The 56,028-nt window shown below is 40.2% G+C and carries 34 protein-coding genes (1 of these 34 running past the window's edge); 20 read left to right on the top strand and 14 right to left on the bottom strand.

All coding sequences use genetic code 11. The features are described from left to right. Positions 1 to 65 precede the first annotated feature (65 nt). Positions 66 to 3,302, bottom strand: a complete 3,237-nt coding sequence (locus tag B4N43_RS19765; RefSeq protein WP_286735953.1) for an AsmA-like C-terminal region-containing protein — start codon at positions 3,300 to 3,302, stop codon at positions 66 to 68. Between the two features lie 66 nt (positions 3,303 to 3,368). Between B4N43_RS19765 and B4N43_RS19760 the strand changes: the two genes are divergently transcribed. The 7 genes from B4N43_RS19760 (at position 3,369) to B4N43_RS19730 (ending at position 18,109) form a co-directional block, all read left to right on the top strand. Beyond that, positions 3,369 to 4,763: a sensor histidine kinase gene (locus tag B4N43_RS19760; protein ID WP_286735952.1), complete on the top strand. Its 1,395-nt coding sequence runs from the start codon at positions 3,369 to 3,371 to the stop codon at positions 4,761 to 4,763. Positions 4,764 to 5,145: 382 nt separating this feature from the next. Next, positions 5,146 to 7,749, top strand: a complete 2,604-nt coding sequence (locus tag B4N43_RS19755; RefSeq protein WP_286735951.1) for a zinc-dependent metalloprotease — start codon at positions 5,146 to 5,148, stop codon at positions 7,747 to 7,749. Positions 7,750 to 7,768: 19 nt separating this feature from the next. Next, on the top strand, positions 7,769 to 11,107 hold the full coding sequence (locus tag B4N43_RS19750) for a SusC/RagA family TonB-linked outer membrane protein (RefSeq protein WP_075991237.1): 3,339 nt from the start codon (positions 7,769 to 7,771) through the stop codon (positions 11,105 to 11,107). A 21-nt stretch (positions 11,108 to 11,128) separates the two neighbouring features. After that, positions 11,129 to 12,448 carry a RagB/SusD family nutrient uptake outer membrane protein gene (locus B4N43_RS19745; protein ID WP_075991238.1) on the top strand — a complete coding sequence of 440 codons (1,320 nt, stop codon included), beginning with the start codon at positions 11,129 to 11,131 and terminating at the stop codon, positions 12,446 to 12,448. Positions 12,449 to 12,521: 73 nt separating this feature from the next. Beyond that, entirely contained in the window at positions 12,522 to 13,247 is a 726-nt protein-coding gene (locus B4N43_RS19740) for a LytR/AlgR family response regulator transcription factor (protein WP_286735950.1), read from the top strand. A 230-nt stretch (positions 13,248 to 13,477) separates the two neighbouring features. After that, positions 13,478 to 16,588: a SusC/RagA family TonB-linked outer membrane protein gene (locus tag B4N43_RS19735; RefSeq protein ID WP_286735948.1), complete on the top strand. Its 3,111-nt coding sequence runs from the start codon at positions 13,478 to 13,480 to the stop codon at positions 16,586 to 16,588. A gap of 36 nt (positions 16,589 to 16,624) precedes the next feature. After that, the gene (locus tag B4N43_RS19730) at positions 16,625 to 18,109 is read left to right on the top strand and encodes a RagB/SusD family nutrient uptake outer membrane protein (protein ID WP_286735947.1); all 1,485 of its coding nucleotides are present in this window, start codon (positions 16,625 to 16,627) and stop codon (positions 18,107 to 18,109) included. Positions 18,110 to 18,450: 341 nt separating this feature from the next. Here the strand turns inward: B4N43_RS19730 and B4N43_RS19725 are convergent, their stop codons facing one another. Together B4N43_RS19725 and B4N43_RS19720 are read right to left on the bottom strand one after the other, a co-directional pair. Then, positions 18,451 to 19,632: a PepSY-associated TM helix domain-containing protein gene (locus tag B4N43_RS19725; protein WP_286735946.1), complete on the bottom strand. Its 1,182-nt coding sequence runs from the start codon at positions 19,630 to 19,632 to the stop codon at positions 18,451 to 18,453. Position 19,633: 1 nt separating this feature from the next. After that, complete coding sequence (locus tag B4N43_RS19720) at positions 19,634 to 21,964, bottom strand: TonB-dependent receptor (protein ID WP_286735945.1); 2,331 nt, start codon at positions 21,962 to 21,964, stop codon at positions 19,634 to 19,636. Between the two features lie 286 nt (positions 21,965 to 22,250). On the opposite strand from B4N43_RS19720, the gene B4N43_RS19715 reads away from it, so the two are divergent. Further along, positions 22,251 to 23,126, top strand: a complete 876-nt coding sequence (locus tag B4N43_RS19715) for a glycerophosphodiester phosphodiesterase family protein (RefSeq protein WP_286735944.1) — start codon at positions 22,251 to 22,253, stop codon at positions 23,124 to 23,126. Between the two features lie 10 nt (positions 23,127 to 23,136). Here B4N43_RS19715 and B4N43_RS19710 read toward each other — a convergent pair whose 3' ends face one another. The 3 genes from B4N43_RS19710 to B4N43_RS19700 form a co-directional block, all read right to left on the bottom strand. Beyond that, entirely contained in the window at positions 23,137 to 23,562 is a 426-nt protein-coding gene (locus B4N43_RS19710) for a tetratricopeptide repeat protein (protein WP_120335308.1), read from the bottom strand. Between the two features lie 100 nt (positions 23,563 to 23,662). Next, the gene (locus tag B4N43_RS19705) at positions 23,663 to 25,102 is read right to left on the bottom strand and encodes a SusD/RagB family nutrient-binding outer membrane lipoprotein (protein ID WP_286735943.1); all 1,440 of its coding nucleotides are present in this window, start codon (positions 25,100 to 25,102) and stop codon (positions 23,663 to 23,665) included. A 137-nt stretch (positions 25,103 to 25,239) separates the two neighbouring features. Further along, complete coding sequence (locus B4N43_RS19700; RefSeq protein WP_286735942.1) at positions 25,240 to 28,359, bottom strand: SusC/RagA family TonB-linked outer membrane protein; 3,120 nt, start codon at positions 28,357 to 28,359, stop codon at positions 25,240 to 25,242. A gap of 618 nt (positions 28,360 to 28,977) precedes the next feature. Here B4N43_RS19700 and B4N43_RS19695 point away from each other — a divergent pair. Beyond that, entirely contained in the window at positions 28,978 to 29,400 is a 423-nt protein-coding gene (locus tag B4N43_RS19695) for a hypothetical protein (RefSeq protein WP_237241996.1), read from the top strand. Between the two features lie 48 nt (positions 29,401 to 29,448). Here B4N43_RS19695 and B4N43_RS19690 read toward each other — a convergent pair whose 3' ends face one another. Further along, entirely contained in the window at positions 29,449 to 32,136 is a 2,688-nt protein-coding gene (locus tag B4N43_RS19690; protein WP_286735940.1) for a carboxypeptidase-like regulatory domain-containing protein, read from the bottom strand. A 294-nt stretch (positions 32,137 to 32,430) separates the two neighbouring features. Beyond that, on the bottom strand, positions 32,431 to 33,963 hold the full coding sequence (locus B4N43_RS19685) for a sulfatase family protein (RefSeq protein WP_286735938.1): 1,533 nt from the start codon (positions 33,961 to 33,963) through the stop codon (positions 32,431 to 32,433). A 228-nt stretch (positions 33,964 to 34,191) separates the two neighbouring features. Here B4N43_RS19685 and B4N43_RS19680 point away from each other — a divergent pair, with 228 nt between their 5' ends. Continuing rightward, entirely contained in the window at positions 34,192 to 35,364 is a 1,173-nt protein-coding gene (locus B4N43_RS19680; protein WP_075994649.1) for a glycoside hydrolase family 27 protein, read from the top strand. Positions 35,365 to 35,483: 119 nt separating this feature from the next. On the opposite strand, the gene B4N43_RS19675 is transcribed toward B4N43_RS19680, so the two are convergent. Next, on the bottom strand, positions 35,484 to 36,212 hold the full coding sequence (locus tag B4N43_RS19675) for a FadR/GntR family transcriptional regulator (protein ID WP_075991250.1): 729 nt from the start codon (positions 36,210 to 36,212) through the stop codon (positions 35,484 to 35,486). 147 nt (positions 36,213 to 36,359) lie between these two features. Between B4N43_RS19675 and B4N43_RS19670 the strand changes: the two genes are divergently transcribed. The 10 genes from B4N43_RS19670 (at position 36,360) to B4N43_RS19625 (ending at position 52,755) form a co-directional block, all read left to right on the top strand. Beyond that, complete coding sequence (locus tag B4N43_RS19670) at positions 36,360 to 39,659, top strand: SusC/RagA family TonB-linked outer membrane protein (RefSeq protein ID WP_286735936.1); 3,300 nt, start codon at positions 36,360 to 36,362, stop codon at positions 39,657 to 39,659. A gap of 18 nt (positions 39,660 to 39,677) precedes the next feature. Beyond that, a complete protein-coding gene (nanU, locus tag B4N43_RS19665) occupies positions 39,678 to 41,213 on the top strand; it encodes a SusD family outer membrane lipoprotein NanU (RefSeq protein ID WP_286735934.1) in 1,536 nt (511 codons plus the stop codon). A 41-nt stretch (positions 41,214 to 41,254) separates the two neighbouring features. After that, positions 41,255 to 42,175 carry a dihydrodipicolinate synthase family protein gene (locus tag B4N43_RS19660; RefSeq protein WP_286735933.1) on the top strand — a complete coding sequence of 307 codons (921 nt, stop codon included), beginning with the start codon at positions 41,255 to 41,257 and terminating at the stop codon, positions 42,173 to 42,175. A gap of 89 nt (positions 42,176 to 42,264) precedes the next feature. Continuing rightward, positions 42,265 to 43,404, top strand: coding sequence for a hypothetical protein (locus B4N43_RS19655; protein WP_088160386.1), 1,140 nt, complete (start codon positions 42,265 to 42,267; stop codon positions 43,402 to 43,404). Between the two features lie 51 nt (positions 43,405 to 43,455). Further along, positions 43,456 to 44,691: an MFS transporter gene (locus B4N43_RS19650; protein ID WP_286735931.1), complete on the top strand. Its 1,236-nt coding sequence runs from the start codon at positions 43,456 to 43,458 to the stop codon at positions 44,689 to 44,691. A gap of 34 nt (positions 44,692 to 44,725) precedes the next feature. Then, positions 44,726 to 46,831: a GDSL-type esterase/lipase family protein gene (locus B4N43_RS19645; RefSeq protein WP_286735930.1), complete on the top strand. Its 2,106-nt coding sequence runs from the start codon at positions 44,726 to 44,728 to the stop codon at positions 46,829 to 46,831. 51 nt (positions 46,832 to 46,882) lie between these two features. Next, on the top strand, positions 46,883 to 48,103 hold the full coding sequence (locus B4N43_RS19640; RefSeq protein WP_145328190.1) for an AGE family epimerase/isomerase: 1,221 nt from the start codon (positions 46,883 to 46,885) through the stop codon (positions 48,101 to 48,103). A 1-nt stretch (position 48,104) separates the two neighbouring features. Continuing rightward, entirely contained in the window at positions 48,105 to 50,087 is a 1,983-nt protein-coding gene (locus B4N43_RS19635) for a family 20 glycosylhydrolase (protein ID WP_286735929.1), read from the top strand. A 72-nt stretch (positions 50,088 to 50,159) separates the two neighbouring features. Next, on the top strand, positions 50,160 to 51,317 hold the full coding sequence (locus B4N43_RS19630; RefSeq protein ID WP_088160390.1) for a sialidase family protein: 1,158 nt from the start codon (positions 50,160 to 50,162) through the stop codon (positions 51,315 to 51,317). A 169-nt stretch (positions 51,318 to 51,486) separates the two neighbouring features. After that, on the top strand, positions 51,487 to 52,755 hold the full coding sequence (locus tag B4N43_RS19625) for a family 16 glycosylhydrolase (RefSeq protein WP_248933052.1): 1,269 nt from the start codon (positions 51,487 to 51,489) through the stop codon (positions 52,753 to 52,755). A gap of 185 nt (positions 52,756 to 52,940) precedes the next feature. Here B4N43_RS19625 and B4N43_RS19620 read toward each other — a convergent pair whose 3' ends face one another. From B4N43_RS19620 to B4N43_RS19600, 5 genes are all read right to left on the bottom strand, one after another. Then, positions 52,941 to 54,260, bottom strand: a complete 1,320-nt coding sequence (locus tag B4N43_RS19620; RefSeq protein ID WP_088160393.1) for a serine hydrolase domain-containing protein — start codon at positions 54,258 to 54,260, stop codon at positions 52,941 to 52,943. After that, complete coding sequence (locus B4N43_RS19615) at positions 54,257 to 54,814, bottom strand: hypothetical protein (protein WP_157698373.1); 558 nt, start codon at positions 54,812 to 54,814, stop codon at positions 54,257 to 54,259. Before B4N43_RS19615 ends, B4N43_RS19620 begins: the two co-directional genes overlap by 4 nt. A 49-nt stretch (positions 54,815 to 54,863) precedes the next feature. Further along, complete coding sequence (locus tag B4N43_RS19610) at positions 54,864 to 55,208, bottom strand: PadR family transcriptional regulator (protein WP_070564875.1); 345 nt, start codon at positions 55,206 to 55,208, stop codon at positions 54,864 to 54,866. A gap of 492 nt (positions 55,209 to 55,700) precedes the next feature. Beyond that, positions 55,701 to 55,979, bottom strand: a complete 279-nt coding sequence (locus tag B4N43_RS19605) for a hypothetical protein (protein ID WP_088160395.1) — start codon at positions 55,977 to 55,979, stop codon at positions 55,701 to 55,703. Between the two features lie 3 nt (positions 55,980 to 55,982). Beyond that, on the bottom strand, positions 55,983 to 56,028 hold the 3' end of the coding sequence (locus B4N43_RS19600) for a hypothetical protein (protein WP_286735927.1). It continues 668 nt past the right edge of the window; the window shows 46 of its 714 coding nt (coding positions 669–714); its start codon lies off the right edge, out of view; its stop codon occupies positions 55,983 to 55,985.

The following is a 56,028-nucleotide window of genomic DNA, read 5'->3' as shown; positions in this document are numbered from 1 at the left end:
AACTTAATAACGTTTTTAATTCAGCACTATTGTGTCGACTGAATTTACTAAAACTAATTACGCGTTTACTTAGCCTGTGTTTCTTGCACTTTTTGAGATTCTTTATATACTTTACTGTCCTCGTCATCCATGTCCATGTCGAGATCCTCTTCTTTGTATTTTCCCATTTTTAAATGAAAGTTATCTGGAGTGCCCGTAATTCGCATAGGTATCCCAAAGATTCCAAAAGGAGGTAAGCCCAGTCTAAAACCCAGGTTCATCCGTCCGTCTAAGGTTACTTGGCCTTCAAAGCGAGGCCTGAATCCCATCATTTTCATTTTCGTGCGTTCGATGGTCATCACATTATTTTTGATATGGGATTTAATAACAACTTTTTTTACTTCGCCATCCTTCAATTTTTCTTTGGAAGTAGATTGACTAATTCCATTGAGTAGTTTGAAGCCTCTGAACTTAATCTGATTTAGCGTTAAGGATCCCTCGCCGACGATAGAAGGCATTACTGGTTGCATATTGCCATTCAATAGGCCTCCCAATTTGTAATCCAATGAAACAAGACCATAAGCATTTTTGGCAGAGCTAACCATTTCCCTGAACATCGGTATCTCTTTGTAAGCGCGTTGAATATCAAAGCTGTCGGCTTTCACCGCATAATCAAAACTTGCTCTACGTGGATTTATGGGACGATAACTTCCGTTCATATCTACTTTCAGTCCCGCAAGTTCGAAGTTTGTCTTATTAAGTGTCATCTTACCTTCTTTTACCTGTAGGTCTCCTTTGAAATCTTTGATATTCATTTTGTTATATGATATGGCGTTGACAAGCCCTAAGACCTGAACGTCCAAATTTTTGGGGAGAAGAACCACACCGCTTTCGGACGTGCCTGCAGCTGTCGAGGAAGATGGTGATCCGAAAACCACGAAATCATCCACATTGATTTTCTTGCTGCTGAGTGTAAATTGACCTTTTAACGGTGCTTGACTACTTGTTGCATAATTAATAATATTGTTGAGATATCCTTTGATAGAAATATCATTCTTAGCATAGGCAACCAGGAATTTATCGAAATTCATTTTCTCCTGATTAAAACTGAAGTTTCCACTTCGAATTGCAATAGGCTGTGGAAGCATGTCGGACTGAACCTGGATATTCCCAATATTTAACCGACCGCTATTTTGAAGTCGGTTATAATGACCATTGGTGGCATCGCTCTGTAAGCCTTTTAAACTAAAATCCGTATAGATAAAGCCATCGACATTGGTACCATCCAATGCAAAGAGTTTATAAATAGGGCCGAGATTGAGCTTACCCTTGGACTGTATGTTGTATTTGATGTTATTGAAGTTCTTGAGGTCTGCATTCAAGAAAAAAGGTTCACCCGCAAATGTAAATGATACCGGTAGGATTTTGACATTCAGATCTCGAAGTGAACCTTTTTCGCTATTGACAAAAGCTTCGACCTGAATATTTTCCATCGGGATAGGATAATCATTTGACTTGATTAATCCATTCTTCATCACGATAGACGTATTGGTTTCGGGAAAAATGTTTCGTTTGAGATCCACATAACCTTTTGCTATGAGGTTGACATCCACCAATCCCGCCAATTCGACTTGTTTAATTGGGTAGAAATTTTTGATATCTGCTAAATTAAATGATGCCTTTAAATCCGAATTGACTGCAATTTTATTAAAATCTGTTATTGAAATAAATCCTTTTATATAGTTGTTAAGTGCCTGAACAGAAATGTCATGGATTGCTATTGATGCACTTTTTAACTGGCCATCGGGATCCTTTGCTTCCAGGCGATAAGCAATTTTGTCCAATCCCTGTGGGAGCTTAGCCAATTTGAATTTACCATCTACGAGTGTATTTTTGATATCAAAAGTAGGAATGGATGCGACGTATTCCTGTTCGCGTTTTTGAAGTCCTACCTTACGAATAGCTTTGGCGTATGTGCCGTCGATTTTCGCGTCAAGATTCCATTTCCCACCGAAAGAAAAATCGGGAAACTGTAGCGAGGCATGGAGTTTATCGAGATTAAGATCACTTTTTATGTTGGCATGCACGGTTACAGGGTGTAGTCCAGCTATTTTACCCTGAGCATTGAAAAAGCCTGAAGCAACTTTAAAGTCAAATTGTTTAAGATCAATTTGTAGTGAGTCCGGATTCAGTGCCGGCAAGTCTATCCGTAATTTTGCGTTCCAGTCTGTTAGCGGATTGGTGGATTGTTTATAAGCAAGAAAGCCATTGTTGACCATGAGCCCAAGTGAAAGATTAGGCATTTTGTTGTTGTCGACAATATAATCACCTTCTAGATTAACAAAAACCTCAGATGTACCTTTCACGGTGAGGTCCTTGATCCAAGAAGCGTAGCTATTTGGGACTAATGAAAGTAATTCGGCCAGGGTACTTTCCTGAGATTTCAATTTAAAATCAAGGTGATATCCATGGGATATAAATGACAGGAGCCCTCTGAATCGAACCGGTAGCTGGTTAATCTTGATATCGTTTCGTTCAAATACGAATGACAAGTTGTTGGTATTGATCCGTGTAAGTAAATTGGCATCAATTGATTTTCGGTCCACATATAGTTCGTTGTCAAAAGAGAAGGAGAAAGATGCAATTTTTGCCCGTGTATTTAAGTCAAATATATTTGACATGAGATCCCCCTTGCCTTCATATTCCAAATCCTTTGCTTCTATCTTAAGCGGAATAGAGCGGTCTTCGTAATGTAGATTGGTTTTTTCCAGTTTAATCAGTTGGAAGGCTAAAGCACTGCTTTCGGAATTGTCTTGTGTTTTTGTGGAATCAGCGGGGCTAGATTTATAAATATTGTAATTGGCATTACCCAGGGAGTCAACCAGAATGTTGATCTTTCCGCTGTTCACGATAAATTTATCGATGACAATTTTGGATTTGAGCAGGCTCATCAAATCCACACCAAAACTTACTTTCTTTGCGGCAAGTAGTGTATCGTTCTTAAAAGGTTCGGCACCTTTTAATAAGACATCATCCATCGACGCTGTCAGCAGTGGAAACTGGTCAAAGAAGGTTAATCTCACTTTAGCGTAGTTTAACTCGCCCTTGATATGTTCGTTTACCAGTGATTTGACCTTGCTATTGACTTCATTTTCGAATATATAAGGGATGGATAATATGCTGATAACGAGTAAGACTATGATGCTTGCAAAAACGATAGCGATACGTTTCACAACCTTTATAAATGTAGCTTTTGACACTTTGTAATTTTTTGTGGTTACAAAAGTCAGAAAATTATTATTAATCTCAGTTATATGATGCATTTATTTTGAAAAGAGCTTGGATTATGTCGTTTTTCATTGACAAAAGGCTGGGTTAGAGCCTTTCTTATGAACTTGTTTGCTAAAGCTTTGAAAATTTTGATGTATTTTTGCGCCGTGAAATTTCGATTTAAAAATGCCGAACAGAAAAATAGTATTATCCTGATTGTCTGTTTGTTGTTGCTGCTGCTGGTAGGAGGGGGATTGCTCGGTGTTATCCATCATAAAGTTGATCGTCTTAAGAAAAGAATATTGATCGATTTTGCGGATGAGAATATGTTTCTTGTCAAAAAGCAATTGGAATTGCTACAGCAGGATCTGTACCTTTCTGAGAAAAAAATATTGGAACAACCCACGTTTGATCCAAAGGAAAGTGGTGATTCCTTATTGGTCATTATCCCGGTAGGCCAACCTGATTATATGAGCCATAGGATGCTAACATTGTTACGGACACGAACAATAAATCATCGGCTATATCATATCTATATGGATATCGAAAGGCTGAATGCTTATTTTTCGAAGCTCAATTTCGGAAGGCGGGCTTATTTTGAGATCTATGATGACCGCGGCATCTGTGTATATTCTCCAGATAATCGAAAATGGGGAAAGAGAAATACTGCCGCTGTGTCAAAACAGGGGCAAATTGTCCAGTCAGATTTTCTGCAGCTGGACGTGATGGTTAATTCCTATCCCTGTAACATTCTGTTTGTTGGTGGTGAAATCAAGGTGTATGTTCTCTTGTTGAGTATCGAAGAAGAAATCCAGGAATTGTTGACCTATAGTATCTTGCTCGGTGTGGGGTTAATGTTGGTGGCGATGGTATTGATCTATTTCAATGTTATGGAGCGACGCAAGATTCAACAATTGAAATTGCTTGCTTTGAAGCAGAAAAATGAATATACGCAGATGCGTCTAGTACAATTGCGACAACAGATCAATCCACATTTTCTATTCAATACATTTGGGTCGCTTCAGTACCTGATCGGAAAAGACGATGAACTGGCCAAGTCTTTTATTGGAAAGATGACCAAGGTTTATCGTAAAATGTTGCGTACAGATGAGGCAGAATGGTCTACGCTAAGGGAGGAACTGGAATTGGCCAAAGCCTATTTCTTTTTGCAGCAGGTGCGGTTCGGCGCGGCATTGCAGGATATGGATATAAATATTCCAAGAGAATTATTAGAACAGAAAATTCCACGTTTGGGTTTGCAAATGCTGATCGAGAATGCGATAAAGCATACACGCATTTCGAAAGAGAATCCGCTTACTATTCTTTTAATCTATATACCCGAAACCAACCTGCTGGAGGTTAGCAACAACTGGCAGCCCAGACAGGGAGCGGAGCTTGAAGGTGAGGGGTACGGGCTCAATTATTTGTCATCCATCTATAGTTACTATGCCATGGCAGGTTTTCATTTCGGGTTAGAGTCGGGGCAATTTATTGTGCGATTACCAATCGCATAATGCTGTATATGAATAATGAAATTGAAGATGTCTACGTATTCATGTTTTTATAGTGCGTGTTCATCGCTCTGAATTGCGTGTTCATCTCTTTATGTATTATTCTGTACAATATTTTTAACAAATTTGGCTCTTAATCCAGCGGTTTTAGTTTGTGATTAGCCTAATCTTATCCCATAAAATGCCAAGGTCTTTATAAAGTGCAACTTATGATTGACCTCCATGGAATAGATGCAATTACTTTCTGATTCAAAATCCGAAGCTAGAATAGGCTTAGGATCAACAATGGATTTTCGGTTGATGTTACGTCGTCACCAGTGAAAAACAAATAGAATGCCACGAGCTCATTTATGCCTTTGAAAGCGAGCTCAAAAATAATTATTTGATGAAAAACACTTATACTAAGCTAGCCATTGGTCTTTTATTTTCGGCGGGTCTAATGCAATCTTGTTCTATATTGCAAACAGTAGGTTTAAGAAAAAAAGAGACGGTTACTTCTGCCAAAGATTCTACAGCCAAGAAAGATACTACAGCTGCATACGACAAATTGTTGAAAGATGCGCGTGTGGATAGCGGAATGTTTACTGTGATCCGTAAAGAAAACAACTACTACTTTGAAATTCCATTGAAAAAGATGGGGCAAGATATATTGTTGATCCAAAAGCTATCTTCTGTACCGTTGGCCTTGAATGAGGCTGGGGTAAACAAAGGGATGAATTATGAAAATAAGGTCATTCGTTTTACCCATCGTAAAGAGAAAAAAGAAGTGTGGGTTTCGGAGATTAAACCGCAGGTCGAAGTACCTAAGGGTGACGCAATAGCCGCTTCGGTATATGATAATTATCGTCCTTCTTATATTGAATCTTTTAAGATTGAAAACTATTCAAAGGATTCAAGTGCCGTGGTGATCAAAGTCAATAAAGTATTTGACGGTTCAGAAAAAAGCTTTACGGATGTGTTTACGTCTTTGGGTTTGGGAACTTCACCTAAAACGAGTATATCTACCGTTGAAGACATTAAATCCTATGCGAATAATATCGTTGTGAAGTCTGTATTCTCTACCAAGGTCACTGAAGGTAATGAATCTGTACCGGTTTCTTTAGAAATTACAAGTAACCTTTACGAATTGCCTGAAAATCCTATGGTTGCGCGGTTTGCAGATCCAAGAGTAGGTTTCTTTACTTCACCACGTTGGTATTTTAATGATAAACAACAGGAACTGGATAAGAAAAATCTAGTCAATCGCTGGCGTTTAGAACCGCGTGACGAAGATAAAGCGCGGTATCTGAAAGGGGAGTTGGTCGAACCAAAGAAACCGATTGTCTTTTATTTAGATCCGGCGACACCAAAACAGTGGCGACAAGCGATCATCGATGGAGTTCATGATTGGCAGGTTGCCTTTGAAGCTGCTGGTTTCAAAAATGCAATTCTGGCCAAACAACAGCCGGATAGTGTCAAATTTGATCCCGATGATGCGAATATTTCCTCTATTGTTTATGCAGCATCTGCTCAGGCTAATGCCATGGGACCTTCAGTGGTCGATCCGCGCTCGGGGGAGATCCTTGAAGCCGATGTGATCTGGTGGCACAACGTCATGACGATTTTAAATAGCTGGATGCGTATACAAACAGGTATAGTAGATACATCGGTACGATCCAATGTGTTTTCGGATGAAAAAATGGCACATGCCATTCGCTTTGTTTCTTCCCATGAAATTGGCCATACCTTGGGTCTTATGCATAACATGGGCTCCTCGGCAAGTTTTCCTGTTGATTCATTGCGTAGTAAAAGCTTCACCACCAAAATGGGGGGGACTGCTCCTTCAATTATGGATTACGCTCGTTTCAATTATGTGGCACAACCCGAAGATGGTGTGGAACAGATTACTCCCGTGATCGGTGCTTACGACAAGTATGCCATTGGCTGGGCTTACCGTTGGTATGGCAAAACGCAACCTTGGGATGAAATTCCTTTGTTGAGAAAGGAAATTGACAGCCATGTACATGATCCTATTTACCATTACGGTGAACAGCAAGATTCTAAAAATATCGTTGATCCGCGGGCTCAATCGGAAGATCTTGGTGACGACGCGATGAAAGCTGGTGAATATGGCATGCTGAATCTGCGTCGTATGATGCCTAATATTATCAACTGGACCACTAATGTAGGTGATGATTACTACCGTGCCGGTAAATTATATATGGGTGTAGTCGGACAATGGTACGCGTATGCTGACCATGTCTTAAATAATATTGGGGGTATATACCTGGAGAATGCTGTTTTGGGCGATCAAAAAGATGCCTATAGTCCAGTACCAAAAGACAAACAAGTACGTGCTTTGGAATACCTCAAGAAGAATGTCTTTTACATGCCTGAGTGGTTGTTCGTCCCAGAGCTGATGGCAAAAACTTTTCCATTGAAAGATTCACCAATAGGACCATTTGAGTATGCTCCTTATAACTTACAACGTGAATTTCAGTATGCCATGTTGTATAAACTGGTCAACGATGAACGTTTGCTGCGTATGGTTGAGATGGAAAATCTTTTTGGAAGTAGAAAAGCATGGAGTGCACCTGAGTTTCTAACTTCTGTACGTCAGACGATCTTTGCTAAAACCATCAGTGGACAATCGTTGGATCTTAAAACACGGATGCTACAACAAAACTATGTGGATGTTCTGATGGTATCTACAAACAAATCCATGGAGAAATTAAATGCGAAGAAACTGGCAGGCATTGAGCAGCTAGTTGAAGCGACACAACCTGATCTATGTTTACATCCGCAACATGCATCCTCTTCACAAACGGGACTTCGGAATGTACATGTCACTGGCATGATACGTACTTCCGATATGTTGACCTATAAACGTGCTGAACTATATGAGATTTACCAGTTGTTGAAACAAAAGCAGCGGACAGGTGACGCGACTACAAAATCGCATTACATGGATCTTTTACTACGTATTGCAAATACCTTAGAATTAAACTAATATATTAACATCTACCAAAATGAATAAGTTTTTAATACCGTTGACCTTCATGTGTGTGCACGTTGCGCATGCGCAGGAATCCAGGGAACTGAAAGGAAAGGTTTTGGATGCGGTCACGTTAAAACCGGTCGTGGGGGCGACGGTTGTCGTTGAAAGTTCGGCAGTAGCAGAAGATATCGGTGTACCTAATCAGGTGCAGCAGTCGGCATTGGGTTCATTGACCGATGCCGCTGGTGAATTTCGCTTAAAAGTGCCTAGTAATTTAAAATATGTAACGATTAGCTATGTCGGGTACCAGCGTATTCAGGTGCCGGTATTTCAGGATCATAAAACAATCTTGCTTCAGCCAAGTGGTGAGTCCTTGGATGAAGTGATCGTAACAGGTTATACGGATATCAAAAAACGTAAGAATACGACGGCTTACAATAAAATCAATGTAGCGGACATCAAACAGACGGGGGTTGCATCGATCGATGAAATGCTTGCTGGTCAGGTGGCAGGTTTGCAGTTGAGCAATTTTAATGGCGGCCCCAATAGTGCTCCACAGATCCGTATTCGTGGTACTGTATCACTCAATGGCACACAAGATCCCTTATGGGTGATTGACGGACTGCCGATTGAAGGTACGGCAATGCCAAACCGAATAGAGAAAGATGATCTTAATAGCTTGACAAATCTTCCTATTGCAGGCATCAATCCCGATGATATCGCCGATATTACCGTTTTAAAAGATGCTGCGGCGACTTCAATTTATGGTGCCCGGGCCGCAAATGGGGTCATTGTGATTACCACAAAAAGAGGTAAATCTGGTCCCGCAAAATTGCAGGTGTCAGCAAATACCTTTGTGACGCAACGTCCGGATTTCGGTAAACTCAATCTGATGGATGCTAATGAAAAAGTGAATTTTGAGTTATTGATGGCCAATCGTACGGATCTCAATTATCGTACGGATAAGGGCGCTGTTATGCGGATACTAAATAAAGCAAATGCATTGGATGCTTATCGCACCGGTGGTTTAGCAGCTTTATCACCGGAAGTACAGCAGTCGATCAGTCAATTGCGCACGCAACAAACGAATTGGGGGAATGAATTATACCGTCAGGCGGTCAATCAACAGTATTCCGCGTCTATTTCAGGCGGTAATGATGGGCATCGCTATTATTTGTCAACAGGTTTGTACGATGAAAAAGGTGCTACAAAAGCGGTAGATCTTCGTCGTTATTCATTGACATTAAATAACGATTTTACAATCAACGATCGGTTTAAAGCTGGTATTAATATATTAGGATCAGTTTCGAATAGACAAAATCCGATTCAGGATCGTGATGCTTTCACGAACCCAAGTTATTATGTGCGTTCGGTTAATCCATATCTTTCAGTTTATGATCAATCTGGGAAATTTAACTATGATCCAGATATCGAGGGCTTTGAAAGAGATACTTATATCCCATTTAACGCAATTGAAGAGCGTGATAATACCAAATACACGTTAACAAATAAAGCACTGAAAGCAATCAGTTATTTGGAATACGCTATTTTACCACAGTTATCCCTGAGAACAGAGCTTGGTTTGCAATTTGATGAAAATAAAACTGAAAAATTTGCAGATCAGGAAAGTTATAACACCCGAAAATTGCGTGCTGCGACCCGCTACTACGATGCCGCCAGCAAGACAAATAAGTATTTTTTGCCTACTGGTGGGACAATAGAAAATTCCAATAATAGCGTTTTCCAATACAATTGGAAAACTTATTTAAAGTACAACAAAACCTGGAACGATCGCCATGAGCTGGAATTGATGGGAGGAACGGAACTGAGACGGAGCAAGAGTGAAATCGTAACAACGAAGGGATTCGGGTACAATCCGGCAACATTGACGACGCAAACACTTGTTTTTCCAAATAGCAACTACCAAAATGACTCAAGGTTTGTACAGTATAAAAAAGGATTTGTAGAAAGCTCATATGCCTCGTTCTATGGGAATGCGACCTATACTTTTGATCGGAAATACAATGTATATGCAAGTATTCGACAAGATGGTTCTAATATGTTTGGTGTTGATCCCAAATATCGTTTTCTACCGATTTGGTCTGTTTCGGGATCATGGAATGTGCTAGAGGAAGAGTTTATTAAAGGAAAAACCGCTTTGTCTGATCTCCGAGTGCGCGCGTCTTACGGTACGCAAGGAAATATTGATCGCAATACTTATCCTTTTATTGTTGGTTTTTATAATAACATTACCATGTTGCCAGGAAATAATGAAGGAACTGTATTTGTTGAGATGCCTGCTAATGATAAACTTCGCTGGGAAAAGACCCAATCTTATAATGCTGGGATTGATTTAGGCCTATGGAAAAACAGATTAAATATTACGGTTGATTATTATAACAGAAAGAGTACCGACTTAATCGATTATAGTGCAATACCTTTGGAAAACGGTTTCCAAAACGTAAAAGTTAATTGGGCCTCAGCAAGAAACCAAGGCGTGGAATTGACGATATCAAGCCGTCAGATCCAAACGGATAAATTCTCCTGGTCAACGGACTTTAATATTGCACACAATAGTAATAAATTATTAAAAGTACTCGCTGATCCAAAAGCCTATGCGCTTGAAACACAGGAAGGGCGTCCAATTAATGGCCTATACGTATTGGAAACGGCTGGTTTGGATAAAGATGGGGTGATGCAGTTCAGAAATCAGGATGGATCCGTTTCGAGCTTTGAACAGTTTTTTGGATTATATGATCCATGGGCGGAGTTTTTGCCAGGTTATATTTCGCAAACCGATATGACCGCTGCAGAATACCGTTCTAAATTTAAATACAAGGGTAGTAAAGATCCGAAGTTTATCGGCGGAATGACCAACCGTTTCCGTTATGCTAATTTTGATCTCGCAATTTCTGCTGTGTTTAATTTGGAGCGTTGGGTAAGCCGTACACCGACTTATAATCCGGCTCTGGTAGACCGTGGTCAGAATTATACAACAGATCTTTTGAAGGCACTGCAAGAGGGTGGTAATATGCCTGCTTTGGGAAGCATAAGTTCTGAATTCAATGATCGCTGGATGGCCTATGCTTGGTTGGAAAGCAATGATCCAATTAAATCATTCAATCTCTATGATATCTGGGCAAAGAAAATGAGCTATGTCCGCATCAATAGCATTCGTTTAGGTTATACACTCCCTGCTGCATTAAGTAAAAAAATTGGTACAAGCAATTTACGCGTGAATGTAGAAGGACGTAACCTATTTGTCTTTGGAGCAAATTATGACGGATATTTTGATCCTGAAACTTACGGTAATTATTATGCACAACCGATCAGCAAGTCTTTTGCCTTCGGTCTGTCAGCGAGTTTTTAATTCTTTTAATTGATTTATAACATGAAAAAGATAGTTTATTTTGGAATGATCATGGCAGCCAGTGCATTGAATTCCTGCGATAAATATTTAGATATAAAACCGGTAGGGACGGTTATCCCTACTTCGGAAAGTGATTTTAGAGGTTTAATGACAAGCAGTTATGCAAACTTTCCTGCACATAAGTCCTATTTGTCCTTGCGGACAGATGAGCTATTGTTGGATGAAAGTTCGACTGATGCCGCTAGAACCAAAGATATTTATCTTTGGAACGATCAAAATCCTGATCCGACAACAATTGCTTATCCCTATCTGACATTTTATAGTAGTATTTTTTATACCAATCAGGTCATTAGTACAATCGATGAAAAGTTGGCTAGCAATGCAGCAGTGGACCAAATCAAAGGAGAAGCTTATCTGATGCGTGCTTATGCTCATTTTGAGTTATTAAATCTCTACAGCGAGGTCTATTCGGCGAGTAATGCAGGGCTTCGGGGCGTTCCTTTATCGACAAAGATTGACCTGGAACAACGTTTTGTACCTGCGACCATTGGAGAGTCTTATGCGCAGATCCTGGCTGATATGGGAAAAGGGACAGCTTTACTGACTGTGGATGATCAGGCAAAAGGTGTTAATTATCGCTTTAGCAAACGCGCTGCTTTTGCCATGGCCTCACGCGTTCATTTATATCGCGGTGAGTGGCAAGAAGCAATTGATGCCGCTAAAAAAGCTTTGGTTATAAATGACAAATTGGTTGATCTCAATGCTGCTGGAAGCCTACTTCCGAATGATTTTGAATCAGCGGAGATGATTATGGCTTTGGAAAAAGTATCTGTTCCTGGAGTACGTACAAGTTCCTTTATTTCACCGGCCTTGTTAGACAGTTATTCTGCAGGCGATTTGAGAAAAGGTCGTTACTTCCAAAAAAGTGGGGGCGATTATGTATCCCTCAAAGGTGGGGACAACCGTTTTAATGTGAGTTTTAGAAATGCTGATCTTTATTTGACGTTGGCCGAATGTTATGTTCGTCTGGGAAATACAGCAGAAGCATTAAAATATCTGTCTGCTTTAAAGAAAAACAGATTTACCGCAGATGCCTATGCCAAAGAAACTAAGGCTGACGCAGGTTTGTCAAAGGAGCAATTACTAGATGCGGTTCTGCTGGAACGCAAGCGTGAACTGGCGCTAGAGGGATTACGGTGGTATGATCTAAAACGGACGACAAGACCGGCGATCACACACAGTAGTTTCGGCAGAACGGTAACACTGCAGCAGAACGATCCTCGTTATGTGATACGTTATCCACAGGAAGCAATCAATAATAATCCCGATCTGTTGAAATAATCTATTTTTTTAAATCCTATATATATTAATCCATTTTCTTTTTAGGAAATGGATTTTTTATTACATTCAACCCATGGGATGGAAAATACTGATTGTCGAAGACGAAGACTGGGCTTTTGTAGGCTTAAAGGAGATGTTGACTGCGCGCTATGGAGAAAGTGAACTGACCTTTACCAATGCAAAAGAGGTTCAGGAAGCGGTGGTGACAATCAATAGAAATCAATTCGATCTGATTTTTATGGATATCCACCTGATGGATGGGCTGAGCTTTGAAATTTTTAAGCAGGTATCTATCGATGTGCCGCTTATTTTTACGACGGCTTACGAACAATATGCCTTGGAGGCCTTCCAAAATAGAGGGTATGCCTATTTGTTAAAACCTTTCGACAGCGACGAGTTGACTGAGGTCATGAAACGTATCGAACCGCTACTACCTAAAGTAGAACCTCGGCTCAAACAGCGTTTTTTAGTGAAATATGGTAATTTTTTAAAGTCGCTGGCCATTGCTGATATTGCTTATTTTATGGCAGAAGACAAAGAGTTGTATGCTGTAGAAAAAGGATCTGGAATTGCATATATTATTGAAGATACCATCACTCATCTCGCTACACAGGTAGATCCAACAGTTTTTTTCCAGATCAATCGTAAATTTCTTGTTCGAATAGATGCGATTCAATCCATGTTAAAAATTAGTCGAAATAGAATCAAATTAGCGTTAATGCCCTCAACTCCAGCGGGAATTGTAGTCATTGTTAGTGAGGAACGATCTCCGAAGTTTCAAAAATGGCTTGATCAATAATAGTAAGTTAGCTTACTAAATGACTTTTATAAGCTTAGTTTTTAATTTTAAGTACTTTATTTATAGTGTTTTGTGTTTTAGCGAAACAAAATCTATTAATTCAATAGATTTTGTTATATATTTGCGTTCCAATAAAAACTACTTATTCAGTAGATTTTATTGGAATGCAAGGAGCCACTGTGTTTTTTGTATTTAATCACACTTAACTTATTTAGTAAAGCATTCTTACGATGTACGCAAAACTTAAATACATTCCTATTGCTGCGATAGCATTATCAGGTGTCAATATGAACAGGTTGTATGCTCAGCAGCGGGCTATACAAGGAAAAGTTGTTGATGCCAAAACCGGTCACCTACTTCCTGGAGTAAATGTTCGCATTTCGGGGCAAAATCAAGGAACCTTAACGAATTCAAAAGGAGAGTTTACAATCAATGTCACAGGTGACGTATTACCTGTATTGGAATTTTCTTTTGTAGGTTATGAATCTCAACAGCTAAAAGCAACAAGTACAAACTTAACATTGTCCTTGAAACCCTCCAGTACAGATCTGGAAGAAGTGGTGGTGGTGGCTTACGGTACTGCCAAACGTACAAACATAACGGGGTCGGTCAGTACGGTGAGCAGCAAAGCTATTGAAAATAGACAGGTATCAAATATTACGAAGGCCCTGGAGGGACAGGTACCGGGCTTACAGTCCGTAGCTTCCTCGGGACAGCCAGGTACTGAAGCAGCCATCCGTATTAGGGGTATCGGCTCCATTAATGCCTCCAGTTCACCTCTGATCGTGTTGGATGGTAGTCCTTATGCCGGGGATATTAACTCCATCAATCCGAATGACATTCAGTCTATCTCTGTTTTAAAAGATGCAGCATCAAGTGCACTTTACGGATCCAGAGGGGCGAATGGTGTGATTATTATTACTACTAAGTCTGGTGTGTCTTCCGACAACACCAAGATTAATCTCAATTTTACACAGGGCTATTCAACCCGTGCAGTTCGTGACTATGACCAGGTATCGACCGATGAATATTTTCAGCTCTATTGGGAAGCTTTGAGAAACAAAAACCTGTCAAATGGCCTTACAGCAGAGCAAGCGGCGTCCAACGCAAGTAAGACCGTATTGACAGATTTAAATATCAATCCGTATGGCAGTCAATACCCGCAGCCGGTCGGAGTAGATGGTAAGTTGGTTGCCGGAGCTAAGACACTATGGGATGATCCATGGACCGACGTATTGCAACGTACTGGAGTGCGTACACAAGCAGATCTAGGGTTTAGTGGTGGTAGTGCCAAAAGCACCTATTATATTTCGGGTGGTTATCTGAACGATCAGGGGATAGCGATTGAATCTGGATTTAAAAGGTACAACCTGCGCGCAAATCTTGACAGCAAAGTGAAATCCTGGTTAAATGTCGGTCTCAATATAGGTGGTAGCAGTACACAACAAAAATATCCGCAGTCTGAGGACAGCAATACGGCAAACATTATAAATTTTACGAGACTGGTACCATCTTTTTATCCATACTATGAGCGCAATGCAGATGGTTCATATGTGCTTGATGGAGCCGGAAATAAGATTTACGATTTTGGAGAATATCGTCCAAGTGGTGCAACACCACGTAATAATCTAGCTGCTTCTCTTCCTTTGGACAGAAATGATATCCGTCGGGAAAATCTATCTGCCCGGACTTATCTGGAAGTGTTGTTTTCCAAAAATTTAAAATTTAAGTCGACATATAATGTTGATTATATCAACGGGAATACACACGACTATACCAATCCTTTGTTGGGAGACGGTGTGAATACGGGCGGGTATGTTTATCGTTCAAATGTGCGTACCGTAGCGCAGACCTGGAACAATTTATTGACTTATGAGAAGCAGTTTGGCTTACATTACCTCAATGTATTGGCCGGTCAGGAATACTATGATTTTAATAGTAGCAATATCAACGGTAGCAGACAGCAATTTGTGCTCCCTTACTTTGATGAACCTGCTGCGGCATCACAACTCAATAACTTCACGGGATCAAGTGCTGGGTATAGGCTATTGAGTTTCTTGGGAAGAGCGGAGTATAATTATGATAACAAATATTATTTATCGACTTCGTTACGTACTGATGGTTCGTCGCGCTTTTCGCCAGCAAAACGTTGGGGAACATTCTGGTCTGTGGGTGGATCTTGGAAGCTGAAACAGGAAGAATTTTTGAAGGATAACACAACGATTGATCAGCTGACGGTAAGAGCAAGTTATGGTGGACAAGGAAACGATAATTTAGGTACCTATTATGCTTATAAAGGACTTTATACCATTGCAAATAGTTTGGGTAAAGGCGGAACGTATACCGGTAGGTTGGCTACACCAGATCTAAAATGGGAGTCGAACCTCAATTTGAACGTAGGTGTCGATGTATCTGCATTTGAAAACCGGGTTTCATTGAGTGTGGAGTACTTTAACCGTCGGAGTAAGGATTTGCTGTTCACCATGCCGATGGCTTATTCAACAGGCTATACGGGCTATGATGCAAATATTGGAGCGCTGAAAAATACCGGTATCGACGTGGATATTCGTACTGTACCGGTTCGAAATGAAAATTTTAAATGGAATTTAGACGTCAATCTTTCGCATTACAAAAACAAGATTACAGCTTTGCCAAAAGATAACAAACCGATCATTACGGGGAATAAGCTTTTGCGTGTAGGCGGAAGTATCTATGATTTTTATCTGCCGGAATGGGCTGGAGTAAATCCAGATAACGGTCTGCCGCAATGGTATACCGCTGATAAGGACGGTAATAAAACAGGTGAAAAAACTTCGGAATACAGTAAGGCTGGTAATTTTATTGCCGGGACTTCATTGCCAGATCTTGTCGGTGGGGTTCAAAACAGTTTCACCTACAAAAATTTTGATTTGTCTGCTTTGTTGAGTTTTAGTTTGGGTGGACAGATATTAGATAACGATTATATTCAGCTTATGCATAACGGTAATAATCCGGGACGTGCTTGGTCCAAGGAGATCCTCGAGCGCTGGACGCCTGAGCATACGCAGACCGATGTGCCTAAATTGACAACCGATAACTTGAATTGGACTTCTTCGTCCACACGTTTTCTTTACAGTGGCACTTATGCACGCCTTAAAAATGTGAGTTTGGGCTATAGATTACCTTCGGATTTATTGAAGCGGATAGGTGTAGAAAAACTTCGTGTCTTTGCAACTGCCGAAAATCTATTGACATTTTATGGTCATCAAGGAATGGATCCAGAACAGACGGTGAATGGGGCGACCTATTTTCGCTATCCGGCAATGCGAACAATCTCTGGCGGTATTCAGCTTGTTTTTTAATGCCTTATTGTTAATCTGAGAATTTAAATGAAAATCATGAAACTAAAAATTGTATATATCATCTTGGCGCTCTCTCTAGTGAATGCATCATGTAAGGATGCGCTTGAGTTGGATCCGACCACTTCTGTGCCGGAAGGTGAAGTGTTTAAAAATACCGACAATGTTGCTACGGTGATCAATGGTACCTGGAAGTATTTAAATGATACCTATTTTACTTATGCCAATCCAGGTTATACGGCGGTAATGCGTACAAGTGATGCAATGGGAAGTGATGTTGCGGTGACGACCAAATATGGTTATCGCGACGCATACGCATTTACCGAATTAACAAACAATCGTTCTAATCGCGTTAATTCTTTTTGGATAATGCTGTATAAAGTGATCGATAATATGAATAATGTGATCGCGAAAGTGGATGGAGCTGAGGGATCTGTCGAAACCAAGCATGTATTGAAGGGAAGAGCGAAAGCATTGCGCGCGTTTTCTTATCTAAACCTGGCGACTTTTTACCAGTTCAGTTATCTGAAAGATAAAAATGCCAAGTCTGTTCCGATCTATACCGAACCCAGTACATTGTCGACTGAAGGAAAATCAAAGTCAACACAGGCAGAAGTGTATGAACTTATCTTGAAAGATCTCAAAGACAGTGAAAGCTTGTTGGCTTCTGCTAGTAGAGCGGATAAATACGAAATCAATGCGGATGTCGTGTATGGTCTGCTTGCGAGAACCTATTTGCAGGTAGGCGAATGGAAGCTAGCCGCGGAATATGCTGAAAAAGCAGCTCAGAAGTATAATTTAATGACTCCGTCAGATTATCAGGCAGGTTTTAATGATCTTGGAAATAGTGAGTGGATTTGGGGACATCAGCAGACTAACGAGCAAAATGTGGCAAGTTATACATTTCATTATTTGGATGTGTCGTCAGCTGGATCTTATTACTATAGTTTTATGGCCGATCCTTATTTTAAAGATTTATTCGATACCAGTGATGTGCGTTACGCTTTATTTGAATGGGATAATTTACCTGGTCGGGAAGGTTTCCTACGGTATAAGAAGTTTAAGTTTAAGTCCAATTTAATTGGAGATATTGTATACATGCGTGCTTCTGAAATGGTTTTGATAGCGGCTGAAGGTTATGCAAGAGCTGGTGAAAACGATAAAGCGGTAGCAGCGCTGAATAAATTACGGACGGCTAGAAACGCTAAGCTGTTTTCAGGAAATGATAATGGACAATTAATTGCTGCCATTCTTGTTGAAAGACGCAAGGAACTTTGGGGTGAAGGATTTGCTTTGTCGGATATTCTTCGGACTCAGGGAAAGGTTGTGCGTAAATCCTATCTTGATGCTGGGGGAAAACCTATTCAAGTAGAAATTGCGGGTGCAGACGGTAAGCCTAAGCTGGTTAATGGTCAAGGGCACCGGGTTATTAAATTTCCTGATGGTTCTAATTTTGTAGAAAACAGTCCTTATTATTTATTTGCTATACCATACGAAGAGACGGTTCGAAATCCGAATCTTTAGTATGTTAGTTGTTGGTTTGTTATTTAAGAAATCCGGTGCACTTCTGTGTATCGGATTTTCCTTTTTTCTTGCGCGACTTTCTTTTTTGGCTGTGTGCTTTGCTTCCTTCTGTTGAAGAATGCTTCCTTTTTTTAGTGTAGCGCTGTTTGCGCTGCTTAGCGTTGGGATCTTCTCGTTTTAAAGATTGTCGTCTTTTTGTCTTGTATGTTGTTTTTTTTAGATGGTGTATCGCATTCCTATAAATTGCACAAGAGATGGTGTCGGTAAATAGGGGAAAGGCTAGTTTTCCACATTATGTTAATAACGCTGTTGAAAACCTGTTTAAAAGAAAAATACAGTTATTAACAGTACTTATTAACATTATGTTGATAACCTTTCTTTTTCTTCTTTTTGCTTTTGTTTATCCAGATGATATACCCTGTGATGGGCAAGGAAGCACAAAAGAGACTAACTAGGCAAGCGATAATTTTTGTTGTGAGTCCACCGATGCCACCGGTATGAATATCATAGTTAAGTGCACCGAGCTTATCCCCATACTGCAATTCGTTGCTGGATTTGACTGCTGTAAGACTGCTGTCTTCTTTATTATAATAAAGCCAATCAAATACACCGCTTCGTTTTTCATGATGTCTCACCTGTATATCCATTGCTGTTTCGGTTTCTTTTTTTAGTCGGATCGACATCATTTCAGCATCCGGATAATTTGTCAGGGCATACCGTAGCGCATTGTCCTGAAATTTCTTTTCCACAGGGGGCAAGGGTATAGGGGAGCTGCGTGTGGAAGAAGCTGTTGGCGACTGCAATAAATTGAATGTTGCGATATAGGTCTTTTTGAAATCCGGAAAAGCAAATGCGAGGCCCGTAATGGCAAAAATCAATCCGATAAATAAACTGTAAAATCCGATGACATTGTGGAGGTCGTGGTTCAGTCGCTTCCATTTTACTTTGGTATCTAACCAAAAACTGCGCTTAAGATTCTTGCCCTTCCATTTTTTTGGCCACCAAAGAACAATGCCACTAAGTAAGATAAGGACAAAAATGGCCGTTGACCAGGCGACGATAGGATGGCCATATTGCTTGCCCAAGAGGAGGTTTAGGTGAAGCTGAAGCACCAGTTGAAAGAATTCTGTTTTTGAATTTTCTACTTGCTGTACTTGACCAGTATATGGATTGATGAAAACGCGTTTGTAATAGCGGTAATAATTCCAATGGCCAAATGCTTTTTCGTCCGTTTTTATGGCACGAAATACCCAGGTACGATTCTTCGAAGGATAGAGATCAACCCGCGTGATTTTTTGATTTTTTTCGAGGCTTTTCTGTGCGCTGTAAAGAAGTGTGCTTAAAGGTAGTGGAGTTTTTGAGTGGTTGGTTGTGTCGGAGATAAAATATTTTTCAGGATAAGCCCAGAGCTTGAGCTCATCCTGAAAAGTGTATATGCTGCCCGTCAGGCTTAGGATGAATACCACAACTCCGGTGATGATTCCGAGCCATTTATGCAACCAAAGAATGACAGTTTTAAACATATTAGAATTTGTAGTTGATGTTAAATGAGGCCAGCATACCTTGTCCTTTGACGTATTCTTCATTTAAGGCACGATATTGACTGACAACAGGGTAATAGTTTTTATTGAATAAGTTCTCTACCCCCATGCCGATAGACCATTGTTTGTTTACTTGGTAATTTCCATTTAAGTTAAATAGGTCAACAGTCTTAACGGGGCCTTCGCTGTTTTTGTATACGCCTTTATCGTTTGGAAGAAAGCGATCACGTGATCCGGTATGCACCCAAAAGAGCTGAAAGGTTAAGGGTTTTATCGGAGTATAGTAGATGTATCCCGTTGCTTTGTCTGGCGAGATACGTGAGCCATTGAGGTAGGATTTTGATCCATCTTCTTTTTTTGACTTTCCTTCCACATAGGCATAGGTTCCACCGATGGTCAATTGAGGCGAAATATTAGCGCTCAATGCAATTTCGTACCCATACACATCTTCTGGAAGGCGTTGTGGCATCAGGTAACCACCAATGTCCACCAGTTCAACGCCCATTTTGGAAGTACTGTAGTAATAAGATGCTGATAGCTGGAAAATGCTGTAATTGCTTGAGAATCCGATTTCGTAATTATTAGTGATAATAGGGTCGGTTTTTAGGCTATCTAAATCATTATCTGTTGCCCGACGTACAATACGGCCGAGTTCATTGATTGCGAAACCTTGTGAGAAACTTACGAAGGGATTAAAGATCGCGAATTTGTTGTAACGCAAACCTGCATTGAAGGTCGCTCCTTTGTAGGGGATATTACCTCCTTTTACGGCAATACTTCCTTCGTTGTTGGGCCCTGTAGCAATGGTATTGAAATCCTTTATTTTGACTGTTGCATTTTCATAACGTACACCGCCTTTAAAGATTAAGTTTTCTAGGAAATCAATTTTTACTTGGGCGTATGGAGCAACGTTTAACATGTTCATATAGGGAATATAGACCCTGCCGTCGGTCAGATTTTGATCTGTTACATCATTTAGTAAATCTACACCGTAGGTGATATCTGCATTTGAACCCAATACCTGAAAAGGTGTGTTTAGGTTAACGCGTAAGCCTTTTTTCTCCGAATTGATCTGTGTTTGTCCCGGACCATACCATGCAGAAGCTTTCTCAACATAACGGTTCATGGATCGAAATGTATTGTAGTATGCAGAAGCAGTTAAAGATGTCGACGCGAATAGATTACTTTTAGTATAGGTCAACATGGCATTGTGGTTATACGGAGTTCCAGCAGGTTTACCTGGATCTTCGCCTTTCACGCCTATCGTTGGCGTTTGACCATATACACCTGTTTGGCTGATGTATCTATTGTGTTGGTTACTTCGATAGAAGTTGTACACTGCTGTGATATTGGAGCTACTATCGATACGGTACCCTGCTTTTAGAAACGCATTGTATTGATAGGTGTTCGAAAGACCGTCTGTCTGACCAAGGGGAACTCCGTCGCCATCGCGTTGCAGGCCAACATAATCGGCGGATCCACTGACGGTATAATTCCATTTATTTTTTTGTCCGTATAAGGTTTGTCCGATGCGATAGCCCATAGTACCGGCGCTATGAACTGGATTGAAAGTAGTTCTAAGACTTGTGATCCCTTGTATCGGAGCAGCGTCTTTCGATGGATTGCGTGTAATGTAGTTGATAATACCACCTGCGGATCCATTTCCATAGATAGATGTAGCACCTTTGATAACCTCAACCCGTTCGATGACACTCGGGTCAATGGTCCGAAGATCACGTTGTCCATTCATCAAAGGCGTTGATTGTGGAATACCGTCGATCAAAACAAGCACAGATCTCCCACGAAGTGTTTGTCCGGAGTTTGTCGCTTTATTGGTCGATGTTCCAAGACCGGGAACAGTATTCCCTAAAATTGTTGAAAGATTGGTGCTGATTTGGCTTTGGGCCTCAATTTCTTTTGTGGTCAAGATCGTTACTGAAGAAGGAACAGTGGAGATGCTTTCCGGCTTACGTCCTGCTGTTACGATAATCTCATCTAACACTTGGGTAGAATTAAGCTGAACTGACAATGGACGTTGAACGGTATCTAAATTGACCATTTTTTCAACCGTTGAAAAGCCTGTGTATGATACCCGCAATTGAATCGGATTATTCAAAGGTCTTTTGGCAAAAATGAATTGTCCAAGTTGATTAGAATAGCCGACGCTTTTTCCGTCAACTTTGATATTCGCTTGGCTTAATGGTTTATTGTCTCTGTCTTTTACGATAAGGGATAATTCTTGTGCATGTAGCTGAGCACTTAAAAGCAAAAGAATTCCACTGCTGAACATCATATATCGTGTTCTGTTTTTCATGGTAATTTATTTAGATCAAATATAAATTAATGCGCAAATATAGTTTATTTTATAGTTGTGCCAACAGCTATATTATATTTTTTTTTAATTTTTAGAGATGGTATACAGTGATTTTCAGGTACATTTTGCCACAGTGGATGAGTTTGATCTGCTAGGCTCATGTTTACAGACTAGCTTGTTTACATGAATTGAATGTTTTGTTAAAGATTTATTGATCTTGGATGATTAGTTTAGCATGTTGTTTTGTGTATCAAAGGCTTAAGAATTTTAACGTAATTATAAATCCATGAGAAGAACATTTTTCACTTTTTTTCTTTTTGTTTCGTCGTACTCAGTAGTCGTCGGACAAAAAATCCATTCACTTGAGTTTGCTTCTCCAAAGGCGATGCGTGATTATTTTACCTATGCTAAAGATAAAAAAATTGTAAGTGGTCATCGGGGAACGATGGAGGCTGAACTTCCTGAAAATTCGATTGCGGCATTTGAAGCCGTATTACGAAAAACACCGGCTATTTTTGAAATCGATCCGCGTTACACCAAGGATAGTGTTGCTATTTTGATGCACGATGCGACATTGGATAGAACCACAAATGGAAAAGGAAAAGTATCTGACTATACCTGGGATGAACTGCATAAGCTGAAATTAAAGGATCAGGCTGGAAATATTACCCGGTATGGTATTAACACACTTGATGAAGTCATTCAATGGGCAAAAGGTAAAACCATTCTGAACTTAGATAAGAAAGACTTGCCATTGGCGGCCACAGCAGCAATACTAAAAAAATACAATGCCTACAGTTGGGTGTGGGTTACGGTACATAATACTGAACAGGTAGCGTTTTATTTGGCGCAGAATCCAGAACAGTATATGTCCATGCATATTAAAGATCAGGCTGCATTGGAAAAATTTAAATCCTCTGGATTACCCTACGACCGTATGATTGTCTATATTGGGCCAGAACTAAAGGATTCTAATCAGGCAATGTATCAATTCTTCAACAACAAAGGTGTGATGTGCATGATTTCAGCGGCGTCTACCTACGATAAGTTGAAGACAAAGGCAGAACGCACCGAAAAGTATAGGGCCATATTTGCGGAAGGAGCCTCCATTCTTGAGTCGGATCTCCCTATGGAAGTTGGTGAAGTAATCGATTCGTTTTAACGGATTATGATCAATCCAAATCGATATTGTCATCTAAAAATTTAAGATACTTAGGCGATTCATCTTCGAAAATGTCTCTTCCTTCCATCATATAGGCGCGAAGAAGATATTCCTGGGCAGACTCGCTATTGTTGTCTTCCAAATAGCACTGTCCTAAGCGTAGCATGATAAAAGGGTTTTCGTAGGCATTTTCGATAATGTTCTGTTTTGCTTTTTCAAAATGGGAAAGGGCATTGTCAAAATCGTCCAGTAAGAAAAAGGCATCTCCTATGGAAGCTTCGAGCCAAAGACTTTCCGCATGAACATGTTGTGGACTAGGGACTAGATCAAGTGCTTCGGTCCACACCCGGATCGCCGCCTGATAGTTGCCTTCATCACATTGGATGTTTCCTTCCTCGCTAAGTTGGTCTATTCTGTCTAATGTTTGATCGTCCATAACATTTTATTCTTTAGAGTGCTATACGAAGATAAGAAATCTACAGAAAAAAGCGGAAAAATAACTTCTTCCGCTTTTTTAAAATTGTTTTAACCTACATTTATTCTACATCAAACCACAATTTAGTGAGTAAAGTATTGCTGCCCTGACGTGCGATTGCTTCCTTATAGCTCGTTCCGTTGAGTGATTGTTCGGTTCCGGGATACAGAAACCGCAAAGGAATTTTGCCGTTTAAAGCCCCGGCCTTCGCAGGCGTTAATTGCGGATAATCTAACCGACGCCATTCTGCAAAGGCTTCTAAGCCCTGTCCGTACAAGGCAATCCACTTTTGTTCCCCAATGGATTTTTTGTAGCGGTTGGAATCGAACTTAATGGCTGTCTGGCTGAGGTAGCTAACGATTTGGTCATTGCCAATGTTGTATTGTTCCAAAGAAGCACGGATTGCCTTTTGGTAATAATCTGCTGCATCACCTGTGATAAATCCTCTGCTCACTGCTTCGGACAAACCAAAAAGTGTTTCCGAAAAGCTTAAGATTACTGCTGGAGCATGTGGATCTCTAAAATAGATACCTGGTCTTGAAGTGCGAGCGAAGCCCAAGTTACTAGCGTCACTTGCCGTTAAACCATTTGGTACTCCGATATATTGTTCTGGCGTTGAGGTAGTGGTCGTATCGGCATAAATACCCAAACGCGGATCGTTGAGTGAGCGCAGTTTGTCGACAATTGTCTTACTCACTCTATAGTCCTCCCGTGCTTCAAACGATGCACTGACCGGATTGCGATAGGGTGCGTCGCGGTAGATAAGCTGTGCATTGTCTGCATTTGAGGTCAAATATCCACTTCCCTCTGCGGCAATCTCCTGTAATGTTGTTTTGGAGAGATTTGGTAATCGATCTGCGATACGTAAAGCAATGCGTAGACGAAGTGCATTTGTAAAACGCTTCCATTGCGCGATGCTACCATTATAAATAATGTCTCCTTCAATATTTTTTCCACTCGGATTTAATAAAGCCTGAGCACTTTTCAGATCGTTTAATAAGCCTGTGTATACTTTCTCTTGCGTATCGTAATGCGGTGTAAGATAGACGTCAATGTTTCCGGCTTCTGTGTAAGGTATTTCGCCATAAGCGTCTGTAAGTAAAGAAAATACCCAGGACTGTAGGACGATTGCTACCCCCTTATAGTTGTCATTTCCTGTGTTTTCCGCCAGTTTTTGAATGATTTTCAACTGACTTATGCTTTTCGAATACCAAGTGGACCAACCTTCGTTAAAATCATTATTTGTAAAGATGTAACGGTCGGGATCAGTATATTGTATTCTCGCCCAATGTTGAACAAATAAAAGGCTAGACGCGAGGTTGTTACTTATACCCCAGTAGCTATCTGTTGTCGTCTTAATTGTACTGGTTAGCAGGTAGGCAGGCTGAGGAGTTTCCGCTTCATTCTGATTTTGGTTTACTTTTGCTAACTCGTCTTTACAGGACGTCGTTAGACCTAGTAAGAGAAAAAGTCCTGCTATATGTTTGCTATTTATTTTCATTTTCTAATCGTTATTTGTTTATCAATTATCTGTTATCAACTGTACTTGTGCCTTATTTGCTTTGTAGATGTTGATTGCCAGTTATTTGTATAAATCCGTAAGTTTTGTTCTTTTTTTAATTCGATTGTTCCATTTTCTTAAAACTTCAGGTTCAAATTGAAACCAAAGCTTCTCGTAGTGGGCAATTGCAAACTTTCCAAACCTTGGGCATTTCCTGTATTAAAAGCTGTTTCCGGATCAATATTGGGGGCATTCTTATGAATAATCCACAAATTACGACCTACTAAAGAGAAAGATGCTCCCTGAAAACCAATTTTGGAAATCCAGCGATTAGGTAATTGGTAGCCTAATTTTACTTCGCGTAATTTGACATAAGACGCATCGAATACATTTGCTTCATTGGTTCTGTATAATGTTTTATAATATTGTTGTGCCGAAACAACTTTTGTATTTTCTGAGCCATCTGCATTCACACCATCTGCAATGATACCGTCATCGTATGTTATACCGTTCAGGGTATAGCTTAAGCCACCATGTTCAGCATCTCTTCCAGGAAGGGTAGAGGCTAATACCCCTGTGCCTGTACCTGTGGCATTCGTGCCAGAATACAGTTTTCCACCATGTTTGATGTCGATCAAAAAGCTCAGATCAAAATCTTTGTAACGGAATTGATTGGTAATTCCACCTAACCAGTTCGGTGTAAATTTTCCAAAATAATGGTTGACAGGGTCAGTAGCAGGAGTCCCATCTGCATTGACAATAATACGTCCAGCTTCATTTCTTAAAAAGCCGGTTCCATAGAGAGTTCCATAAGGTTTTCCGACTGCAGCCAAAACCTGCACCGTTCCCGAAGAACCGATCGTATAGCTTTGTAGCAACCCCGCATCGTCTAATTCTACCACTTTACTTTTATTTGTAGCAAAATTTACATTGATGTCCCATTGAAAATCCTGTTTTTTTATCGGGGTAACTCCGAGTTGAATTTCCAACCCTTTATTGTTGATTTTTCCGGCGTTGACTAGTTGTTTTTTGTAACCAGTTGAAGGGCTTACATCGACGCTTAGGATTTGATTGATACTATTGATATTGTATAAACTTAGATCCAAACGTACCCGACTTTTGAGGAATGCCAACTCGGTACCTAATTCAGTAGAGGTTGTTGTTTCCGGTTTTAAATCTGGATTTTTCTTAATGTCATTGACCGATAATTGTGGACTATTTCCGTAAGGAGCGCTAAAAAGATAAGAATCGATCAAGTTGAACGGATCGGTATCTTTACCTACTTTAGACCATCCTCCACGTAATTTCCAAAAAGAGAGTACATTGCTTTGAATGGAGAAAGCATCTGTCAGTACGATACTTGCGTTTGCTGATGGGTAGAAATAAGATAGATTGTCAACAGGTAGGGTTGAGGACCAATCATTACGTGCCGTCAAATTCAAAAAGGCATAATTTTTATACCCCAATTGCGCGGAAGAAAAGATGCTGTAAGCTTTCAAAGGACTATATTCACCTGTTGAAATTAAAGCATCTCTTGAGTTTGCCAGTGTATATACATCTGGTACTGCCAAACGCGGTGCCTTCTGGTTATTCCTTTGTCGGGACTGGCTTCGTATGTTTCCACCTCCTAGGATATCCAATGTGAAATCATTGGAAAGGGGACGGTTATAATTCAGCGTAAACTCTGTATTATTTTCATTTACTGTGTATGCGTCCTCTTCGTAAGATCCATAGGGCGTACCATTCGTGCCATATGCGATCCTAATTTTGCGTCGATCTGTATAATAATCGTTGCCCGTACGGAAGTTTGCCGTCAAATACTTATTGATTTTATAGTTCAAACCAATATTGCCAAAAATGCGGTCGCGTTGTTGCTGAACCGTATTCTCTTCCGCAATGAAATACGGGTTGCTATAATAACTATTGTTCCAATTGACTAGATTGCCGTTAGCATCCCGATAATTTTTTAGACGCGAAACATCCACTTGTCTTCCAAACCATGTAAATTGTAACATGTAACCATTAGAACGGAAACCACCTACACCAGGTAAATTACCAGAATTCGTACGCACATAGTTTGCATTAGCAGTAAGTGTTAGATCTTCTGTGATTTTATAACGGGTATTGATATTGAAATTATTTTTTTCAATAGAAGAATTGGGAACAATCCCCGTTTGATTGCTGTTATTATAGGAGAAACGGTAATCAATCTTCTCAGTCGCATCGGCAATTGAAATGCCATTATTTAAGGTTCTTCCCGTGCCAAAGAAACTCCTGACGTTATCCGGGTGTGCTACGAATGGCACGGCTTCACCATTGGAATAAAACTGAGGAATCAGTCTGCCGTCCATCTTTGGACCCCAGCTTTCGTCCACACCATCATTGATACCCCCGCCCTTGCCATCTACATAGCTGAATTTTCCATCGGCACCCTGTCCAAAAACATTTTGATAATCGGGTAAAACGGCGAGTCGTTCGATTGTATTATTTGAATTGATGTTTATTCCCAGTCCTTTGCGTTTTTTTCCAGATTTTGTCGTAATCAAAATTACCCCAGCAGCGGCCCTTGAACCATATAATGCAGCAGCATTGGGGCCCTTTAGTACACTGATCGATTCAATATCTTCACTGTTGATGTCTGAGATTGCATTGGCATAATCCCGATTACCGCTCGTACCCAACTGGGAATTATCAACGGGGGTTCCGTCGATCACAAATAATGGCTGATTATTTCCTGCAATTGATGTTTCTCCACGGATAATAATCCGGGAGGACCCCATATTACCTTGACTATTTGTGACTTGAACACCTGCAACCTTTCCAGCAAGTGAATTGACTAAATTACTTTCTTTTGCTTCGGAAAGATCCTTTCCTTTCAGCTCCTGAATAGAATATCCCAATGTCTTTTTTTCTTTCGAGATATTCAATGCCGTCACAACAACTTCGTCCAGTTGAGAAGTCGTTGGCAGAAGTTGAACCGTGGTGAAACCTGTAGTATTGGTTTGAACAGTCTTAGTTTCAAAGCCAATATATTGAATGCTGATGTTAAGTGAGCTTCCGGTCGAAGGGAACTCAAATAGTCCATTTACATCTGTTTGAACCTGTTTTTTACTGTTTGTTTCGGTAACTGTAGCTCCTTGAATAGGATTATTATTGTTGTCGACTACCTTTCCTTTTATAGTGGTTTGTGCGTATAGTGCGCTAGTACTAAGACAAAGCGCGGCCATTACGACAAAATTTATGTTGTTTTTTGCCATACTAATTATAATAGTGAGTTTATTGTTTGAGTTGGGTTATAGGAGATATTTGAAATTTACCTGTAAAAACATCCCCTTAGGACATTCGTTTTTTAAGGATATTATCTGTATGCTGTTTCATGTGTTAAAAAATGTTAATGCAAATATATAAAATCTACCTGATAACTATACTTTGTTTTTTTGTTTTTTGTAATTTTTGAGTCAGAATGATAAGATACGGTCTTTATAGGTGAGGAGTAGCTGGGGCAGCAAGTTTTTTTTCTTTTCGGAATATCTTCTTGTTTTCTTTGCAATATGTTGCCTGTCAGAATATTGATTGGTAGGTGCGAATCGTAAACGACAACGCACGGATTGTAAATCCTTGTATTTTCGAATAAGAAAGGGCAATGTTCTTGTGTGTCCATGATAGTGAATTAAAACGTTAACACGATGATTCTTGTTGGCACAAGAACAAAAGTTTTAGCTAATAAATCGCAATCGGCAATCGGCAACTGCGATTATTGTGGAACAGTTCAATCCCTTTTTGCCTACAGGCAAATTAAATATTTCCATGTTTTTTGGATACCCGTTTTTCTCTATAGTTCGGAGGTCATTACCATTTGTAATCATTGCAAAAAGTTGAGTTACCAACGTGAAATCAACCCACAAACACTTCAGGCCATATCTTCGGGAGCTATCCGTAAAACACCTTTTGGATATTTTGCGGGCTTAGTTCTGATTGGGCTTTTTGTATCTGCTATTGTTATAGCAGGAATTTACGGTGCAAAAAAGAAGGAGAAATACCTGAAAGATCCAAAGGTGGGTGATGTGTATGAGGTTTCCTATACAAAAGATGGAAAAACGATGCGTACGCTTTATCGTATCGCCAATTTAACGACCGACTCTGTTACCTTTGACCTAAACGATTATGAAGCAGATAGCCGAAAGGATCTACGCAAATTGCGGGAGCAACATGCAGATAGCTATTCTGAAAAGCAACGTTTATCGCGTGCTGAACTTGAAGAAATGAAAAGTAAGATATCGAATATTGAAAGATTGTAATGATCATTTTTATTGTTGTTATAAGCAAGGTTCAGCTTTTTACCAGATCTATTTCTTTGTTTTGATAATATTAAATTTATGGACATAGCCCAACATAAAATATTGTTTCAATGTAAGTGAATTCCTAAAATATGTTACGTTGCCTTGACTGCCCCAATAATTTTGGGTATTCTGATTCAATATATCAAAGCCGGTCAATTTTAGCTGTGAATTATTTTTAAAGGTATAATAGACAGACGCATTTAAGATATGGTAGTTTTTTCTGCCGCTCAATCCGCTAGCCCGGTTATCTAAGGAGTATGTTGATTCCAGCGAAAATCCGTGGATCGGATTAATATTCAATCCTGCACCAATTTTACGGATTGAAGAAGTTGATTCAATAAAGTCGGGGTTATCTTTTACCGAATTTATGTTCTTGTTCCAAGAATAGGTATACTGTGGTGATATCGTCACTAGGTTTTTCCACGTCGCGGAAAATTGTTGGCTGGCATTGATCCCTATATTGGTCCCTTTATTATCAACATCATTAATGGAACTATAATTTTCATAGGTATAGATACTGTTGTTTTGCGATAGATAGAATGACCAATTTTTACTGGCTTTTAGGTTGTATCTCAGGTAAGTATAGGCACTATAGTTATATTTTGAGCCAGCGAGAAACATCTGGGTGGTCATTTGTCCTGTATTGTTGTTTCGCCAGCTACGGGACCCGATGCTGTTATTGACATAATTGATATTTCCATTTACATTAAACTGTAACTTCGACGTATACTTATAGTATGATATACTGACATTCTGTTTTTCGATATTGTTGAATATAAAGGATGTCTTTCGTGTATATAACGGATTTAAATCCAAGACGAGCTGCTGAATTCCATAGAGCTCGGGGGACTCGAGATCTTTATACCAGCCGAGGTTTAGATCTTTATAACGGATATTAATATTGGGCAACCAGTAGCCTAAAGATGATTTCTCGACAGAGTTGATTTTAAGTAAATCAAAATGATTTACCTTTACTTGATAGGCTGTTCCAAACTTTACGTTAAAATCTTTGGTGGGTCTCCAGTAAACTATAATACCGGTAATATAATCCTGGTATTTGTAACGATAGCTATTTTCATAAGGAGCTGCATGCATTTCTCCAGTGCTGTCGCGGTTGATATATACACTTTCCTGTGGCCCTTGGCGGTTAGTGACATAGGTGAAGTAGTAGTCAAAGTTTAGTTTTTTAATTATTTTATTATAATAGGCTGCACTGAAATATAGGTTGTTGGAATTATTTTGTGTTCGGTTTTTATACCATAAACTAGTCCGCGGCTTAGCTGTGTCATATATATAGGTGTTTTGGAAGGACGTATCGGTCTTTTCATTTGTATTGATGGAAATCGTATTTCTAAAAGATACGATGTGGTTTTTATTGAGTTGTTTTTCGATATAGAATCCATGTGAATAATTCAGGGTATTTTCCTTATTTCCGCCCGTACCTGTTGCGTCATTTAATTTTTTGAGATCCGTATAGGAGCGGTTCATTCCGAAGGTTGAATTATTTTTTGAATTGATACCCAAATTCGGTGTAAATTCAAAATAGGCTGTTGTATCCATGCGATGTCGGAGGAGGGTTTTGAGATTATGCCCTACAGATTTCTCCTGTTGCTGGTAATCGGATGCTGAATATTGTTTTTCCTGATCGTATAAAGAGATTTGATTGCCGGTATTTTGATTTTCAGCTTTATTATATTTCAGCATGTACATGATGTTCAGCTTGGTCTTCTTTCCCCAGTCATTGTTGAGATTAAAGCCCAAGCCAATATCGTTGGCTTTACCCGAATAGTTCCTACCTCCAAAATTATCAAATCCATAGTTTTCGGCACGTCCAAGTCCAGCTTCTTGGTTCAATTCATTGTAATCAAAACTCTGGCGGTTAATGTTATTTCCAAAACCGAGGAAACTCAGCTGTAGTGTGTCCTTAAATGTATTGAATAAACCACCGGCCTCATACCTGCTCCTTGTACCTGCACTACCATAAAGTTTACCAAAACTGGCCTTGAGAAAATCTTTCTTAAATTTTAGGTTAATCGTAATCGGCAGTTTATCTTCGTCTTCGTTATCTTTTTTTGTTTCGCCCTTATCACGGTACACCTGTACTGTTTTGATAAGAGAAGCATCCAAATTTCGTGTGGCAATACGTACGTCACTCGAAAAGAAATCCTTGTCGTTTACTTTTACTTTTGAAACCTCTTTCCCTTGATAGTAAATAGAGCCATCCATATTAACCTGAAGACCAGGTAGTTCTTTGAGTAATTCCTCTACGTTGGCGTTTGGACGAGTTTTGAAGAAGTTGGTGTTATATTCTAACGTATCTTTATTCATCCGTACGGGGGGAACAATATTGATGACTACTTCATCGAGGCTTTTCGAGTCGAGCTTTAAGCGAGCGAAATCATAATTTTCTCCGTTAGGTATAGTAAATTCCTTACGAAAAGGATTTGCATTGACATGTGAAATAAAAAGCGTTAATGCGGTCCCTGTGGGAATTTTAACAAATTCAAATTTACCTTTTGTGTCAGTAAGGAGGTAGGAAACTACGGAAGAGTCTTTTGAATTGAGAATCGTTACAGTTGCTTTTTCTAATGGTTCCGCATTTTGAGAAAATACAGTCCCAAGAACTTTGCCCTTCGATTGACCTAGAACTATATTTGTGGTGAGTAATAAAATTAAAAATAAGTAAATTTTCATAAAATTAAGTACGCATGTCTTGGCTATATTGGTGATTAAAATGATTTTATGTAAATCATTTTAGTACTATATTAAAGAAATGAAAATTATACTATAAATGAAAATTTATTTATAAGACAATCGATTGCGGATTCTATTTATTGCAATTTTTTTAAGATTATGTGTCTGCAAAACAACCTATTTACAATGAGCTATTGGACTTAACTATATAGGCAGCATTTCAATAAACATTTCGAAGAAACGTATAGCAATAAAAAAAGGGTATCCAATAAATCGGATACCCTGATGGCATAATTAGTCGATGTTGATTTTGTAAATAGCTTCTGCTTCTTTGTCATCAAATTGGCGCATTTGTGTGATCAGTTTCTTTTTCATCAGTTTGACGACGCTTTGATAGGTAGGATCCTTGTAAACATTATGGAGTTCACTGGGATCCTTTTGAAGGTCAAAGAGTTCCCAATTTTCGATTCGTTTATAATAGCGGATCAATTTATAACGGTCATCACGAACACCAAAATGGGGGCTCACGGCATGTTCTCCATTTTCAAAATAATGATAGAACAGCTCTTTTCGATGTTCCTCTTTGTTATTTTTCAGGACATGTACAAAAGATTCACCTTGCATGTCTTTCGGTTTTTTGATAGCAGCTAACTCCAATAACGTGGGAGCGATATCAGCGTTGACAATTTTGGCGTTTATGGTCGATTTTGCGCGTAATAGGGCTGGGTACCGCATGACCATTGGGGTACGAAAAGATTCCTCATACATCCAACGTTTGTCGAACCAACCATGCTCACCCATATAAAAACCTTGGTCTGAAAGATAGATTACAATTGTATTTTCACTGAGTGATTTTTGATCCAGATAATCTAGTACTTTCCCTATATTGCGGTCCATAGATTGGGCAGTATTGAGATAATCAATCATATAACGTCTGAACTTCCATTCTGAAAGTTGCTTGCCCGTCAAATTACCTTGCTTTAGTTGTTCATAAATGGGCCGATAATAGGTGATATAGCTATCCTTTTGAGCTTGGTTCATCCGCTTGAAGTTACCGTCGGCCATCATGTCTTCCAACGAATTGAACATTTTGAGATCGTAGCCCATTTTCATGTCCTTGTCAATGGACATTTCCTGCAATGCGGCTGCAGGTCTACTTTGGTAATTGTCGTAGAAAGTAGTGGGTAAGGTGAAATTTACAGTATCGTAGCTGCCGAAGTCCTTTGGATCTGGCATCCAGGTACGGTGTGTGGCTTTATGACCGATGACTAGACAAAATGGCTTATCAGCGTCTACCGTATCGAGCCAATCAATAGCTTTTTCGGTTACGATATCGGATACATACCCTTCAGTGCGTTTGCGGCCCTCTTTGCTGATAAAATCTGGATTAAAATAGGTCCCCTGTCCAACAAGAATATCATAATAGTTGAAACCCTGCAGTTTGTCTCCTAAGTGAATTTTACCCACCCAAGCGGTATTGTAACCTACGTTTTGGAGCTGTTTCACAAAAAGATCCTGACTAAAGTCGAATTCAGAAGTTTCATTGTCTTTGAATCCATTTTTATGGCTGTATTTACCCGTTAATAATGTCGCTCGGGATGGTCCGCAGATCGAATTGTTGACGAAGGCATTTTTAAATAGGGCACCCTGAGCAGCGATGCGGTCTATCTGTGGTGTTTTCCCATATTTCGAACCATAGGCACCGATTGCTTGATAGGCATGATCATCGGAAATAATGATGATGATATTAGGCTTTTTTTGTGCAGAAGCATTTTTTTTATAGAGAAGTGTTGCGATTACGGCAAATAAAAAGATGCTGAGTTTCATTGTGTTTTTTGGTTTAAATTGAATGTATCAAGCTTTTTTAAGCTATGCTATTTGAAAATAGTGTAAATTTCACGATGGTGATAACGCTGACTAAGATAAGGATTATTATGTATTACATAAAATAATTAAGTGATTGAATTTACTTTTTCATATCATTGTCTCTATGTATTTTTGATGCAGATTAAAATGAAAATAAAGGATAGATCAGATCTTTTTTATACTACAATTATGAGATTTAAGTTGTTATTTAAGGGTATACTTTTGGGGGCTTTAGTAGGCGCTTGGAGTCTAAAAGGGTTGTGTCAAGAGGCAAAACCACCAATAATGGGTTGGAGCAGCTGGAATAGCTTTCGGATCCATATTGATGAAAAGTTGATTCGGGAGCAGGCAGATGCCATGGTCGCGACTGGCTTGCACGATGCGGGATACAGTTATGTCAATGTGGATGACGGGTATTTCGGGGGGCGTGACCAAGCGGGAAAACTTTACGAAGACCGTTCAAAATTTCCCGGCGGAATGCGGGCCCTATCCGATTACATTCATTCCAAGGGATTAAAAGCGGGACTGTATTCGGAGGGAGGAAAAAATACCTGTGGTTCTATCTGGGACAAAGACCCAAAAGGCATCGGGGTAGGGATGTATGGACATGAAGACCAAGACGCGCAGTTATTTTTTAAAGAGTGGAATTTTGATTTCATCAAAGTGGATTGGTGTGGTGGATTGGAAATGAAGCTAGATGATCGCGAACAATATACAAAAATAATAACGGCAGTGAAGGCTGTTCGCCTAGATGTAGGCTTTAACCTTTGCCGCTGGCAATTCCCGGGTGACTGGGCCATTAAACAGGTCGATTCTTGGCGTATCTCGCAAGATATACAACCAAATTTTGCTTCAGTGTTGCATATTATTGATCTCAATCGTAATCTTTATCCCTATAGCTCTCCGGGGCATTATAATGATATGGATATGCTTCAAGTGGGTAATGGAATGACTCATGAAGAGGATAAAACGCATTTCTCGATGTGGTGTATGTTGAATTCACCTTTGATGGCTGGAAACGACCTTCGGAAAATCTCGAAACAGACACTTTCTATATTGACTAACAAAGAGCTCATAGCTCTGAATCAGGATAAGGCTTTTAAACAAGCACAAGTCGTTCATAAAGCGGGTGAGGTAGAAGTCTGGAAAAAAGATCTGGCAGATCCAAAGCATAAAGCATTTGCAATTCTTAATCGGTCGGACAAAGAAACGATGTTTAAACTGGATATTAAAGCGCTGAATTTGTCTCCAAAAAATCGCGTCAGAGATTTATGGCTTCATCGCGATGAAGGAAACCTTGGTCAGAATACAAAATTCATTCTTCCTCCGCATGGAATCATTGTACTGTTGCTGTCTGAATAACAAAGTGTCAAATTGTACGATAACCAAGTAAAAGGATTAAGTGGAGATGCTTTAAAGAAAAAGCCCAATCATATGATTGGGCTTTTTTATAGTGTTGTAAATCAATCATGTTAAACAGATTATCCAATAGATTTCTTATATAAAAAGAGTCGCTGATAATGATTGTCAAGATGCTTGCGCATGGCATTTCGAAAAACCTCGGCATTGCCGACCTTCAATATATCAACTAGGCCTCGGTGTGAAATAAAGCTTTTCGATGAACTGGGACTAGTCAGTAAGCCGCTGCTATGGACATATTGAAAAACAGGTAACAGCATGTTCTGGAAATCTTTGAGAATCGTATTTCCAGTGATTTCATAAAGCTTACCGTGAAAGGCTACTTCAGTTTCAATGTCGAAAATTGTATTATCTGCATTTATAGGTTCCTTGGCAACGATCGCTTCCAGCTCCTCAATGTCTTTTTCCTGTATATGTTCAAAAAGAATATCCGCCATACCCACCTCCAGCACCATGCGCATTTCAAAAAGATCCTGTAAGGTCTTGTTTTCCATAATGGTTGGGTAAAGTGATTTGCGTAGCGGTTTTATGAGATCTGGACTTGTTAGAACGGCCCCACGATGTTTTTTTGATTCGATCAATCCGACCATACGTAACCGCAACATAGCTTCGCGAACTACTGTACGACTTACACCAAGGGTTTCGGCCAATTCAATTTCCTTAGGTAAAGCATCTCCAACCTTTAAGCCTTGGTTGACAAAAAGATTGATGATTTCTTTTTCAGCACGGTCTACTAGTGAAGAGGTATCAATTGTATTAAGATGTTCTATCAGCGAAGAATTCGGTTCCATATATATTACATATCGCGCATTAGGCGCATTAAGACAAAGATAATTAATAAAAGTGATTAATATGTTATACATAATTTGATTTAAATTTGTTTTTTACATTTAGTAATTTATATATTTGTATATATGTAATACTTAATACAAACCAATATGTATTCAAACCTAAAATTACGAACCCTTCTCACGCTGTCTGTTTTGATGGGCAATTTGCTTTTAGCCCAGGCACAAGACCATGCGGTGCGGGGAAAAATTACCGATGCAAAGACAGGGGAGTTGCTCGGCAACGTGACTGTAAAAGTCAAAGGATCCAACCAATCTTTGCAGACAAATGCTGATGGGACTTTCTCAATCAGTACCAATCCCAATACTATTTTAGTCATCACGTCTACGGGGTATAGACCATATGAAGTAAAAGTTGGACAATTAAATCAATTGGATATCAAACTCGAGTCCAAGGTTGAGCAAATGGATGAAGTTGTGGTGGTTGGATATGGAACACAAAACAGGAGAAGTGTGACTGGTTCCATCGCTAAAGTGGATAAAACTGTTTTGCAAAATACGCCACGTTCTAATGTTGCTACAGCATTGCAGGGAACTGTACCTGGATTACAGGTGGTGAATAAATCGGGTACACCCGGGGCGGCGCCTATGTTAAAATTGCGCGGTGGAGCATCAATTAAAAGTTCTAGTCCCCCATTAGTGGTAATAGATGGCGTCATTCGTGAGATGAATGATGTGAGTTCGGATAATATTGAATCCATCGAACTTCTAAAAGATGCTTCTGCAACGGCAATATATGGAGCTCGCGCAAATAATGGCGTAGTTTTGATCACAACGAAAACCGGTAAATCGGGACAGTCAAATATATCTTATAAATTCACAGGAGGCTTTAACCAACGTCGTGAGGGGTATCGTTATATGAATGCTGGGGATTACATTTATTATACGCGCTTGGGTTATTTAAATGCCGGTAAAACGATTGAGACAGCTAATAGCTCCAGAGGACTGGGATTATTGACTGATAATGCAAATTTATCTTCCTTCGATATTCGTCGTTACACATCTGACTTGGATCCATTACTAGCTAAAGGGTGGCAACTTGTTGATGATCCGTATGGTGGTCAGATAATTTATAAAGATCATTCGGGTGAAGTGGAGGATATCTTATTTCGAAATACCTATACAAAGGATCATTATGTAAATGTATCGGGCGGTAACGATCGAGGAAAATATTTCGCTGCATTTGATGCATATGATGAGAATGGAATCATTGTGGGCTCCAACTATAAAAGATATACTGCAGATCTAAATGGTTCATATAAGCTGAAACCGAATCTGGAGGTGGCAACCTCGGTCAATTTGTCAACTGCTTCTCAATATGGCGTTGGCGGATCGGAAGTAAGTGCATTATATCGGAATTTGGCTATTTGGCCAACATTTAATCCTTGGGTTGATGAGGCGAAGACGAGACCCAATCCAGGCAACGGCATCAATGATGGGAATCCATTGTATTGGTTGAGCCGTATGGAGAGAAATAATGAAACGAATCGCATTGTCGTAAACGGTTCCCTAAAATGGGATATTATTCCTGGTCTATACCTCAAGGTCTCGGGAAATGCCTATATGAAAGAGTTATTGAATGAGTTCTTCCAAAAATCGACCCAGACCTATGCCAATGTGTTTTCTAACCCCGAAACAATAGGCAGTACTTCAAGAGATGCTTATCGCAATATAAATCGCGATTTCCAAACACAGTTCAACGGTATTTTAAATTATACCAAGACATTTGGTGAGAAGCATAATCTGAACGCTATGCTTGGTGCGGAATATTTTAATACAAAAACAGATTATATGCAGGTGTATGGGAAGAATGCGCCTACTGATGATATACCGACCGTCAATGCTTCGACTGTTTTTGTGGCTGGAAATAACACATCTTCGAAATCTGAATATAGAATTATTTCGTCCATGGGACGTTTGGCTTATGATTATGATGGGAAATATTTGTTGAATGCCGTATATCGTTTGGATGGTGTATCGAGTTTAGCAGATGGCCATCGTTGGGGCTTTTTCCCAGGTCTTTCTGCAGGCTGGAATGTTCATCAAGAAACATTTTTTAAGAATACCAAATTAGCGGAGTATATTTCAACTTTGAAGCCTAGACTGAGTTACGGAGAAAATGGAAATATAAACGGATTAGGCAGATATGAAGTCCAGGGAACCTATTCCTTGCAAACCAATTATAATGGAACCGCTGGATACCTCAATACACAGCCGGTAAATGGAAATCTGGTTTGGGAAACGAGTAAAACTACTGGTGTAGGCTTAGATTTAGGTTTATGGAAAGACCGCGTAACTTTACTATTCGATTATTACAATAGAAAAACTAAAAACCTTTTAACAGATCTGACTCTGCCTAGTTATATCGGCTTCTCGTCTATAAATACCAACTTAGGAACTTTACAAAATAAAGGCCTGGAGTTTGGGTTACAAGCTCGCGTGCTTAGAAATCCCGATGGTATTAATTTGAATATTGGCGCCAATGCCGCATTTGTTAAAAATAAAATACTGGAGCTGCCGAATAATGGAAACGAAAATAATCGTCAAGGTGGCTTGCAGGTCTATGACCCAACATCGGGTCAAGTTAAATGGGTAGGTGGGTATCAGGAGGGGCAATCGCTGGGCGATATCTACGCATATAAACAACTCTCAATATTTAAAGATGATGCTGAGGTAAGTTCAATTGCCGGAAACCGCACGGATAATATTGCGGGAATTACTGGGCCTAATCTTCCAGTTGGAAAAAATGGAAGAATTACTCCTGGAGATGTCAATTGGCTGGATGTCGATGGAAATGATATTATCGATTCACGTGATGAAGTGTATATCGGCAATATTAATCCAAAATGGACGGGCGGATTTACAACGAATTTAAGTTATAAGAATCTGAGCCTTTTTTCAAACTGGGAGTTTGCGCTGGGACATAAGATTTACAATGATCTTGTTGCAAGAACATTGGGTAATTATCAGGGCACATTCAATTATATTGAGCTGCAAAAACAAGCTTGGTCACCCACCAACACTATAACAGACATTCCAAAGGTTTATTTTGCGGATCAGGTTGGTGGTTCCAAACAGAATTATACACGTGGAAACAATGCCAATGCGGTATTGAATAGCAACAATTCGAGGTTTTATGAAAAAGGAGATTATCTGGCACTCCGTGAGTTGACTCTCTCGTACGACATGCCCAAATCATTGCTCGAAAAATCGCGGGTATTTTCGCATGCACGGATTTATTTTACCGGATCTAATCTTTTTTATATCACAAAATTCTCGGGTCCATCGCCTGAACCGCCAGTAGATGCGAACAATTTGGTTACAGGTATATATTTAGGCACTTATCCCACACCAAGATCTTATGTCTTAGGTGTTCAACTATCCTTTTAATCTTAAAAATTGAAAACGATGAAAATCAATATAAAAACCTTGAGCTTGGCAATGGTATTGGGACTAGGCCTCTTAAGTTCTTGCAATAAAAATCTAGAGTTAAATCCCGTGAGTACCATTAGTGATGGGAATTACTGGAAGACAGCCGATCAGTTTGATTCGTTTGTGAGTGGTCTACATGCAAGATTTCGGAACCATGAGCGCGCATTTGTACTTCTGGGTGAATACCAGGGGGAGGTCTTTGGCAATGATCCCGGAACGACATCGTCTTTTACAGGGGAAGCTCCGCAAGGGTTGGAAAGAATGTGGAATCATAATTTGGATCTCGATAATCCGGGGGTGAGCAATTTCGGGGCTTTTTACGAAAACATCAATCAGATAAATTTGTTGATCAGCAAACTTAATACGACTGATATTGTGACCGCTCAAAATAAAGGTTACTATTTAGGGATTGCTTATGGAATGCGTGCATTCTACTATTTTCAGCTGTATCGTTCCTGGGGAGATGTTGTCCTGCAAACAGAGCCTGTTGGAAATATTGATATCACCAACCTTGCTAAAGCCGCTTCTCCAGCTTCGGATGTTTTAGGGCTTGTAACTTCGGATTTAGAAAGCTCTCTGACTTCTTTTGGAACAGATTACTCCGTGAAGAATACAAAATCGTATTGGTCAAAATCAGCAACATTAATGCTTAAAGCAGAAGTGAATCTTTGGAATGCACATCGAGGCGGAGGTAAGGATGCTGCTTTAACAGCCAAAAATGCTTTATCGGAAATAAAATCAAATCTTACCTTGTCTCTGCAATCAGATTTTTCTGGTCTATTTTCTTCAACCAATCGCGGTAATAGTGAAATGATTTTTGTAGCGCGTCATCAATTAAATGAAGCGACTTTAGGTTTTATATCCGATTTTGTTCCACAATCTGGCCTTATCGCAAATTATTATGACTCACTTTCCAACAGAAAATTCACTGTAACTGCTGAAAATTATGGTGGAATATTACGTGCACCGACTCGTATCCGTTCGTATCGGGACTACAATGATTTGGATCAACGTAAAAACACATCTATTCAAGCGGCCTATTCAAAAGATGCGACAGGAAAGTTCAATATGGCCGGTTGTTTCCTGAAAAAATATCAAGGTGAACAAAATGCTGGATCTCGGGCATTTACGAATGATTTTCCAATCTATCGTTATGCGGATTTACTCTTGCTGTTAGCTGAAGCTAAAGTGCTACTGGGTGAAAGCCCCAAAGAGGAAATTAATTTGGTTCGAGCAAGAGCTTTTGGACGTAATTACAACGAAGGTACTTTTGGTTTTCCAAATCAGAAGATAGACAGCGATCCGATGGAAGCAATTTTAAAAGAACGCAAATTAGAATTTATTGGCGAGGGGAAATATTGGTATGATTTGAGAAGAATGGGCGATAGCTTTGTTTATAAGTATACATCATTACCGGTAGCAGAATCATTTCGCCTTTTATGGCCAATAAATAGGGATGCGTTGACAAATAACCGGCTACTGGTTCAAACGAAAGGTTATACGTCGTTTTAGTTACATTTAAAAAAAATAATATAATATTAAATACACAGATCATGCTAGACCAAAAAATCTCAGGATTAATTGCAGCGCCATTTACTCCTTTCGATGAAAACGGAGAATTGAATCTTGAGCTGATTCCGCAATACTATGCGATGTTAAAGCGCAATCGGGTAACGGGTGCCTTTATTTGTGGCTCTACCGGAGAAGGGGTGTCGTTGACTTTTGAGGAAAAAGTTGCGGTCATGACTGCTTGGGCCAGATTAACGAAAGAGGATAATGCATTTACACTCATGATGCTTCTTGGCGGAACGAATATCAAAGAATGCCAACAATTGGCTAGGCTGGCCGAGCAAGCAGGGGTAGATGTTGTTTCATTTACTTCACCATCTTATTTCAAACCTGCTAATGTGGAACAATTGGCAAAATGTTGTGTCGAAATTGCTAGTGCAGCCCCGAATACGGCTTTCTATTATTATCATATCCCGGTATTGACCGGTGGAAACTTCCAGATGATCGACCTGTTGAAGAAAATTGATGGCGTAATACCAAATTTTAAGGGAATCAAATATACGCACGAAGATTTTATGGATTTTCTAAGCTGTCTGAATTATGCAGATCGGAAGTATGATATGTTATGGGGAAGAGATGAGAATATGCTGTCCGCTTTGGTATTGGGTAACAAAGGAGCTGTCGGAAGTACCTATAACTACGCTGCACCTTTATATCTTGAGCTTATAGAGGCTTATGACCGGGGAGATCTTGAAAAAGCTAATGCTTTGCAGCAGCAATCTATCGATATGATCACATTGTTAGGAAAGTATGGTGGTATTTCAGTAGGAAAATCGTATATGAAATTGATTGGCCTTGACTGCGGAGCATTTAGACTACCCGTAAAGAATATTTCTGCGGAGCAATTTGAACTCTTTGAGAGTGATGTGAACAAACTTAATTTTCAGACGTTTTGTGCACAGTAAAATAGATCTCCCTCTCGAGATGGGTATCATGAGTGCTTACATCGAGAGGGAAATTACAGGCTGAACTGTAGGTTCAAGAATAAATAGATATGACAAAACAACATTGGATGGGAGTTATTGTGGGAATACTGTTTACAGGTGCTGTTCATGCACAGGGTGGTCGATTGGAATGGCATAAAGGCATTACATTGCCAGCTATGCAAGATGGAAAGGGGCATATTGGTATGGCAGGACCAATAGCTGGTGTCACAGGCGATTGTCTCCTGGTTGCTGGTGGGGCGAATTTCCCGCATTTACCCCCTTGGGAAGGTGGGGCGAAAGAGATCCAAAAAGATGTTTTTATTTACGGAAAAAAAGGGGGACGACTGAGCTTAATAGCCCAGGACAGTCTTCCTATAGCGGTTGCTTATGGTGCCAGCCTAAGTCTACCCGATGGATTGCTGGTTATCGGTGGAGAGACTCCTGATGGAAAAACAGCCGCCTGTAGAATGATTAAATATGATGGCTCTACCAAGAAAATTACGGTGTCAGACTTTCCGAACCTCCCATTTCCATTGGCTAATATGGGAGCGGTAGTTCATGGAAATAAACTTTTTATTGCCGGTGGTGAAAGGCCTGATGCTGTATCGGATCAAGTGTTAAAATTGGATTTAGCACATCTTGAAAAAGGATGGGTCTGTGTGGGGAAATTACCCTATGCAGTCTCCCATTTGCAATTGTTGTCTGATAGTCAAAATGGCCTTTATCTGCTTGGTGGAAGAAAGGCTCATCCAGAGAGCCCTTCAACATTATACCATGAACTGTGGTGCTCAACCGATGGTGGTAGTACTTGGTCCAAACGGACCGACATTCCTTTCCCTGCTGCAGCAGGAACAGCTTGTGTATTGCCCGACCAAGGAATATGGTTGTTGAGTGCAGATCGGGGCAATACCTTTCATCAGGTGGAAGCGCTGATCTTTGATGCTAAAAAGGAAACAAATCCATCACGGCGACAGAAATTGATTGATGCCAAGAATAAATTGCAAATCAATCATCCCGGTTTTGGCAGAGCAGTATGGCGTTATGATCTGAAATCGGCGGAATGGAAGCGGATGGGGGATTTGCCGTCGGATGGACCTGTAACCACGACAGCTGTTGTTTGGGGCGACATGATCATCTTGCCCAGTGGCGAAATTAAGGCAGGCGTTCGTACTCCGGAGATTTTAGTAGCCACATTTTCTAAGAAATAGGATTGAAAAAATAAGATATAAAGAACTCAATATAAACCTGATAAACTTGAAATGATCTCTTCTTTACGACATAAATCTTTTTACCCATGGCTCGTTGTAGCCCTCCTTTGGGGGGTAGCTCTGCTGAATTATATGGATCGGCAGATGCTATCAACTATGCGTGAAGCCATGCAGGTCGATATTCCACAGCTGCAGCGTGCCGAGACTTTTGGTGTATTGATGGCCGTTTTTCTTTACATCTATGGTATCATGAGTCCTATAGCCGGTATCGTTGCCGATCGCAGCAATAGAAAATGGCTGATCGTAGGCAGTCTTTTTGTGTGGTCGGCCGTAACGTATGGCATGGGGATGGCGCACGATTATGCAACGCTATTGGTTTTACGGGCAATTATGGGATTTAGTGAAGCATTGTATATCCCGACAGCTCTTTCGCTGATCGCCGATTACCATACCGGAAAAAATCGATCGTTAGCCATTGGGGTACATATGACAGGGCTCTATACAGGTCAGGCCTTGGGCGGTTTTGGTGCAACTTTGGCCGCTTCAAAAGGATGGCATACCGCTTTTCATTGGTTTGGAATTATCGGAATATGTTATGCGGTCCTATTAGCGATCTTGCTTGTGGAGAAAAAACATGAGCCATCCCTCGAGGAGCCTGCTTCGGAAGGGCGATTGTCTCTTCCCAAAAGTTTATTGCTGCTATTTTCCAATGTGGCATTCTGGATTCTATTATTTTATTTTGCGGCTCCAAGCTTACCTGGTTGGGCCATCAAAAATTGGTTGCCAACCTTGTTTGCCGATAGCCTGAATATTCCAATGGCCAAAGCTGGTCCATTGTCTACCATCACAATCGCGATCTCATCCTTTATTGGGGTTATTGTCGGCGGAATACTTAGTGACAAATGGGTACAAAAAAATATCCGTGGCCGCATCTATACCAGTGCAATTGGACTTGGACTAACCATACCAGCTTTATTGTTTTTGGGATTAGGCCAGACCTTACCTGCGGTGGTCGGAGCGGCGGTCTGTTTTGGAATTGGCTTTGGCATATTCGATGCCAACAATATGCCTATCCTTTGTCAGGTTGTTCCTAAAAATTTGCGCGCAACCGCTTACGGTTTTATGAATATGGTTGGCGTGTTCGCTGGAGCCGTTATCACGCAATGGTTAGGGAAATTTAAGGATGAAGGCCATTTTGGGCTAGGATTTGCATTATTAGGGGCCGCGGTACTGCTAGCGCTACTCTTGCAACTCCTGTTTCTCAAACCCAAAACAACGGAGAAGTAATCGCTTTTATTTCCTGAATGAATAGATGATGAAAATGAAATCCTTAATCAGCACGCTGCATACCTATATTTCAAAAAAAGGAGGCCTACTTTTAGGTTTGATGGTCTCCATCTCCATTTCAGTGGGACAACCCCGGACAAAAGTAGCTTGTATCGGTAACTCTGTAACCTTTGGTTATAGGCTCGGAAATCCTACAGAGGACTCTTATCCGAGCCAGCTTCAAGCTTTGCTGGGTCAGCGGTTTGAAGTGAGGAATTTTGGTCATTCAGGGGCCACACTTTTACGTAAGGGGCATAGACCTTATTATAAAACGGAAGAATACAGAGAAGCCTTGGATTATAAACCTGATGTTGCCATTATACACCTGGGACTCAATGATACTGATCCGAGAAACTGGCCAAATTATAAGAACTCCTTTGCATCGGATTACGCGACTCTGATTGACTCCATACGATCCGTTAATCCCAAAGCACAAATTTACATCTGTCGATTGACTCCTATTTTTAGTGGTCATCCGCGCTTTTTATCCGGGACACGCGATTGGTATGATCAAATTCAGGCGCTTATACCGCAGATAGCAAAAAATAACCAAGTGGGACTGATCGATCTGAACAGCCCACTGCGGTATCGGATTGATCTTTTTGACGATTACTTGCATCCGAACAGGGAAGGAGCTGCATTGATTGCTGAACAGGTCGCGCATGTATTGATCCCTGTTCTCCAAGATTTGCAAGTGGCCGAAACCATCGGTTCGGATATGGTACTCCAACGTAATTGGGAAAATAGCATCTATGGTAAAGGTACTGCCGCCGATGAGATCACTGTTGCATTTAATAAGAAAAACTATAAGACCCAAGTCAATCCGGAAGGCTTCTGGGAAATAAAGTTGCCTAAAATGGAAGCCGGAGGACCATATGAAATAACGGTGAGTTCGGGCAGGGAGAAAATAGTGTTGAAAAATATTCTTTTTGGCGATGTATACCTTGCTTCGGGACAATCAAATATGGCTTTTCAACTTCGTGGAGCCACAAAGGGCGAAGAGCTGATCAAAGATGCACCGCACTTAAAGAATGTGCGCCTTTTTAAATGCCGCAGCCTTGTGGAGACCAATGCTGTTGCATGGGATACCGCGACCTTAAGGAAAGTAAACGATTTGTCCTTTTTCAGCGGTGCCTGGCGGCAAGCTACCGGGGCGGAGGCCGCGCAATTCTCAGCTGTTGCTTATTCATTTGCCCAGCAGATCGCCAGCGAACAGCATATTCCCATTGGTATTATTGATCTATCGGTAGGTGGGTCTAATACCGAATCATGGATTGATCGAAAATCATTGGAAAACGACGATTTGCTTGCCTCTTATATTCACAACTGGCAAAAATCAGATTTCCTGCAGGATTTCTGCCGTGAGCGCGCCAGTCAAAATCTAGCAGTTTCAAAGGTGAAAAATCAACGCCATCCGTATCAACCAGCTTACAATTTTGAAGCGGGTGTCAGCAAATGGTTGAGCACAGGATTGAAAGGTATACTGTGGTATCAAGGTGAGAGCAATGCGCATAACATAGAACTTCACGAACGTCTTTTTAAAACATTGATTTCCTCCTGGCGGAAGAGTTTTCACCAAGATCTACCTTTTTTCTTTGTTCAGCTCACAAGTATAGATAGACCTTCATGGGGTGATTTTAGAAACTCACAACGCTTACTGGAGAAAGCCATTGCTGGTACATACATGGCCGTAACGATCGATGTAGGTGATTCTTTGGATGTACATCCCCGTGAAAAGATTGTGGTAGGCCGAAGGTTGGCAAATTTAGTGCGTAAACATGTATATGGTGTTGAATTGAATGCAGATCATCCTGATCTGGTCAGGTATGCGCTTCGCGATGATAAGCTGTTATTGACATTTGATCATTGTATAAAATTAATAACCCCAGGGAATGCGCCTGTGAAAGGTTTTCAGGTAATGGACAATAAGGGGAAAATTTCTGATGTAAATGCAAATATCCTATCGGGCAATGTCGTCCAAATCGTTAAGCCGAATTTCCAATTCACCAAAATCCTGTATGGATATGAACCTTTTAGCAGGGCAAATCTTCAAAATGAAATTGGAACGCCAGTGTCCACTTTTGATTTGACGATCAACTAAACATAAGACGATCAACTAAACATAAATAAATTGACTCAAAAACTAGAACAGATGAAACAGACAAGTATAAAAGATACCGCAAATATAATAGACACTGATTACTTGAAGGAGTTGGAAGTTTTTTATCGTGATCAGCTTTTAAAAGACACTGTACCATTTTGGTTTCCACGATCGATTGACCATGAATGTGGCGGCTATCTATTTATCCGTGATCATGATGGGGATTTGATTGATACAGATAAAGCCGTGTGGATACAGGGAAGGGCATGCTGGTTGCTGGCCACACTTTACAATACGGTTGAGCAAAAAGAGGAATGGCTGGAAGGGGCCCGGATAGGCTATGAATTTTTGAAGAAACATTGTTTTGATGCAAACGGCAAAATGTATTTTCATGTAGACCGCATCGGTAACCCAATTCGTATGCGTCGTTATTTCTTTTCGGAGACTTTTGCGGCAATCGCCTTTGCAGCCTATGCAAAAGCGACGGGAGATGCCGGTATTGCTGCGGAAGCACATGAGCTGTTTGGAATTTGTCTGGCTTATGCACAGGGAGAAAGATTGGTGGAACCAAAATACGAACAGACCAGGCCAATGAAAGGGATCGGTGTGCCGATGATTATGATCAATACCGCACAGCAAATTCGCGAAACAATTGGAGATCCACGCTGTGATTTCGTTATCAGTAATTTTATCGCGCAGATAGAACGTGATTTTGTAAAAGATGATATCCGCTGTGTGATGGAACAAGTGGGACCTGAAGGTGAAATTGTTGATCATATTGACGGGCGCACACTCAACCCCGGACATGCCATCGAAGGAGCGTGGTTTATCTTGCATGAAGCGAAATATCGGGCGAACGATCCGCATCTGATTGACCTGGGCTGTCGTATGCTCGATTATATGTGGGAGCGCGGCTGGGATAAAGAATATGGTGGTATACTGTACTTTCGGGATGTCTATGGAAAGCCGGTACAAGAATATTGGCAGGATATGAAGTTTTGGTGGCCGCAGAATGAAACTATTATAGCAACATTACTCGCTTACCTAATGACCGGAAATGAGAAATATAAAAGTTGGCATCAGCAGATCAATCAGTATGCCTATGATCATTTTCATGATAAAATCAATGGTGAATGGTATGGCTATCTGCATCGTGATGGGAAGATTGCGCAGACGGCAAAAGGTAATTTATTTAAAGGACCATTCCATCTTCCTCGTCAAGAGTGGTATTGTATGCAAATACTACAGGAATTTAATACGATTAAGGGATAACATGATGCGACAAACTGTAGCGACAACTAAGTTCCTCCAAAGGCTGATGATGATTGTCATGATGATCTCTCCGCTATATGGTATGTCCGAAACTATCAGACCTTTGCTTCCCATGCCGCAGTCTGTTATCTGGAAAACCGGGTATTACCAGGTCAAACAAGTGGTCTGCGTACGCACCAAAGGAGAAGTGTCAACTACAGGTAGACAGACTTTGACAGCACTGCTAAGCGATTGGGATGTAAGGCGCATAGACTTCGATAGTAAAGAAAATATAGCTATAACGATTAGTTGCAATAAAGAAATGAAACTTCCCTCGTCTTCTTTGGAAGGCTATCGCATCGTTATAGATAAAAGGGGAGTAAACATTGAAGCCCGAGCGAGTAAAGGGGTTTTCTACGCCCTGCAAACTTTGCGTCAACTGGGAGACAGCGATGGTAAGTTGCCGTATTGCGTCATTACAGATTATCCATCTTTTCGCTGGCGTGGCTACTTGGTAGACGTGGGAAGAAATTTTCAGTCTATGCAGGTGTTGAAGGAGCAGATCGATATGATGGCGCGGTATAAGCTGAATATTTTTCACTTTCATTTCACAGAGGATATTGCATGGCGACTGATCAGTAAAAAATATCCCGGTTTGACCGACTCTGCAAATATGGAGCGTTGGAAGGGAAAGTATTATACAGTCGACGATATGCAGCAGCTCATCCGGTATTGTCGTGATCGCTATATTCAGCTCGTACCCGAAATTGATATGCCGGGGCATTCCGCAGCATTTCGCCGTTATTTTAAAACCGATATGCAGAGCGATAGCGGCATAGCGATCATCAAAGAACTAGTGAAGGAATTTGCGACCACCTATCCCGGGCTACCTTATCTGCATATTGGGGGAGATGAGGTGAATATTCACAACCAAGCATTTTTGCCGATGATGACAAAATGGACGGAGGACTTAGGTCTAAAAACCATCGGCTGGGAGCCTGGTGGTAATTTGCAGGAACACACAATCCGCCAGCTTTGGATGGGTGGGCCACAGGCTATTACCAATGACTCACCTTTTGAAGTGATTGATTCAAAGCATTTGTATATCAATCATATGGATCCTTTGGAAACGGTGACGACCTTGTTCTATAGGGAATTAGGCGGTCAATCGTCAGAAAATAAAAAGTTAATGGGTGCGACGTTATGTTCCTGGCCCGATCGTGCAGTCCATCATGAACGTGATGTATTCCATCAGAATGCAGTTTACCCGGCTTTGCTGACTTTTGCGGAACGAAGCTGGCGAGGAGGAGGAGATTTTGAATGGCGTAGTAATATCAAAACGGATGCAAAGGGATTAGCTCAATTTGCTGAATTTGAAAAGCGTTTGCTCCAACATAAAAGATTGTATTTTAAAGATCTTATTTTTCCGTATTACGCACAAAGTGGGCAAAAATGGATGTTGTATGGGCCTGTGGAAAATAAAGGTGATCTGAGCATGGTCTTAAAAAATGAAGTGACAGGAAAATTTACCAATTTAAAAAAGATCGGTGAGTTTTGTGGTGGAACTATCGTATTACGCCATTGGTGGGCTGATGTGGTAAAAGGGGCTATTGATCGGCCGCTTGAAAATAGTACCGTATATGCTGTGAGCAAAGTATGGAGTGAAAGAGGGGGAAACCAAAGTTTTTGGATCGGTTTTAATGACCTCTCCCGTTCATATGCCAGTGATTCACCAAATTTGGGAACCTGGGACGATAGAATGAGCAAAATTTGGGTGAACGGGCGTGAAGTGCTTCCACCGAATTGGCAACATGCTGGCCAAAAAGGAAATTTGGAGCTCCCATTGGTTGATGAAGGTTACAGCTACCGAAGTCCAAGCATTATTCTGCTGGAGGAAGGCTGGAATACAGTTGTGGTGAAACTTCCTGTGGGAAAATTAAATGGGAAAGATTGGCAAAATCCACTAAAATGGATGTTTACTTGCCTACCGATTGAAAGGGAGTAATAAATAACCGATCGCATTGTATTAACACAGATGAATTTTTTAAATAGAATTAACAATAAAACTTATATAGATATGAAGAAATTAGGGACAATGTTGGTATTTGCACTGTTGGCAGGAATTTGCCACGCTCAGGAAGTGAGTGTATTTGTTTCAGGCGAAGATGGCTATAAAAGCTACCGCATACCTGCTATTGTAAAGGATAGAAGTGGACAGTTAATTGCTTTTGCAGAAGGTAGGGTGGATCATGCCGGCGATTTTGGTAATGTAGATATTGTTTATAAAATTAGTCAGGATAATGGAAAAACATGGGGCCCATTGCAAGTTGCTGTTGACAATGATAATTTGCAGGTCGGAAATCCAGCTCCGGTAGTGGATCTATTGGATCCAGCATATCCGAAAGGACGCCTGTTTCTTTTTTATAATACGGGTAATAATCATGAGGGAGAAGTCCGTAAAGGAAATGGTTTGCGAGAATGTTGGTCAATTAGTTCGACCGACGGTGGTAAGACCTGGTCTAATCCAGAAAACATAACGCTTGAGACGCATCGTCCTAATCAATCATCCGTAAATGCACAATATATTTTTAAGGAAGACTGGCGGACTTATGCAAATACGCCCGGACATGCTTTGCAATTTGATTCTGGTAAGTTTAGAGGACGTATTTATATTCCTGCTAACCATTCTGAAGGAAATCCGAAAGAAAATGGCAAGGACTATTTTGCGCATTCGTATTACTCGGACGATCATGGAAAGACATTCAAGATAGGGGCAAGCGTGAAATTTGAGGGATCAAATGAAACAATGGCCGCACAGGTTTCCAACACAGGACTGTATATGAATTCCCGTAATCAGCAAGGTAATGTAAAATCGAGAATTGTATCCTATTCCGGTGATGGTGGCGCTACTTGGGATACAACCTATTATGATAAAAACTTACCCGATCCGGTCAACCAGGGTTCAGTGCTTTCCTGGCAAAAGAAAGGAAAATATATATTGGCTGTGTGTAATGCTGCATCAACCAATAGAAGAGACAATCTAACCGTTCGATTAAGTAATGATCAGGGCAAAACATGGTATTTTAATCAGGTTGTGGCCAAAGCGCCGGAGGGTGTGAAAGGGGATTATGCCGCTTATTCCGATTTAGTACTTTTAAATAAAAATAAACTCGGCGTTTTATTTGAAAAAGAAAATTACAGCAAAATTGTCTTTTTGCCCGTAAATTTTAAGTAATCGGGCACATTGTGGTATCGATATAATATGCATTTTCTTTCATTTCTTCCTTTTGGTTAAAACAGGAAGGAATGAAAGAAAAAAATGAATCTTCGATTATTAGGCAGCTTGCTCCACAAGCTGTCAAATAACGATATAAACTTAAATAGAACCAATAATCCAAAACTAAATGAGAAAAACCAAATTTTGGCTGGTGCTGAGCCTAATCGCAACTAGCCTGTCTATTTTTGCCTGCAAAAAAGACTCTACAGCAACAAAAAATCCGATTCCGGAAGTAAGTAAGGCGAAGGCCTCGACTAAGCTATTAAATGCGACTACCGTAGCGACAACAGATTACGAATTGATCTGGTCGGATGAGTTTAATAGTAGTGGGGGATTTGATTCCACAAAATGGTCTTATGCTGACAGGGGCACTGTCGCATGGAATAAGTATATGACCTCCTTGCCGGCTTATGCATCCCAAGATGGGAGCAATCTCGTATTGCGTATGGATAATGCCGTTGTAGCCGGAGATCCTGTTGCCTATCATGCTGGAGGAGTTAAGTCGATGGGGAAATTTAGTATGACTTATGGAAAAGTTGAAGTGAGGGCTAAATTTACACAAGGAAGAGGTTCATGGCCTGCTATTTGGATGATGCCCGAACCAGCTACAGCGTACGGCGGCTGGCCTAGCTGTGGTGAAATTGACATTATGGAGCATGTCAACAACGAAAGTGTGATGTACCATACGATCCATAATGGCTCAGTTACCAATGCAAATGGTGGGAGCACAGCATCGAAATCTGCCACCTATAATACGACAGATTACAACCTATATACGATGATCTGGAGTCCGAACGACATTCGATTTTACGTCAACAATGTAATACAGTATACTTACGCAAGAGTTTCCGGTGGGGGGACACAGCAATGGCCATTTGATGTTCCTTTTTATCTGATTCTGAATCAGGCCGGTGGAGCGGGATGGCCAGGGGCGATCACAAATGCTGACTTACCCTTTAGTATGCAGGTGGATTACGTACGTGTATATAAGCTGCCTTTATTTAGTAATGGCGATTTCGAAAGCGGTGTCATCTATCCATGGACAACATGGGGCGGTGGATCATCGGTTGTTTCCACCGATGCCCGGACAGGAACCAAATGCATCCGCGAAACAGGCGGAGAGACATCCATTGAACAATACCTGACCGGTTTAACGCCAAATACGACCTATCGGTTCGGTGGCTACGCCAAAGTATCTGCAGCTGGCCAATCGGTCAGTATTGGTGTCAAAAATTATGGGGGAACTGCGGTCGATGCGACTATAGGTACGACCAGCTACTCCAATAATTCGGTAACTTTTACAACTGGAGCCAATAATACTACTGCTACGGTCTATTTCTATAAACCCTTGAGCGGTACGGTGTATGGTGATGATTTCTATTTGGAAAAATTGTAAAACACCGTAGTTAGAAGAGCAGCGGTTTAGTTCAACCGCTGCTCTTTTAGCAATACTGCGTGATGACGAGGGCCTCGGTCCTCATTGAGGATGTCGATATAAACTTCATAACTACCTAATGAAAAATGTAAGATAGTGCCAAATAAAGGCCATGAATCTTTACATTAGTTAACCGCAGTATCTCCTTATTTCTTCAATACAAGAGTATGTCCATTTTGGTAGAGTGTCATTTTGTTTTCGCTACGTTCGAAAACTATTTTTACGCCAAATTGCGGTTGGACCAGCGTATTTCTATCCTTGGGTTTCAGTTGAAATGCCGGCTGACCGACAACTTGACCCAGCACCTTGTTGCCCTCTCTCGTAATATTTATCTGAATAGGAGGCTGTTCGCTTTTGTATTCGCCGACGAGGCTTGAAATTTCTTCCTCTGTCAATTGTATTTCCGCAAGATCAGGAAGTGGAAAAGGTTTTTTATAAAGTTCGCCAAGGCTGAACTTTAATATTTCATTATTATTATAATTGTTGGCATTGCTAATGATAGCGACATTATAATTACCATCATCAAAATGACCAGCTACCGAGGAGTATCCATCTATACCACCTGTGTGGCCAAAGCCTATATGTTCATAGAATGGTAATTGGAATAAACCCAATCCATAGCCCTGATCTATTTTTTTCATCTCTTCCAGGCTTGCAGCATTGATTATTTTATGGCTAAATAAACCATTGAAAAATTTGCCCAGATCTGCCGGAGTTGACCAAACGGCTCCGGCTCCAAGCGGAACAGAATTGTCCGTGTGTAGTTCAAGGGTCCATTCGTGAGTGAATCGATAAGATTCGCTAACATCCCTGCTGTTATTTTGTGGACGGCCAAAGGTTGTCTCTTGCAAGTTTAATGGCTTACAGATGTATTCTTTCAATAAAAAAGCATAGTCTTTTTTCCAAACTTTGTCTAAGATATAGGTAAGTAGGATGTAGTTTGAATTACTATATGCATGTTTACTGCTGGGGGCAAAGTCGGCTCCGCCTTTGACGATGCGTTCAACAAGTTCTTTCTCTGTCTGTGGTTTAGTATTCCATGTCAAATAATCGTTGTCATCCGTGATATTGTGTAATCCGCTGCTATGATTTAACAATTGGCGAACGGTGATTTTTCCAGCGTCTGGAATATCTTTAAAGAATGCAGATATTGGTTCGTCTAACTTCAGTTTTCCGAGCTCAACTGTTTTTAGTACAAGTGTTGCTGTGAAAGTTTTGGAGATTGAACCTATTCCATAACGCGTATTTATGTTCGCTTTTTTTTTCTGCGCTACATCTGCATATCCAATTGCCTTTTGATAGAGTAATTGATCGCCTTTGCTGATTGCAATACTGCCCATCCAGACATTATTTTTATCAATGACGGACATCAGGCTATCCATGCGAACAGCTGTGAATTCCTGGGCTTTGAGAATGGGGCTTGATAGGGTTCCTAAGAGGAACAATAACACTGTGGTTCTTTTCATAATTTATGGGGAATAGATTTTTTGAGTTTCAAAATTAACGTGGAGGAATAGTAAAGTCCACTGATGATGAATAGAAATGCTGGAATGAAATAATTGCCCAATTGTTCGTAACGCAGGGCTTCTTCATGCTGTAAAATAAGTTTGCCGAATATGAAAAACTTGTTGGGCGCATAGAAGAATCCGACTCCCTGAGGATCAATAAATTTGGCCACGACTAGAAATACGGCGATGAGCATAAGGGTATAGATGATATAATAAATCATGTTTACGATCCCTTGTGTGAGCATGATAGGTACCCGTAATAAGGATACGGATTTGCGAGGAGATTCTATTGACGGGGTAATGGACGTTGACAAAATCATTTCTTTGATAAAAGTCTCTGGTAACCCGAGTTTATCTAAGATTTCTTGGAGCTGACTAGGCATGGCGTCATGGATTAACTGTGGGGGAAGCTGCTGTTGCAATGCCTCAAATATGTGGCTATTGATTTCACATAATATATCCTGTCTTTGCTCCAAGGCTAATTTTTTTACAAGAGCCGTTGCTTTTGACATGTAGTCTTGATATAGCAGAGCTGAGGATCTATTTGTAAAGGGTATCTGGTTATAATGCATGCGTCAAAGTGGTTAAATGTTGGTTTAAGCTTGTCCAGTACGTTCTCATCTCTAAGAAAGTACTTTGGCCTTCCTTTGTTATTTTGTAATATTTTCTTGGAATCCCAGTTTCCTGAGGCACCCAGTTCGATTCGACCAGGCCTTCGTTTTTTAAACGGATCAATAAGGGGTATAAAGTTCCTTCAGCAATATCAATGGCGGTTTTCTTCTTGACCTCCTGGATAAGATCATAGCCATAGTATTCCTGATCATAGGCAAGAATACCTAATACAACAAAAGAAAGACTTCCTTTTTTTAGCTGTGAAATCCATTTGTCAATAAATTCTTTGTTCATGGAAGTAAATATATAACAAAATACATAGTAATACAATGTATTGTTTTAAATTTTTAATATACCTTTCAATGAAGGAAAGTGTCCTAATTAAAAAAAGATGGGGGAAGTGGATTTGATGTTACTTCGATTGATTTTTTGCTAAAAAAAAACACTTGAAGTGGGGAACTTCAAGTGTTTAACCTAACCAATTATTAACCTAAATTTATGAAAAGTATACTTTCTCAAGTATAATAAACTATGTTCAATATCTGTGCCATTCTATTTGTTAGTTTTATAATATTTTTCTTTGTGTTATTTTTGTTACGTATTATCTCCGGATTTGGTTGATGTTATATCTTATTTGGTAATATTTTTATATTTTTAAAGATATTCAACAGCCTAAAAAAGTACTGAGTTAATTTTCTATACTATTTTTGACTACTTTATTACCCAAATTGTCCTTTTGTGTATATAAAAGAAAACAGCGGCTGTCCGAAAATAGGCTAATTGTAGCTATGGAGCGTAATATTTGAAGAGGTCTTTCCACTCATCATCCAAATTACCTTTGTATACGTTTTGTTTGGCACGACGATACCAATATTCTGCATTCCACTGATCGCCTTCTTTGCGATGTAAATAAGCATGAACATGTGCTGCGTCAGTTCCGTCTAATTGATCGATCAGGTCATGCGCGGTTTTCCAATTTCCTTTCAGATCATGCCAAAGTGACTTTTGTACCGCTGTCCAATGCTGAAGCGGAGCTTCAAGAGATTGAAATTCTTCTATTGTCATATTTTATTCTGTTATTTCTTTGCTCCAGATTTCATAAATATCGTCTCCT

This window comes from Sphingobacterium sp. UBA1897, assembly GCF_002337775.1.
In the GTDB taxonomy this organism is placed as follows: Bacteria; Bacteroidota; Bacteroidia; order Sphingobacteriales; family Sphingobacteriaceae; genus Sphingobacterium; species Sphingobacterium siyangense.
This window is presented reverse-complemented; position numbering and strand designations above follow the sequence as displayed.

What these genes read in the sequence shown, in the direction of transcription:
- B4N43_RS19765 (WP_286735953.1), bottom strand. Translation starts at nt 3,302, where the DNA reads ATGCATCATATAACTGAGATTAATAATAATTTTCTGACTTTTGTAACC.
- B4N43_RS19760 (WP_286735952.1), top strand. Translation starts at nt 3,369, where the DNA reads ATGAACTTGTTTGCTAAAGCTTTGAAAATTTTGATGTATTTTTGCGCC.
- B4N43_RS19755 (WP_286735951.1), top strand. Translation starts at nt 5,146, where the DNA reads ATGAAAAACACTTATACTAAGCTAGCCATTGGTCTTTTATTTTCGGCG.
- B4N43_RS19750 (WP_075991237.1), top strand. Translation starts at nt 7,769, where the DNA reads ATGAATAAGTTTTTAATACCGTTGACCTTCATGTGTGTGCACGTTGCG.
- B4N43_RS19745 (WP_075991238.1), top strand. Translation starts at nt 11,129, where the DNA reads ATGAAAAAGATAGTTTATTTTGGAATGATCATGGCAGCCAGTGCATTG.
- B4N43_RS19740 (WP_286735950.1), top strand. Translation starts at nt 12,522, where the DNA reads ATGGGATGGAAAATACTGATTGTCGAAGACGAAGACTGGGCTTTTGTA.
- B4N43_RS19735 (WP_286735948.1), top strand. Translation starts at nt 13,478, where the DNA reads ATGTACGCAAAACTTAAATACATTCCTATTGCTGCGATAGCATTATCA.
- B4N43_RS19730 (WP_286735947.1), top strand. Translation starts at nt 16,625, where the DNA reads ATGAAACTAAAAATTGTATATATCATCTTGGCGCTCTCTCTAGTGAAT.
- B4N43_RS19725 (WP_286735946.1), bottom strand. Translation starts at nt 19,632, where the DNA reads ATGTTTAAAACTGTCATTCTTTGGTTGCATAAATGGCTCGGAATCATC.
- B4N43_RS19720 (WP_286735945.1), bottom strand. Translation starts at nt 21,964, where the DNA reads ATGAAAAACAGAACACGATATATGATGTTCAGCAGTGGAATTCTTTTG.
- B4N43_RS19715 (WP_286735944.1), top strand. Translation starts at nt 22,251, where the DNA reads ATGAGAAGAACATTTTTCACTTTTTTTCTTTTTGTTTCGTCGTACTCA.
- B4N43_RS19710 (WP_120335308.1), bottom strand. Translation starts at nt 23,562, where the DNA reads ATGGACGATCAAACATTAGACAGAATAGACCAACTTAGCGAGGAAGGA.
- B4N43_RS19705 (WP_286735943.1), bottom strand. Translation starts at nt 25,102, where the DNA reads ATGAAAATAAATAGCAAACATATAGCAGGACTTTTTCTCTTACTAGGT.
- B4N43_RS19700 (WP_286735942.1), bottom strand. Translation starts at nt 28,359, where the DNA reads ATGGCAAAAAACAACATAAATTTTGTCGTAATGGCCGCGCTTTGTCTT.
- B4N43_RS19690 (WP_286735940.1), bottom strand. Translation starts at nt 32,136, where the DNA reads ATGAAAATTTACTTATTTTTAATTTTATTACTCACCACAAATATAGTT.
- B4N43_RS19685 (WP_286735938.1), bottom strand. Translation starts at nt 33,963, where the DNA reads ATGAAACTCAGCATCTTTTTATTTGCCGTAATCGCAACACTTCTCTAT.
- B4N43_RS19680 (WP_075994649.1), top strand. Translation starts at nt 34,192, where the DNA reads ATGAGATTTAAGTTGTTATTTAAGGGTATACTTTTGGGGGCTTTAGTA.
- B4N43_RS19675 (WP_075991250.1), bottom strand. Translation starts at nt 36,212, where the DNA reads ATGGAACCGAATTCTTCGCTGATAGAACATCTTAATACAATTGATACC.
- B4N43_RS19670 (WP_286735936.1), top strand. Translation starts at nt 36,360, where the DNA reads ATGTATTCAAACCTAAAATTACGAACCCTTCTCACGCTGTCTGTTTTG.
- nanU (WP_286735934.1), top strand. Translation starts at nt 39,678, where the DNA reads ATGAAAATCAATATAAAAACCTTGAGCTTGGCAATGGTATTGGGACTA.
- B4N43_RS19660 (WP_286735933.1), top strand. Translation starts at nt 41,255, where the DNA reads ATGCTAGACCAAAAAATCTCAGGATTAATTGCAGCGCCATTTACTCCT.
- B4N43_RS19655 (WP_088160386.1), top strand. Translation starts at nt 42,265, where the DNA reads ATGACAAAACAACATTGGATGGGAGTTATTGTGGGAATACTGTTTACA.
- B4N43_RS19650 (WP_286735931.1), top strand. Translation starts at nt 43,456, where the DNA reads ATGATCTCTTCTTTACGACATAAATCTTTTTACCCATGGCTCGTTGTA.
- B4N43_RS19645 (WP_286735930.1), top strand. Translation starts at nt 44,726, where the DNA reads ATGAAATCCTTAATCAGCACGCTGCATACCTATATTTCAAAAAAAGGA.
- B4N43_RS19640 (WP_145328190.1), top strand. Translation starts at nt 46,883, where the DNA reads ATGAAACAGACAAGTATAAAAGATACCGCAAATATAATAGACACTGAT.
- B4N43_RS19635 (WP_286735929.1), top strand. Translation starts at nt 48,105, where the DNA reads ATGATGCGACAAACTGTAGCGACAACTAAGTTCCTCCAAAGGCTGATG.
- B4N43_RS19630 (WP_088160390.1), top strand. Translation starts at nt 50,160, where the DNA reads ATGAAGAAATTAGGGACAATGTTGGTATTTGCACTGTTGGCAGGAATT.
- B4N43_RS19625 (WP_248933052.1), top strand. Translation starts at nt 51,487, where the DNA reads ATGAGAAAAACCAAATTTTGGCTGGTGCTGAGCCTAATCGCAACTAGC.
- B4N43_RS19620 (WP_088160393.1), bottom strand. Translation starts at nt 54,260, where the DNA reads ATGAAAAGAACCACAGTGTTATTGTTCCTCTTAGGAACCCTATCAAGC.
- B4N43_RS19615 (WP_157698373.1), bottom strand. Translation starts at nt 54,814, where the DNA reads ATGTCAAAAGCAACGGCTCTTGTAAAAAAATTAGCCTTGGAGCAAAGA.
- B4N43_RS19610 (WP_070564875.1), bottom strand. Translation starts at nt 55,208, where the DNA reads ATGAACAAAGAATTTATTGACAAATGGATTTCACAGCTAAAAAAAGGA.
- B4N43_RS19605 (WP_088160395.1), bottom strand. Translation starts at nt 55,979, where the DNA reads ATGACAATAGAAGAATTTCAATCTCTTGAAGCTCCGCTTCAGCATTGG.